Raw genomic sequence first — 57,671 nt, forward strand, 5'->3', positions numbered from 1 at the left:
CGTATGACAGGATCTGCATCGGTGGTCCAGTCCGTTCCCAGCGTTTCTTTCTCTTTCGTTTTAACCCCCACGCTGCCGATGGATGGTTTGTCGATATCCAGGTAATAGGTAAAGCTCCTGGTTGTGCTGTTTCCGTACCGGTCAGTGGCCTTCATGGTAATCGTATGGCTGCCCGACGTCTCGAAGGTTTTCAGCTCCTGGGTGCCGCTGGCATTGAGGCTGCCGCTGCTGTAAGCTCCTCCGTCTACGGAATATTGCACGGTACTCAGATTGGTATCCGATGCGCTCCAGGTGATCTTGGGCGATTTGCTCCCGGACGGCGCCTGGGCAGTGGTGCTGGGTCCGGATAAGGTCAGCGCCGGCGGTGTCTTATCCACCGTCAAGCTTCCGCTGTATCCGGCGCTTCCTGCCGCGTCTCCCTTATTAACGCCCCAAACAAGGACGCGATAGATTCCGTCCGGCAGAGCGGGAAGACCGGTGCTTCCTGTCTGATTGGCCGCTCCCGACGTGTAGTCTGCGTAGGCGGATCCGTTGTATCTTTGTATTTTATATTGAACGCTCTTCACATCGGTCATGTCCATGCCGCTGTGGCTAAAGCTGAGGCCCGTTCCTGTATTGCTTCCTGATGTGGAAAGGGATACGCTGGGGGCATTGGGCACCTTGTAGTGAGTTACCACCAGCTTTGGCCTGTATCCGCTGGTGGCATGCCGGCTTCCGTAAAAGCATGCATAGCTGGGGGATGCGGTATTATTATTGAGAATGATTCCGTAGCTGGGTATGCTGTCATTTGCCAGGCTCTGCCCATAGGACAGCAGATTGAAGGTATGGGCGGTTTTGGCCGTTTTCTTTGTGGTGATAGTGCTGTAGGCCGTGCTGACAAAGGACGGCCGTTTGGTCCATGTTACGCTTCCCGGCGACCAGGACTCCTTGATGCGGTGAGCGCCCACCTTCTGCTTGCTGGCGCCGGTGCCGGTTTCATATACGGTCAGCTTGGCGCTGGTTACGGTGCAGCCTTTTATGGTTTTTTTGATGTCGGTAAACTGAATGCAGGTACGATGGGTTCCGGTGCTGTTTTTTCCCGCAGGCATCACCTTGGTTCCACTTTCGTAGAAGTTGGTATTTTTATAGCTGCCGCTGATAATATAGGCATCCTTTACTTTACTGGAACCTCTCCAGGTGGTGGATGGGTCCACGGTTACCGGATACTGGCGCTGCGGGTCGGAAAGGTATGCCTCATCGATTGTCATGGAAAGCAGATATTGGCCCTCCTTGTCCCCGTCTTTTTTCAGTTGATAGGTGATGGCTTCACTGAACGCATCGCCGCTGGCATCGTTCATCCAGGGCGCGGAAATATCCCCAACAATGTCTCCGCTCTCTTGATCGTACAGCGTGATCCCCTGGTCGGTTACATTCTTGCGGGCGGTCATGCCTTTCAGCTGGAGGCGGTACTGGAATACATTGTTCTCAGGCTTTTTTTCCAGGGTAAGGGTCTCTTTGATACCATGTTCTCCTGAGGTATAGGTGAGGGTCGCCTCTTGATCCCCGTAGACTGCATTGATGGGAAGCTTCTCTTCCTGCTCGTAGGTGGTTGGAATCTTTTCCTTTTTGATTTCTACCGGTTCTTTTCCTGCGCCGGATTGTTTCAGGGTTTTATCTGTGGGCGCAAATCCGATCCGGTAGTCCTTGTACTCCATGAGAATGGGCGTTTTTTCTGAAAGGGTCTGTGGGATATATTGTTTCTTATCTCCCTCTTTGTTCTCATAGGCGTACTCGTCCAGATTCTGATCCTGGTCTGTCTTTTCTCCATCCTGGATTTTGACCAGTGAAGGATCGTAATCGACCAGTTCTCCTTTTTCGTTTTCATAACGGACCTCTCCTCCGTGGAAAACGGTCATTTCCTGACCGCCTCCCAGGTCATAGGTGGTGGTGTCGGTCGTTTTCTTGGATTCAACGACGTTTTCTTCGGTCACCTCGTCCGGGCTGATGGCAGGTGTCTTTGCGCTGCCGGCGCCTGTGCTTGCTGCGAAACCCAATTCTGGGATCAGTGTGATGACCAGGCAGATGGATAGGATCCATGCCAACGCCTTGTAGCTTCGTTTCGTTTCCATGTTCTTTCCTCCTTTTTAAAAAAATCCCCCCTATATATAATATAAGACGCATTTTCATAGTCAAAATGTTACAACTTTTTCGAAATTTGTAACAAAATTTGCTGATTTTGCGTCTTACTTATTAAAGGGGGTTTTTAAGGAGGTAGTTATGAAGCGATTAAACGTATTTCTTCCACTGCTCGTTGTCCTGGGGCTGCTGGCTTCACAGACAGCCTTCGCAGCCGCATCTTCAGAGGATGGTTTTGTAGAAGAGCTTTTGGAAAATAAAGTGTACCTGGATGATGAGCCGGCATCAGAGGGCAGCGGCCAGATCGTGCCTTTTGCCGTCTCTACCACGTTGTCTTTCACAAAGCTGTCTTCCACGAAAGCGCAGGCTGCCGTGATCGCAGCACGAACAGGGGCTTCCAGCATCAAGTCCACCATTCAGCTCCAATATCTGGCTTCTGACGGGACCTACAAAAACACCGGTACGGCGGCCGTTCAGACTGCCAAATCCAGCAGAATCCGCCACGCAGCCAAATTTACCATTTCATCTAAGAAAACATATCGCATCAAGGCGACGGTCAAATACGTGAAGAGTGGAACGTCCAGTTCCGCTACTTATTATAAGGCGTTATCATCCTAGCAGCCGGCTGTTTTCGCCGGGCGGAGGCCCATCGGTTCTGCCCGGCCTTTTTCTGACAAGGGGGCCGCCTGTTATTGTTTCAATCCCTTTGCCACTCGTATGATCTCGTCCTTATCCAGTTTGCCGCTGATGTCCATTAGACAGCTTTCCGTATAGACCGCCGCAGTATAGCACTGCTCCACATCATCATAAGCAACCAGGATTTTTCGGTCGGCAAGCTCGATCATCTCTCCTTTTCCTGAAGTAGCATAGCTGCTGTCGCCGGCGATTGCCATCGGGCAAATTCCCAATACGGAGCCCTCTTCATCGGTAAACTCATATGTACCCACATAATCGCCGCCCGCATATTTGTCGATGGTTAAGTTGTTCAATTGGTAGCCCTGGGGAATATATTCGGGCACATACAGCTCCGGCAGGAAACGCTTCGCTTTATCCATATCCTTCATGCTGGTGATGGTGAGGGATTCCACTTCGTCTTCCGGATTCACCTCTTCGTCAGAGTCGGTTACAATTCCCGCAATTCCCTGATAGAGTCGGTGCAGAATCCCTTTGTCTCCGTAAGACTGCGAATTATTGGAAAGGAGCAGCACCGCATTGGTTCCCAGCAGGACGATCACCACCACTGCCGCGACTTTACCAAAGGAAACCCGGTATTTTTTCTTCGGCTTTTCCCGGGCCTGCTCTTTCATAAAGCTCAGGTCAGGCCCTGTCCTGCCCTGGCAGTTTTGTTCAAAATCTGCTTCAAAGGCCTCCTTCAGCGCGTCTTCAAATTTTTCCTGACTCTTTTCTTCATTCATTACAGGCTGCCTCCTTCCTTATTTTTCTGACGATAATAGCTCTTTTCCACCTGCTTCAATGCCCGCCGGTAATAGACCCGGACGGTGTTGTGGTTCATATTGAGGATTTCCGCCACATCGGAAAATCGAACGTTGAGAAACAGGTGGAGCGAAATGATCTCTTTTTGGGCCGGTTCCAAATCCTTGAATAGTTCCAGCACCGTTTCCTGATCGATCAGCTCGTCCAGCAGATTCCCTGCTTCTTCGTCCACAATCTCATAATCATCGATATTGAGCAGCCCGCCTTCATGGCCGCGCCGCTTTTCCGCCTGCTGGGCCCGGTAATGGGATCGCAGCACATTGTGTGCAATCTGCATAAGCCAGTTTTTGTATGAATCCCGCCGCCTGACCTGATCCAGCTTTTCCCAGGCGCTTCGCATGGTCTCCTGGGTTAAATCCTCTGCCAGTATCCGGTCATTGGTCTGAGCATATAGATATTTCAATATTTCCTGATAGAAAGGCACGATTGTTTGTTCAAATAATTTGTCTCTTTTCATGATCTCTTGTTTTCCCTTACCATTACATGTCCTTTTCTTTATCATACCGTTTTTTTGCTCTGCTGACAAATGATATTTTTCTGTATCCGCCTGGTGCCTGGGGCCAGCAGGCCCGCAGCTGGCCCGCATGCCGCATCCCGGTAAACTTCTGTAAAAATTTGCATTTTTTACGCAAAGCTATGGGGTTGCGGGACCTAATCCCATCAACTTGCGGCCCGCGCGGCCCCATTGCGGATCTGACAGCACCACGGCCGTTGAAACTTGCGTAAATAGTGAAAGTTTTTTTCAGTTTTTTTCCCCAGATCCCCGCAGCCTATCTCCACGCCGCAGCAGCCCCACATCCCGGTAAACTTCTGTAAAGATTTGCATTTTTTACGCAAAGTTATGGGATTGCGAGGCCCTGATCCGCCAACTTGCGGCCCGTGCGGTCCCATCGCGGATCTGAAAGCGCCGCAGCCGTTGAAACTTACGTAAATAGTGAAAATTTTTTTCAGTTTTTTCCCAAAATCCCCGTCACCTTTTCCCGCAGATCCCCATCACCTTTTCCCAAGACCCACATCCTATCTCCACGCCGCAGCAGGCCCGCAGCACCAGCAAAAAAGCCCTCCCCGCCAGTTTGACCAGCGGAGAAAGGCCCTCGTTTCGCCATTCACGTATCGCCATCTATATCACAATACAAATAAAATATTCTTTTCCCTCATCGCAGATCTTCTGCAGGGATTTCTGCACCTTAACCCGGATATTTTCCGGCACCCCGGCCAGCTTGCTCTGCATCTGCTCGGCAACCATATCGTACAGAGTCTTTCCGAAGATGTTGGTTTCCCAGATCTTCTCCGGCTCATTCTCAAATTCCGTGAGCAAATATTTGACCAAATCCTCAGTCTGCTGCTCCGTCCCCACCACAGGCGCCACCTCTGTCGTAATATCGGTACGGATGATATGTAAGCTGGGCGCTTTTGCAGTAAGGCGGATTCCGCACTTGCTTCCCTGTTTGAACACCTCCGGCTCGCCCAAAACCATTTCCGTCAGCTTTGGCTGAACGATTCCATATCCGGTGGCCTCAACCTGCTCCATGGCCCCTTTCAGCTTATCATAAGACTTCTTGGCTTCCGAGAATTCCCGCAGTAGGCGGAAAAATTCGTAATCGTTTTCCACCTTTTCATCCATCAGCTCCTCGATCACCTTATAGAACAGCCCATCGGCCATTTGCACGTCAATGACCACCTGCCCGCTGCCCAAATCCATATCCGCCACGCGGACCGACTGGATAATTTGTCCGTCTGCCAGAGAATCGACGGTTTTCTGAATGTCCTCCGCCGTTTCGAAGGTGCCCGACCAGCCGCGGATGCTTTCAATGACCGAGGATTTGATCCAGTGGTCATTTTCCAGCCCTTCCATGAATCCCGGCAGTTCGAAGGATATCTCGCTGATGGGAAATTGATAGAGTACCTTTTCCACAATCTGATTCAGCTCCCCGCTGCTCATACGCATACAGTTGACCGCCATGGCCGGAACATGATGTTTTTCCTCCAGCGCCTGGGCCAGAGACTGAGCCGCGACCGATTTGGGTTCAGTGGAATTGACCACCACCACAAAGGGCTTCTTCAACTCCTTCAGCTGGCGGATGACCGTTTCCTCCGCCTCCTCGTAGTTCTTCCTCGGAATATCCGAAGTGGTACCGTCCGTCGTTACAACGATGCCGATGGTCGAATGCTCCTCGATTACTTTTCTCGTTCCTTTTTCCGCAGCTTCTTCAAACGGAATTTTTTCCTCATCCCAGGGAGTGTTTACCATTCTGGATTTGCCGTCTTCCGAATGGCCCAGTGCCTCCGGCACTAAATATCCTACGCAGTCCACAAGGCGAACCCGGCAGTTCATATTGCCGGGCATCTTCAGGCTGGCAGCCTCTGCCGGCACGAATTTTGGTTCCGTAGTCGTGATCGTCCTGCCGGAACCGCTTTGGGGCATTTCGTCCAGCAGCCTCTCTTTGGCGTAGATATTTTTCATATTAGGCACTACCAGCAGATCCATGAACCGCTTGATGAAGGTTGATTTTCCTACGCGGACCGGACCTACAACGCCTATATAGATATCACCCTGGGATCTTTTAGCGATGCTTTCATAGATATTTAAATTTTCCAAAACAAAAACCTCCCTGTGCTAGTGACTTTGAATCAATATAGTATATTAGAGAGGTTTATGGATTATTCAAATCTTTTGCGAAAGGGCCAATTTATTTTATAGACCGGAAAGTAGAGGATCAGCGCCAAAAGCACGCCGGCAGCCACATCCGCTGCGGAATGCTGTTTGATGAACATGGTGGACAGACAAATGAAAATAGCCGATGCCAGCCCTACTATGCGAGGTTTGCGATACCCTCCCCAGAGCTTTGACTTCCAGATGGCGATGCAGATAGCCGTGGATTCAAAACAGTGAATGCTGGGAAAAACATTGGCCGGTTCATCCGCCCTGTAGAGCAATTCCACCAAAAAGGAAAACAGGTTTTCTCTGGGCAAAGTCTGGGGCTGAAAGTCAATATAAGTGGGATAAATGAGGAAAAATGCAGAGCAAAACCACATCCCTGCCAGCAGATAGATTCCCAAGTCCAGAAAATCCTGCCGCGATTTTAAAAAAAACCAGATCAGCGGCCCGGAAATGAATCCGTACCACCAAATGTACGGAAGAACAAAGAGTTCACAAAAAGGAATCTGATCGTCCAAAGGCACGTGAATCAGATGCCGCTCCATAGGAATATGAACAGAAATCAAATAAAATATATATGCCAGCAATATACCGGCGAAAATCAGCAGATCTCGTTTTTTCTTAAATTGATCTTCCAATTCCTTCACCTATTTTAACGATGGTTTCCAACTGGTCCGCGGTATTGTCCAGGAGCTCCTGATCCAGCTGCACGCTGCCTTGGCGCAGCAAGAGGACGATGGTCGAACCGCCGAACTGAAACATCCCTTTTTCCTCACCCTTGTGAAAGCTGCCTGACTGGTGGAAGTTGAGAATCTTTCCCACCATCAGAGCGCCCACCTCGATCTGGACGATGCGGCCGAAATGATCCGTATCCATCACCGTGTATTCCCGGCAGTTTTCCTTATAAATATCATGCCGCTTCAGGGCAATGGGCTGCACCGTATGCAGCTTGCCCGGAATAAAAACATTGGGTCCCTTGGCGCCGTCGTCCACATAACAGTACCGATGATAATCATCCACCGTCAAGCGGAAGATCAGACACCATCCCCCCTGGTAAAATTCCGCCAGCTCATGGTTTTGCAAAAGATCGGCTATGCTGTAAGATGAGCCTTTGATAAAAAAGCGGCTGTCCTCCTCAATCCGAAAAACGGAAAGCTTGGCATCGCAGGGGGAAATCAGCACTCCCTGACCTGCCGATACAGAAAGTTCCCGGCGCAGACGTCTGCAAAAAAAGTCATTGTAACACGAAAAAGGGCCTTCCTCGTACCTGTTCATATCAATTCCATTTTTTTCGATGAAGCGGCCGATCATTCTCTTGGAAAAGCGGCTGCTCATAAATGCGCCCCCGGCCCTGGAAAACAAAGGGTTTACCAAGGCCTTCAAAACCAGCCTGCCCGGGGCCGTATCATAGAGAAATTTCAGCGAGCCGCCGTCCTTTTGCGGCTGGAGTACCGGTCTTCTTTTATCCGACATAATGAAACCCGCAGAGCATGCACACAATTTCAGCAATACCGATGAGGATCATAACCACCGCCGTCGCCTTTCCTGGTTTTTTGATTCTAAAATTGAGCAGGAAAGCAAAGGCGATTGCCAGCAGACCGATCCCATAAATCTTGTGGAATTCGATTTCTACAAACCTCCCAAGTATGTAGATCAGCGGAATAATGAGGGCAACGGAAGTAACTGGAAGGCCCACGTATTCTTTGCGCCGCTCCGGCGTCTGGCTCTGCCGCTCCTCTTCCATCACATTGAAATAAGCCAGTCTTGTCAAGGCCGCCATCACGTAGATGAAAAATACAAATACATAAAACTTGTTGGTCATTCCGATTGCATAGCCGATGACCGTAGGCAGCACGCCGAAACAAACCAAATCGCTGAGGGAGTCCAGCTGTATGCCGAACTTTTGCTCCGCCTCGCACCGTTTCTTTGTCCGGGCCACCTTACCGTCGAACATATCGCAGAATCCTGATACCATAAGACAGTAGACTGCCCCGGCCACATGCCCCCGCATAGCCATATAGATTCCAAATACCGATGAAATCAGCGACAGATCGGTCAGTATGACCGTATAGTTATAATATCCGATCAGCTTCATTTTTGTTCCTCCTTTTGCTTTGCCTTTTCAAAATGGACAGATGATAGGCAATCGTATAAATCCCACACAATATAAAGCACAAATAGTAATTGATCCCCCTGGTGAAGATCATTGCCGGAGCCAGCGCCGCTGCAGGAAAGACGCTGGAAAACAGCAGCAGAAAGCTCCCTTCAGAAACTCCGATGGCTCCCGGAATGGGCAGGCTGTTCACTGCCATCGCCAGAAGGGACTGGAGCGCCACCATATCCACATACCCGGCTTGTGAGAGCCCAAAACTTTTATATACAAAATAGCCGATTGAGAAAAAGGCAACCCGCTGGAGAATATTTCCCAGCAGTACAACAGCCATCACACCCGGCTTTCGTTTTACCAAATCCATTCCCGCCTGGTAGCGGTCAATATACCCGTTTATCTTCTCAATCTTTTCTTCCTTGTACTTGATAAACCGCAGCCGATACAAGCATTTTATCAAAAAAACGCCCAAATTTCGAATCAGCTCTTTTGAGAACATGCACAAAAGGCACAGCGCCACCAGCAGAATCTGCAGCACAAAGCCAATGACGAACAGCAGCTTGAAAATTCGCCCCGCTTCCATGAAGAAATTCAGCTTTGCCAAAAGTCCCCACGTACCCATGATGATCAGCGACATGGTGTAAAGGAGAATATTGAGCACCAAAATGGTAGTTCCATCAGAAACTTTAATCCCGTCTTTAGCCATATAGTAAGCCGATGCCGGCTGTCCGCCCGTGGCCGATGGCGTAATGGCGGAAAAATATAAATCCGCAGCCGAATAAACGGTCGCTTGCCGCAGCTTCATTTTATATCCCAGAGACCTTGCGATCACTGCCAGACACTGTCCCTCTATTACAATAAAGGCAAACATGGAAACCACCGCAAGCACGATGTACTTAAATTCCAAGTGAACAAAAACACTCCACAGGTGGCGGAAATTAATTCCGTCCAGTTTACTGTGAAGTGTGTAAAAGGTCAGGAGAACAAGAGCAGCGATGACAGCCAGGCTGATCAGCTGATTTTTTCTGTTTCCTGCCTTGAAAGTAGCCTTTTCTTCCATAAATACACACCTTATGCTGTTTACAAGACTTCGCCCTCCAGGCTGAATGTCTTTCCTTCCGTAACTTTTACATCAACGATCTTCCCCGTCAGGTCCGGCGTTCCCGAAAAGTTGATCAATTTAAAACCTTCCGTTCTCCCCGTATACGTCTGATCGCTAGTCTTACTGATACCTTCCACCAGAACCTTTTCTGTCTTTCCCACATATGCGGAATTCTTTTCCGCGGATATGGAATTGACCGTTTCCACCAGTCGGTTAAACCTTTGATGTTTCACATCTTCAGGAATTTGATCCTCATATTCTTCCGCCGGCGTCCCCTTGCGGATAGAATAGAGAAATGTGAATGCCGAATCGTATCTGACCCTGCGAACTAAGTCCAGCGTCTCTTCAAAATCCGCTTCCGTTTCCCCCGGAAACCCGACAATAATATCCGTACTGATGGTAATGTCAGGAACCGCTTTTTTTAGTTTTGCGATCAGTGCGAGATAATCCTCTTTGGTGTATTTGCGGTTCATGCGCGCCAGCACTGCGCTGCTGCCCGACTGCACCGGCAGATGAATATAATTGCACAGCTTGGGGCAATCCACATATGCCTGGATTAATTTGTCCGACAAGTCTTTGGGATGGGAAGTCATAAACCGAATCCGCTCAAGTCCCTCCACCTCATTGAGCAGGTAGATCAAATCAGCAAAGTCCGTATTCTCATCTCCCCGATAGGAATTGACATTTTGCCCCAAAAGTGTAATCTCCCGCACCCCGTCGGCCGTAAGGCGCTTTACCTCGTCTATGATATCCTGAGGGCGGCGGCTTCGCTCCCTTCCTCTGGTGTAAGGGACGATGCAGTAGGTACAAAAATTGTTGCACCCATACATAATGTTGACAAACGCTTTATGTTTATAAAGACGCTTGGCCGGCAGCCCTTCCACGATCTCGCCGCCGTCCTCCCAGACGTCGACGATCTTTTCCTTTTCACTGATGACGCTCTTTAAAAGCTCCGGAAACTGATGGATATTGTGGGTGCCGAAAATAATATCCACCCAAGGATATTTTGTCTTAATACTGTCGATAATATGCTGCTGCTGCATCATACAGCCGCATACACATACCGTAAATTCCGGGTTGGCTATCTTTTTTTTCTTCAGCTGTCCCAAGGTCCCGAAAAACCGTTTGTCCGCATTTTCACGAACGCTGCAGGTATTGATGATCGCCACGTCAGCATCATCCCGGCCCGGGCTTTCGCAAAAGCCCATTTCAGCAAGCATGCCGGCAATGGTTTCCGAATCGTGTTCGTTCATCTGGCAGCCAAAGGTAGTAATGTGATAGGTCTTAGGCCTGTTCATGTTTTTTGTCTCTCCCCATGAGGATTTCCACCGCGGTTCTAGCATCGGCCCTGCCATTGATGACTTCGTAGAGCTGCTGGGTAATGGGCATTTCGATCCCTTCCCGCTGGGACAGTCCGTAGGCTGCCTCAGTCGTATACATGCCTTCCACAACCATGCCGACTTTCTCGATAGCAGCTTCCGGCGCCATTCCCTCGCCGATCATGATTCCGCAGCGCCGATTCCTGGAATGCATGCTGGTGCAGGTAACGATCAAATCGCCCACCCCGGTCAATCCGGCAAAGGTAGCAGGATCGGCTCCCAGCTTTACCCCCAGCCGTTTGATCTCAGCCAGTCCTCTGGTCATGAGCGCGGCCTTGGCATTGTCTCCGAATCCCATACCGTCGGAAATTCCTGCTCCCAAGGCAATGATATTCTTCAGTGCGCCGCCCAGCTCAACGCCAATAATGTCTTCAGTGGTGTAAACGCGAAAGCGTTCGGTCATAAAGATATCCTGCACCTCTTCTGCCAGCTTCAGATCAGGGGACGCCACTGCCACGGTTGTGGGCAGGTTTTTTCCCACTTCCTCTGCATGGGAAGGTCCAGACAGGGTAACGTATTTGGCCTGGGGCAGGGTTTCAAAAGCGATCTCTGACATGCGCAGCAGGGTTTTCTGCTCGATGCCTTTGGCCACATTGACCAGAATCATATTCGGCTTCAGATAAGGGAGAGCGGTTTTCAGCGCACTGCGGAAATGCTGAGCCGGCGCCGAAAATAAAACCACATCGGCATCCTGCAAGACTTCCTCCGCCGTTTTCCCAATTTTCATATTGTCATTAAATTTAATATCCGGCAGGTAGCGGACATTTTCTCTGTTTTTTTCCAGTTCGGAAAGGTGTTCCGGGTTCACATCCCAGATTGTTACCTGATATCCCTTGCCGCTTAAGGTCAGCGCTAGGGCTGTTCCCCAGCTTCCTGCTCCGATTACGCCTATCTTTTTCATTTTTTTCTCTCCTTGTCAAAAAAACTCAACTTCGGCTCTTGGCCGTGCAGCAGCCGTGCGATATTTGCCCGGTGTTTGATGATGATCACCAGCGCCAGCACGCATGCCAGAAATATGAAATCCGGTTCCAGGAACCAGCAGAAAACGGGAAAGGACAATGCCGCTAACATGGACCCCACCGACATCCTCTTGGATATCAATACGCCCAGTACCAGCACGCCCAGGGCGCAGAGGGCAACCAGGATATTGAGTCCCGCCACGGCGCCAAAACAGGTAGCAACACCTTTTCCGCCTTTGAATTTGTATAAAATCGGCCAGATATGTCCCAGCATGACGGCGATGACGCATAGCATGGCGCAGCCCTGTCCGCAGAGAAGTCCCGCGATGACCACGGAAAGAAGCCCCTTGAGTACGTCCACTACTAGGGTCACAGCCCCGGCTTTTTTCCCCATCACCCGCAGGGCGTTGGTCGTACCCGCATTGCCGCTTCCTTCTTTCTTAATATCGATTCCATGCTTCTTCGCTAAAATCGTGGACGGCGAGATGTTTCCTACAAAATACGCAGCAATCACGATCGCAACCATGATTCCGATATACATCCACAGAGCCGTTTTATCAACGCCTCCGCATAGGTTGAGCATTTCTCCTGCAATCCCGGTATCCCCGGTCACATAGATGGCTGTGGGCCCATCAGCCCCGCCTATGATTCCTATACTATTCATCTTCCCTTTCACCTTTTTCTCTGAATACGAATTTTATGGAAGTACCTTCAAAGCCGAAGCCTTCCCGAATTTTATTCTCCAGGTACCTGGCATAGGAAAAATGCATCAGTTCTCTAGAGTTTATTTTAAACGAAAACAGCGGCGGTTTCACCCCAACTTGCGTAACGTAATAAATTTTTAATCTTTTGCCCTTATCGGAAGGCGGCTGTTTCATCATGGTTGCATCGGTAATCAAGCTGTTGAGCTGGCCTGTGGAGATGCGCATGGCGCGATTTTCAGCCACCGCTTTAGCGGTCTGCAGGACCTTTTGGATCCGCTGTTTTTCCAATACGGAAATGAAAATCGACGGCGCATAGGACATGAAGGTCAGTTCTTTGGCGATCTCCTGGCGGAAATGCTTCATGGTGTTGGAATCCTTTTCCACCAAATCCCACTTGTTGACCACGATTACGATTCCTTTGCCGGCTTCGTGGGCCACACCGGCGATCTTTTTGTCCTGCTCGGTGATGCCTTCCGCCGCATCGATCATCAAAAGACAAACGTCGCACCGCTCCACGGCAGCTACGGCGCGGATCACGCTGAAGCGTTCGATATCTTCATTAACCTTGCTCTTTCTGCGAATTCCCGCCGTATCGATGAGCAGGTATTTTTCCCCGTCCTGTTCAAAGGGCGTATCGATGGAATCTCTGGTTGTTCCGGCAATAGGCGAAACGATCACCCGCTTTTCGCCCAGCAGCTCATTGATCAGGGAAGATTTGCCCACATTGGGCTTGCCGATGACAGCAATTTTAATTTGGTCTTCCTCCTCCGTTCCCGCTCCCGGCGGAAAGCTTTGCACGATTTCATCCAACAGATCTCCCAAATTGAGCATGTTGGCGGCAGAGATGGGGATAGGCTCACCCAATCCCAGTTCATAAAAATCGTAAAAATCGTCGGGCACTGTAGGCTTATCCACTTTGTTGACCACCAGAATTACCTTTTTACCGGTGCGCATCAGCATCATCGCCACTTCCCGGTCAGCTGCGGTCAAGCCATCTTTTCCGTCCACCATGAAGAGAATGACATCGGCGGTACCGATGGCCACCTCCGCCTGTTCCCGCATCTGAGATAGGATGATGTCTTTGCTGTCCGGCTCGATGCCGCCGGTATCGATGAGCGCAAAATGAACGCCGTTCCATTCTGCTTCCGCATAGATCCGGTCCCGGGTCACCCCCGGCGTATCTTCTACAATGGCTACTCTTCTGCCCACGACTTTATTAAAAAATGTGGACTTGCCCACATTGGGCCTTCCTACGACGGCAACAATTGGTTTACTCATCAAAAATTCCTCCTGCAAATTCGGCCGGATCAAAGGCTTTTAAATCCTCCATCCCTTCGCCGACGCCAATATATTTGACTGCCATATCAAACTCATCGGCTATGGTAATGACGATCCCGCCTTTGGCCGTACCATCCAGCTTGGTGAGAACAATTCCGGTGATGTCGGCGCTTTCATTGAATTCTTTGGCCTGGGACACGGCGTTTTTGCCGGTGGTCGCATCCAGGACCAGCAAATTCTCCCTCGCGGCCTCCGGATATTCCCGATCAATGATCCTGTTCATTTTGGTCAGCTCGTCCATGAGATTTTTCTTATTCTGCAGCCGGCCGGCCGTGTCGCAGATGAGGACGTCGATGCCTTTGGCCTTGGCCGATTGGATGGCATCGAAGATGACTGCCGAAGGGTCCGCCCCTTCCTGGTGGCGGATCACGTTGACACCGACCCGCTCGCCCCAGATGACCAGCTGTTCGCTGGCTGCCGCGCGAAAGGTATCCGCTGCCGCCAGCATCACCGATTTGCCTTCCATCTTGCACTTATGGGCGATCTTTCCGATGGAGGTTGTCTTTCCGCCGCCGTTGATTCCGATCATGAGAATGATCAGGGGCGTTTCCTGGCAGAGCTGGTGTCTCTCGCCTTTGTCGATCAGCTCGGCTATGATCTTCTTCAGCTGATCTTTTACCTGCTGTGGTTCTCTCAAATATTCATGCTTTATATCGCTTCTAAGGCGCTCGATGATGGTCATCGTTGTTTCCATTCCAATATCCGATGTGATCAGAATTTCTTCCAATTCGTCCAGAAAATCTTCATCAATGGTCGGCCTTGCCAGGATCACGTCTCCGATTCGTTCCGACAAGCGTCCGAAAAAACCTTTTTTCTTTTTTTCAAAAGCCATAATCTCTATCTCCTTCTATCTATAACTTGGTGGGTATCAAACCGCAAAATCGTCTCCCATGTTGAGGGAGAGCACTTTGGATATTCCCTGTTCGGGCATGGTGACGCCGTAGAGGACATCCGCGTGCTCCATGGTCGCTTTCTGGTGGGTGACCAGGGTAAACTGGATATCTTCAAAGGTCTTTAAATATCTGGCAAAGCGCTCGATGTTGGCATCGTCCAGCGCCGCTTCTACTTCGTCCAGAATGCAGAAGGGCGTGGGCTTGGTCTTGAGCACCGCGAACATGAGGGCAATGGCCGTCATGGTCTTTTCTCCTCCGGAGAGCAGATTGATATTCTGCAGCTTTTTGCCCGGAGGCTGGGCGATGATATCGATGCCCGATTCAAGAGGGTTGTTCTCGTCATCCAGCCGCAGTTCGGCGTGGCCCCCTCCGAAGAGATCGGCAAAGACCTTTTCGAAGTTGACGACCACCTGGTCAAAGCTCTCTTTGAATCTGGCCTTGATGGTCCGGTCCATATCCTCGATGATGCCGCTCAGGCTGTTCATGGCTTCCAGAATATCGGCCCGCTGAGAAGTGAGGAACTCGTAGCGTTCGCTGACCGTTTCGTATTCAGCGATGGCGCCGATATTCACTTCGCCCAGCTCTTTGATTCTGCTTTTGATCTGCCGGTTTTCTTTGACAGCGGCGGACATGACAAAATCCTGCTTTTTGAATTCCATGGCCTGGATGTAGGAAACTTCAAAATCCTCCCACAGCTTTTCTTTGTATGAATCCAGCTGGGTCTGGTTTTTGGCCTCTTTGATTTCCAGCTCGTATTTCTGGTCCTGCAAAGCGTTCACCTGGTGATCCAGCTCTTCCTTTTCCATAGCCAGCTTGTCTGCCTTGGAAGCGGCTTCTCCCCGCTCCTGGTTCAGTTCTTCCAGATAGGTTTCCAGGTTTTCTTTTGCTTCTTCCTTTTCTTTTACGTCTGCCTCAAGGTCGGTATGGCCGCAGCTGAGGCTGTTTTTTTCCGCAGTCAAGGCGGCGATCTGCTGCTCCTTTTGCTGCTTTTCCTGCTCCAGCTCGCCAATCGTCGCATTTACCCGCCGCGCCAGATCGTCTGCGCCTGCTTTTTTGCTTTCGCAGGCTCCGGCCTCAATCCTGGCGGCTGTGATGGCTTCATTGATATTTGAAAGCTGTTCACTCTTTTGGTCGGATAAACGGAGCTGTTCTTCCGCCAGCAATTCCTTTTCAGCCATGGTCTTTTCTTCAGTGCAAATTTTCTCCTCCAGCTGGCGGATCATCTTCTGGGATGATTCCTGTTCGCTGCGGATATTTTCCAGCTCCTTTTCCCATTTGCCGCTGTTGGTCTTAAAGTCATTGAGCGCACTTTCTGTGACAGCCAGTTCGTTTTCTATGCTGAAGATATTCATCTCCAGCTTCCTTGCGATCTGCTCCAGGTCAGCGATTTCGGCTTGAAAACCTTCGATTTCTTCCTTAAGGCGGGACAGATGGTCGATGCCGTTTGTCTTTTCTTGTCCGGCGGTTTCCAGCTGTTTGGCCAGGTCCGCCACCTCCGCCTTTCTTTCCAAAAGATTGGCAGTTTTATTTTTATATCTTCCGCCGGTGATGGCGCCGCCGGCGTTGATGATTTCGCCTTCCAATGTAACGAAGCGAAGCCCCGCCGCTTTTTTCGAAAGCTTTACCGCATGGTCCATGGTATCCACAATGACTACCCGGCCCAAAAGGTACTCCATGACCGTCTGATAGCGCCGGTCGAACTGAATGCAGTCGGTTCCAAAGCCTTGAAATCCCGGTTCCTGCTCCAGCCTGCGGTCATAGTTTCCCCGGTTTGCGCGAATGGATGAGATGGGAAGGAAGGTCAGTCTTCCTGCCTTGTTTTCTTTTAAGCGGGCGATGGCTTTCTGGGCGCTCTGGTCATCCTCGCAGACGATATTCTGCATGGCTGCTCCCAGGGCGGTCTCGATGGCTGTTTCAAACCCTTTGGGCACGGAAATCAGTTCGGCCACCGTTCCAAGAATGCCGGCCAATCCCGACCGCATGATAAACCTTACCGCATAATTATAGCCCTCATAGTTGCTTTCCATTTCTTCAATGGTCTTTTTTCTGGAGGACAGCTGCCCGATGGAGATGCGCAGTTCTTCCAGCGCTCTCTTTTGTTCCTGTTCTTTCCTCAGGCTCAGATTGTACTTATCTGTTTTCTGTGCCAGTTCCTGTTTTGTCTGGCTCTGTTCTTCTTCCAGCTTAACCTTGTCCGCCCGGAGTTTGTTCAGCGCATCCAGGGTATCCCGATTGGTATCCTCGCCGCTGCTTTTTTCTGCCTGAATCTGGGTCCGGCGCCGCTGTAGGGTTTCCCTCAGATTTTCCAGGCTGCTGATTTCCGCCTTGTGCGATCCGATGGCGCTATGGGCGCGGAAGATCTCTTCCTTGTATTGGTCCGCCAGGGAATCGGCCTGGGATATCTGATCGGTCAGGGCTGCGCGGGCTTGAATCTTTTCCTGCAGAGCCCGGTTCACTTGTTCCAGCTCCCGGTCTGCCTGCGCTTTGCTGCGATGCAGTTCTTCGGCGTGCTGCCGTTCTTTTTCCAGCTTTTCTTCCAGGGTCCCAATCTCATCGGTCAGTCTTTCGGTGTTGGTTTTGATCGTGCTAATCCGTTCGCCGGCAATCTGCCCCTGGTTGACCAGGCGGTTAATCTCCTCAATGCTTTGCATCAGCTTTTCTCTGCCCTCTGTGATCAAACCCTCCAGATGCTCGCTCTTCTGCTTGTTTTCCGCCAGCTGACGGGCCATGGCTTCTCTTGTGTCACGGCTTTCATCCAATTTATTTTTCAGCTCTGCAATATCGTCTTTTATGTACTCGTTTTTCAATTCCAGACTTTCGATATTTTTCAGAGTTATGTTAATTTCCAGTTCTTTATTCTTATCTCTAAGCTCAATATATTCCTTAGCCTTGATGCTGTCTTCACGAAGATGGTCGATTCTGCCTTCGATCTCTCCGATAATGTCATTGACCCGCTCCAGGTTGGCGGCCGCACCGCTGAGTTTTCGTTCTGATTCCGCCTTCTTTGTCCGGTACATAACGATTCCGGCGGCTTCCTCAAAGATTTCCCGGCGGCTTTCCGTTTTATTACTGACAATGTCGGAAATCTTACCCTGTCCTATGAGGGAATACCCATCGACGCCAATGCCCGTATCCATAATCAGCTCACGGATATCGCGGAGCCTGCATTGGTTGTTATTGATGGAATATTCGCTTTCTCCCGAGCGGAACATCCTTCTGGTGATGGCCACTTCATTGTAGTCGATGGGAAGGATTCCCGCTTCATTGTCGATGACCAGCGTTACTTCTGCCATCCCCCTGGATTTGCGGTTGGCTGTGCCGGAAAAAATCACTTCTTCCATCTTGCCTCCCCGCAGCATTTTCGGACTCTGTTCTCCCAGTACCCAGCGGATGGCATCGCTGATGTTGCTCTTGCCGCTGCCGTTGGGACCGATCACGCAGGTGATCCCTCTGTGGAATTCAATTGTCACCGGTTCCGCAAAGGACTTGAACCCGTGCATTTCAATCCGCTTAAAGTACATCGATACCCCTTTCCATTGCATCCCTTGCCGCATTCTGCTCCGCCAGCTTTTTGCTCTTTCCCTGGCCGTAGCCGACTGGTTCCCCTAAAACTTCCAGCCTTACGGAAAAGACTTTATTGTGGTCTGGGCCTTCTTCTTTTTCCAGCACATAGTGCATGTCCAAAATGCCCTTAGCCTGAAGCTGTTCCTGCACTTCCGATTTATAGTCCTGGTTGGTCAGCTTGCCTTTGCCTGCGGCCTGCAAGTCTTCTTGAAAGATGTCCACTACAAATCGTCGGACTTGTTCGTATCCGCCGTCCAGATAGATGGCACCGATCACCGCCTCCATTCCGTCGGCCAAAATGGAGTCTCTGTCCCGGCCGCCGCTCTTTTCTTCCCCTCTGCTGAAGAGCATGTGCTCCCCGATGGAAAGCTTTCTTCCTACGGCAGCGAGGGATTTTTCGCAAACGATGGAAGCCCTGGTTTTTGTCAGCTTGCCTTCTTCTGCCTTTGGCAGCCTGCGATAAAGCTCTTCGCCGATGATTGCGTCTAAAAACGCGTCGCCGAGAAACTCCAGCCTTTCGTTGTCGCAAAGGCGGCTCTGTCCTGTTTCCTTGACATAAGAGCTGTGGGTCAGCGCTTTATCAAGGAGGTGTATATCCTCAAATGTATATCCAATCATTTGTTGAAACTGTGCGCTATTGTTCACTGGCAATAATCTCCTCTAAGTCTGTTATTGCATTCTTTATGATGTCTACGACCCCTTCCTGGGCATAAGGAATGCCTTTGAGAATGGTATTCTTGACCGCCTTTGCATTGGAAGATCCGTGCATCTTTACAACCGGCCCTTCTACTCCTAAAATGGGCGCTCCGCCGTATTCGGAGTAGTCGAATTCGTTTTTCAGCTCTCCCAGCTTGTCTTTCAGGAACAGCGCCCCGATCTTGGCTTTGAGTCCGTCCAGGAATTTTTTCTTAAGCAGCTTGAGGATGCTCCACGCCAGCCCTTCCGTCAGTTTTAAGATGACGTTTCCCACAAAGCCGTCGCAGACGATGACGTCGCAGGCTCCGGCCGGCACTTCCCTGGCTTCTACATTTCCGATGAAGTTGATGGGCGCCTGGGACAGCTGCTTGAAGGCTGCCTTAGTAACCGTGGTTCCTTTTCCTTCTTCAACGCCCAGGTTGACCAGTCCCACTTTCGGCTGGGGGCGGCCGAGTACCTTCTCTACATATATACTGCCCATTGTTCCGTATTCTAGTAAATTATGCGGCTTGGCTTCCGAACTTGCCCCAGCGTCCACCAGCAGGCAGGCTTTTTCGCCAAGAACCGGGTAGATGCTGGCCAGCGCCGGACGGTCGATGCCGTTGATCCGGCCAAGTATCATTCTGCTGCCCACCACCAGCGCGCCCGTGTTCCCGGCGGAAACAAAGAGGTCGCCTTCGCCTTCTTTGACCATGGTCAGTCCTTTGACCATGGAGGATTCTTTTTTCCGCTTGATCGCTTTCACCGGACTGTCTTCATTGGTGATCACTTCTTCTGCGTGCACAATTTTGATTTTTTCCGGATCATATTTATAGTTTTCCAGTTCTGCCTTGATTTGATCTTCTTTTCCTACGATGCAGATCTGGTATTCTGTCTCTTTGGATGCTTCTACTGCTCCCTTTACGATTTCAAAAGGCGCGTTATCGCCGCCCATGCCGTCGAGTACGATTTTCACTTGTGATTCCTCCAATCAACATTTTGTCCGTATTCTTATGAAACTCGGTCAGAACATAAAGATACAGAATAGATGATATCACAAAAGGGTGAAATTTGCAAACTGCTTGGAAAGTGATCCGTGCTTTAAGCCCCTCGGCGGGTCTTTAAAGGCTGCCATTTCTATTCAGGCAAGACGAACAGATTTATACGAAAACCTCCACAGATTTTATTGACATTTATTTGCATTTTATATGTAATATACCATATTTTTCTTTTTAAAGATTTATATTCCATCAGCTGTTTCATGAATCATTCGCAAACATTTAACGAATCCAAAAAGAGGGGGCGATTCATAACCATGGCAAAACCAAAACATACATACAAAGACAGCGTATTTCGAAAGCTTTTTGATGACAGAGAAAAACTCCTGGAGCTTTATAGTGCCCTTTCCGGGCGGCACTATGCAAAGGATACGAAAATTGAAATTGTCACTCTGGAAGAAGCTATCTTCGGGGACCGAAAGAACGATTTGGCCTTTATCATCGAAGGCCGCCTCATCATTTTGATCGAACACCAGGCTACGATCAATCCAAACATGCCTCTGCGCATGCTAGTATATATTGCAAAAGAATACGAAAAGCTCTATTTTTCCAAGGCCATTTACAGCAAACATCTGGTCAGGATTCCTGTACCGGAGCTATATGTTTTTTACAATGGCATAGAGGATGCGCCTTTGGAGCAGGAGCTGAAACTTTCTGATGCGTTTTTCACGAAATGTGATAAAATAGCCTTAGAGGCAGTGGTGAAAGTCATCAATGTGAATTACGAACAGGGAGCGGAGGTTTTGTCTCAATGCAAAACCCTTGCTGAGTACAGCCGGTTCATCCACATCGTGCGGGAGAACCAAAAGCACATGGATGACCTGAAGGCAGCCATCGAGGAGGCCGTGAGGGCCTGCGTCAAGGAAGGGGTCCTGCAGGATTTCCTGAAAAGAAATGGTGGTGAGGTTATGAGTTTGTTATATGAAGAACTGACCAGAGAGGAATGTGAGACCATCCGTGAGAAAGATGGCTATCGAACTGGCCACAAAGACGGTCTGGCCGAAGGGCGAGCCGAAGCAAGAAGAGAAATGGCGCTTGAGATGAAAAAACTGGGCAGACCGCTGGAAGAAATTGAGCAGTTGACAAAATTGAGCCTCGAAGAAATCCGAGCACTCTAGCGATGGTGGTGCTGCTGCCAAGGTTGATGTAGTGGATTCAGATCGATCCGGAAAACTTTTGAGAAACTTTTTGTTTTTTACACAAAGCAGTGGGTTTGCGTGGCTTGATCGCAGCCAGAAGCATGAAAAAACTGCTTTCACACCAGTTGCAGAGGGCACAATCGTTGAAAATTGCGTAAAACTTGCATTTTACGTGAGATTTTTTCCCATTTTTGTCCAAAGCTGGTGTGGCCCCATACGGCAGGGAAACAGGGCGGCTAGCCGCACCTCATTCCCCCATTTTCACGATACGGTCGCTGACATGACCTACCATGGGCAGGTCGTGGGCGATCAACAAAATAGTCAGGTTTCGTTCTTCCTGAAGCCGCCGGAAGAGGTGGACAATCTGCGCCTGGGTGGAAATATCCAGCGATGAGATGGGTTCATCGGCGATGATGAATTCCGGGTCAACGCTGATTGCCCGGGCGATGGCGGCGCGCTGTCTTTGCCCCCCGGAAACATCATAAGGCCGCCGGTCCATTAATGCAGGATCAAGCTCCACCTGTTCCATCAGCTCAGCGATGCGCTGCCGGTCGGGCGTTCGTTTTTCCGCTATGCGCAGCGGTTCGCCGATAATCTGGCGGATGGTCATCCGGGAATTGAAAGCGGAATCCGAATCCTGAAAAATCATCTGCTTCCAATTCTTGCTTTTCTTCTCATTAAAGAAGCGGATTTGCCCCGAAGTCGGCGGGTAAATTCCCATCAGGCATCTGGCCAAAGTGGACTTTCCGCATCCGGAGGGTCCGATTAAGCCCAAAATTTCTCCTTTATAAATATCCAGCGAAAAATCCTCCAGCGCATTATGAATCGAATGCCTGTCCAGGGAAAAGCTTTTTTTTAAGTTGCGCACTTCCACCAAAGGCGTATCGAAGCGCTGCTGTTTGTGCTTGTGGTCGTGTCCCCGCCCCTTTCCATAATCCAAATATCCCAACAGTTTTTTTGTATAGGGATGGCCGGGCGCATCGAACACTTGGCGAACCGATCCGGTCTCGACGATTCTGCCGTCTTTCATGATCGCTACCCGGTCGGCGATATCCTCAACCAGGCTCAAGTCGTGGGTGATAAAAATTGTCGCAATATCGATCTTTGCCAGCAGCTTTAAAATCTGCTTCTGGGTATCTTCATCCAGAGCAGTGGTAGGTTCGTCGGCCAGCAGAATTTGGGGATCGCCTGCCAGGGCAATGGCGATGGCAATTCTCTGTCGCATGCCCCCGGAGAAATGATGGGGCATCTGTTCATAGCGCTGCCGGGGATGATCGATTTCCACCAGGCGCATCAGCTCCAGGGCCCGTGCTTTGGGATCGTCGGTCCGCCCGGCGGCTGCTTCGGCGATCTGCCGGCCCACTGGCATGGTGGGATCGAGGGAGCTCATGGGATCCTGGAAAATCATGGCCACATCACGGCCCCTGCAGGGGACCATTTCTTTTTCTTCCAAAGGGACCAGATCCTGCCCCGAGAGCAGGATCTCCCCTTCCTTGATGCGGCCCCTTTCGCAGAGAATCTTCAACATGCTCTTGCAGAGAACGGTTTTGCCGCAGCCGGATTCTCCTACCAGTGCCAGGGTTTCCCCCTTGGCTAAAGAAAGCGATACCCCCTTAACCGCAGTCAGCTCTCCCTGAGGTGTTTCAAAGGCTACGATTAAGTTGTTGATGGTGAGTATGTCCATTATTTCATATCCCAGTCGTAAATATTCCAGAAGATTCCCACGCCGTGGTGGCCGAGAACAGTGTCCGCTGTAATTCCGGTTATATCAACCTTTCCGGCATAAACGGCATCGATGTAAGCGATGAAGGTATAGGCCGGGTCCTTTGCCAGCTCCGTCTGAAATTCCTTGTACAGGGGCAGCCGGTCTTCAACGGCTTCCTTCTCTCTTGCCTGCTGCAGGAGCTTGTCAACCTTGGCGTTGGAATATCCGTTATAGTTGGCGCCCTTATCCGTTCCGAATACTTTGTAGGTGTGATCGTCCGGATCAAAGGGGCTTCCCCAGCCGATGAGGAAGGCCTCCTGGCCTGCCCAGTCTGTTTCCGCCGGCGTTTTCACATCCACCTTGGCGCCGATTTCATTGAGGTTTTGCGCGCAGATGTTGGCCATGTCCACGCGAACTTGGTCCCCCTGGGAGCAATTGATGGTAAATTCCAGCTTCTGTCCTTTTTTCGCATAAATTCCGTCAGCGTCCTTTTTCCATCCCGCTTTCTCCAGCAGCTCTTTGGCTTTATCCGGGTTATAAGCATATTTTTCAACATCTTTGTTGTTGTAAGGCCCCATCTGCAGCGGCGAATAAGCTGCCTGCCCGTGGCCCAAAAGCACGCTCTTGATGATGGCATCCCGGTCAATGGCATAGCTGAGGGCCTTGGGCAGCTCGTGGTTGTTCTTAAACAAAGGATTATTGAAATTATACATGATTCCCCGATAATCGGCTGTTTTCATGGTATAAACTTTGAACTCATTTTTTCCTTCGAATTCTTCCATGGCTTTTGGCGTGATCTGGGCAAAATCCAGCTCTCCCGATTGAAGCTGGAGGGCCTTGGCATCTGAATCCTCGACGATTTTGAAGATTACTTTATCGATCTTGGGCGTTCCCAGGTAAAAGTCGTCGTTCTTTTCCAGCGTGATGGCCTGGCCCTTATCCCAGCCCGTCAGTTTGTAAGGTCCAGCGCCGACCGGCTTTTGGTTGAATTCATCCGTCGCCAGATCTTTTCCTTCCAGCAAGTGTTTGGGCAGGATGCCGATGGTCAGGTAGTCGAGCATGGCCACGTTGGGCGCTTTCATGGTGATCTTTACCGTCAAATCATCCGCGGCTTCCACCTTGGTGACATCCTCAAAGTTGGAAGCGTTTTCCGACCCGTTATCCGGGTTCATGATGGCTTCGATGGTGAATTTGACATCCTCAGCGGTGAGAGGCTCTCCATCGTGGAATTTGAGGCCTTCTCTCAGCTGAAAGGTATAGGTGTTGGTTTTTTCGTCAAAGGACCATTTCTCCGCAGCCCCAGGCGCCACTTCGTCCTTTTCGTTATGAGTGGTCAGTCCCAGAAAAATCAGGGAGTTGATCTCGCCGTGTTCGTACAGGGCCGGGTTAATGGCTGTGTAGTCACTGCTGCCGTACACCAGCGTTTTGCCTTCTTTTTTTGCATCGTCGCTGCCGCCGCATCCCGCCAGAATTCCGACTGACAGGATCAACGCCAAAAGTAAACATACTTTCTTTTTCATTCTTCTTTCTCCTTCGCTTTCAAAAGTAACTTGCCTCTACTCTTTCTATTTCAAGACCTGCTTCCTGCAGGTTAAATCAGCCGGTCTCTTCTGCCCGTTGTCCGCAGGTATTCTCCGATTTCCGTAATGCAGATAAGGGTGATCACTAAAAATACACCCGGAATGATCAGCAGCCACCAGGCACCGGTCAACATGGCCTTTTGAGACAGGGACATCAGGCTTCCCCAGGAAATCACGCTGGTCGGAAGGCCCAGGCCCAGAAAACTGAGGGTTGCTTCGGCAGCAATGGCGCTGCCCAGGTTGGTCACGACCATGAACATGATGGCAGACATGAAGTTGGGCATCAAATGGTGCCAAAGGATATAAAAAAATCCGGCGCCCATGGATCTGGCGGCCAGCACATATTCCGCATCCCGCATCTGGCGTACCTCGCTGCGAACCATCTTGGCCACGGCCATCCACCCGGTGGCGCCCAGCACAATGCCAATGGATAGGACCGTCGGTTCTCCCCAAATGGCCTGCAGAAAGATCACCAGCAGAATCTGGGGAATGCTCATTAGGATTTCCGTAAAGCGCATCAGCAGGTCATCGATTCTGGGGCCTGCCAGCCCGGAAACGCAGCCATAGATGATGGCGGTAACCGTGGACAGCAAGGTTGCCAGCAGACCGATAGCCAGGGACAGTCTGCCTCCATTCCAGATAATGGCGAAAATATCCCGGCCCAGTGTATCGGTTCCGAAAAGGTGAGCGGCCGATGGTGCCTGGCTGATTGCTTCGGTATTCATGTAGTAAGGGTTCTGTCCCGGCATCAAGCCCGTCAGGAGACAGCCTGCAGCAATGACTGCCAGGATCGTGATTGAGATGTAAGGGAGTTTTCTGTTCATGACTGGCCCTCCCTGATTTCTTCGTATTTGATCCGCGGATCCAGCTTTTCGTTGATCACCTGGGCAATCATATTGGCCAGGACTACAGCCGCCCCGGTGATCAGGCTGATCAGCATCAGCATGTTGTAGTCGTGGTACTGGGCGCTTTCCACTCCCAGCTCTCCCAGTCCGGGGTAGGAAAAGACCATCTCCACCACGTAAGCGCCGCCCAGCAGATGGGGCAGAAAAATAGCCATAATGCTGACGACCGCAGGCATAATATTCCGCAGACAATGGCGGTAAATGATCTGATTTTGGGTCAACCCCTTCACCTTACACAACAAAATATATTCTTTCCGAACTTCGTCGGATAATTTATTCCGCATCAAATAGGCGCAATACCAGAGATGGGATATGACAATCGCACTGACCGGCAGCACCAAATGGCGCAGGGTCTCTCCTCCCCCAAGAGCATGGGCACCGCTCTGGGGGAGAATTCCCAGTGTAACTGAAAAAAGCAGGATTAAAATCAGCGCTACAAAGAATTCGGGGATGCTGTTGGCCGCAACTCCGATCTTGCAGATCATCCGGTCCACGGCACGTCCCTCATGGCGCACGCAAAAGATGGCCAGCAGCAGTCCCAATACGAAAATCAGGAGAAAGGAAACTCCCGCAAGCAGCAGTGTATTTTGGTAGACATCTGCCACAACCTGTGCCGCCGGCTGTTTATAAATATAGGAAATCCCAAAGTCTCCGTGCAGCGCATCTGCAGCCCAGCGGATATACTGGACCGGTAAGGAGTCGTTCAGTCCCAGCCTCTCTCTGGCGTGATCCAGCTGCTGGACGGACATTTTTTCCACGCTTTCTCCATAATAAGCCCGCAGCGGATCGCCCGGGGCCAAGCGTGATACTAGAAATACCAAAATGGACAGCACAAGGATGGTCAGCGCCAGCTGACCGATTTTTTTCAAGATGTAGATGGCTGTTTGGTTTTTCATGTGGTTGCCCTTTCCTATGTAATAAAAAATCCACGAAAAGTAGGGCCTGCATTGATCAGGCGCTAACCTTCGTGGTTAAATTTCGCAACACTTCTTGTGTTTAATCCTTTGTTATTGTACCAATCGGCTTTGCTTGTGTCAAGAAAAATCTGGGTTTTATTCCAGGTGTGGGGTGCTGGGCTGGCTGAGGGAGCGGTATGGAGGGGGGGGAGCGGTGCGGCTCCCTCAGTGCGGAATCTGTGAAAAGCGGAAAATTTTTTAATTTAATTTCGTTTTTTACGCATTCCAATGGGGTTGCGGCCCTCGATCTGGCTTCGGACAGGAATTCGGCCTGCCTCCGCTGCTTTCCATAGCCGCAAACCGTTGAAAGCTGCGTAAATTCCAGCAAAATATCAAACTTTTTTCCCAACTATGCTCAGGACAGATATACGTCTACCCGCTCCTTTATATGCTGAAAGGTAAGGGGCGCCGTTTTTGTTTCCCAAGTCGCGATCAGGTTGTCGCCCAATCGATATCCGTGTTCTGAATACACCCGCAGCTTATCCATTGTATTTGCCGCATACGCTGGGTCGTCCATTTTTCCAAAGTGTTCCCAATAGATTTGTTTTCGGTGAACCGGATGGGCCGCGCAAAAATCCGGATAATAACAGTGCCAACCCAGCTGCAGCTTTGGCTCATAGCGAAAAAAGATTCCTTTTTGCTCCAGAATCGTGGCGATCTCTGCTTCTGCCTTTGAACGGGTAAGCTGCCCGCCCTCCGATTGATAGAGCAAATCATCCGGATGAGACAAGTTGCGGTCATAGGGTATAGAGGACCATTGCTCAGGGTAAATGTCTCCTTTTAAAAGAAAGGCTGTATGGTTCAGCCCTTTATAGTATGATGGTAACGAATCTTCTATTTTGGCCGCATCGTAAAGTTCCATCCTCTCGATGACTTGCTGAAGAAGTTTTAAATTTCGTTTTAAAACTGGCAGGGCTTTCTTCGTGTAACGCCGCTCTTTCAACTCGTCAATTAAGCGTTGCGCTTCTGATAAATTTTCCGGAATGAGAATCTGCCTGTTTTTTCCCTTGAATTTCACAGCGCGATAATAGCTGCCCCGTTTATAAATCAGGCTTCCGTCAGGCAGCTGTGCTTTTCGAAATTCCAGATCATGAATTAAAGCCTCATATCTACCCACTTCTTCTTTAATTTGCGCCAAAAGCTGTCTTTGTTTATACATAGTTGCACCTCGAACATGTAATTTTATTCCACTTTATATAAATATTACATATATTGCAAGCCCTTACGGAAAACTTATAAAATAAATTTCGCTTTTTACGCATTCCAATAGAGTTGCGACCCTTGATCCGGCTTCGAGCAGGGATTTTGCCTGTCCCGCCGATTTCCACAGCCGCAAACCGTTGAAACTTGCGTAAATTTCAGCGAAATATTAATCTTTTTTTCAAGTTATGTACCAGCACCTATCCCGGCCATGGGGCCACACCAGGCTCGCCTCGTCTCAGCAGGAAATCTACATTAAGCGGAAAACTTTCAAAATAAATTTCGTTTTTTAGGCATTCCAATGGGGTTGCGGCCCTCGATCCGGCTTCGGACAGAGATTCGACCTGCCTCCGCTGCTTTCCATAGCCGCAAACCGTTGAAACTTGCGTAAATTCCAGCAAAATATCAAACTTTTTTCCCGGCCATATCCGAACTCTTTCCCAATATTTCCCTGGGCTGCATGCCTCAGCCCAGGCCCAAACACCTCCGCAAAAAAAACAGCAGCCTCACGGCTGCTGCACATTTCACATCTTATATTTTTTTCGCCACGACGAAAAAATTTCACGATATTCAACCTTGCGGCAACGCCGCACTCAATGGAGAATATCGTATTCTATTCCTTCCATGCTGCGGCTACTGCCTCTGCAATGGCATCAGCAACCCCTGGATGGAATGCACTTGGAATTATGTATTCTTCGCACAGCTCCTCTTCATTGATAATATCCGCCAATGCACGAGCCGCCGCGATCTTCATATCTTCCGTAATCCGCTTGGCCCTTGCAGCCAGAGCGCCTTTGAAGATTCCCGGAAAAGCCAGCACATTATTGATCTGATTGGGAAAATCAGAACGTCCGGTGCCCACTACCCGTGCGCCCGCTTTTTTCGCCAGGTCGGGCATGATCTCCGGCTCCGGATTGGACATGGGCAGCACAATGGCATCATCCGCCATCGAGGCCACCATCTCCTCCGTCACGATCCGGGGTGCGGAAACTCCGATAAACACATCGGCACCTTCAAGGGCATCGGCCAAAGTCCCGTTGACCAAATTATGGTTGGTAATGCGGGCAATTTCCTCTTTGGCCGGAGTCAAACGATCATCGTTTTTCGCCAAAGGTCCGATGCGGTCGCAAACAATCACATCCCCAGCGCCCACCGAAAGCAGCATCTTGGCAATCGCCGCTCCCGCCGCTCCCGCACCGCTGATGACAACCTTCAAATCCTCCATCTTTTTTCCGACAATCTTCAGCGAATTGAATATGGCAGCAGTTACCACAACCGCCGTACCATGCTGATCATCGTGGAAAACCGGAATATCCACCTGTTCCTGGAGTTTTCTTTCGATTTCAAAACAGCGGGGCGCTGCTATATCTTCCAGGTTAATACCCCCCAGCGTAGGCGCAATATTCTTAGCGATCATGACGATTTCTTCCACATCCTGTGTTTCCAGGCAGATAGGGATCGCATCGATCCCTGCGAATTCTTTAAACAACAGGGATTTTCCGTCCATGACCGGAATGGAAGCCAGGCCGCCGATATTACCCAGTCCCAGAACGGCCGAACCATCACTGATCACCGCTACGGTGTTGCTCTTATTGGTATACTTATATACATCTTCCGGATTTTCGTTAATCTTGCGGCACGGCTCAGCGACCCCCGGCGTATAGGCGGTGGATAAGTCGTCCTTATTTTTTACCGGTACTTTGCTGGCCACCTCCATCTTGCCTCTGTACTCTTCGTGCATTTTCAGGGATTCTTTATAGTAATCCATGTTTACTCCTTTATTTTTTCCAGGAACTTTTTAGTCCCACGATTTTGTTAAATACCTTTTCCGTCTCCGTCGTCAGCCCAGCGTCGGCAATATAGTACCCATGCCTGAAGAATTGAAACCGCTCTCCCGGCTGGGCTTGTCTCAACGCCGGTTCGGCATACCCCCAAGTCTCGGTCAGAGAATCGGGATTGAGCACAGTTTCGCCCTCTTCATTTTCCACCATCAGATAATCGTAATTGCGAATCTTTACCTTGACCGCAGTACGTGCGTCAACCCAATGGATCGTTCCTTTCACCTTGCGGCCTTCAAAACCGCTGCCGCTCTTGGTGGCCGGATCGTAGGTACAGTGCAGTTCCTTAATCGTCCCATCCTCGTTTTTGATCACATCGTTGCAAGTGATAAAATAGGCCCCTTTAAAGCGCACTTCATTGCCAGGGAACAGGCGGAAATATTTTTTCACCGGCTCTTCCATGAAATCGGATCCATCCACATACAGCTCCCTGCTGAATGGCACTTTGCGGCTGCTCATTTCCGGAACTTCCCGGTTGTTTTCAATCTCCATCTCCTCGGTCTGATCCTCAGGATAATTGGTAATCACAATCTTTATAGGATCCTCCACCACATTGCGGCTTTCCACCTTTGCCTTCAAATCCTCACGGACGCAGTGTTCCAGCAGCGCCACATCCACCGTGCTGTTGGCCTTAGAAACTCCAATCCGTTCACAGAAATCGCGGATCGCTTCCGGCGTATAGCCTCTTCTTCTAAGTCCTGCGATCGTCGGCATTCTGGGATCGTCCCAGCCGTCGACTACGCCATTGTCCACCAGCGCCTTTAAGTGACGTTTACTCATGACGGTATTGGTCAGATTTAAGCGAGCAAACTCAATCTGCTGGGGAGGAGTCTGCCATTCCAGCTCCTGGAGCACCCAGTCGTACAGTGGTCTATGGTCCTCAAACTCCAGCGTGCAGATGGAGTGGGTGATTCCCTCGATGGCATCCTCTATGGGATGAGCGTAGTCGTACATGGGATAGATGCAGTATTTGCCCCCTGTATTATGATGCTCTGTATGAGAAATCCGATAAATAACCGGATCCCGCATATTGATGTTGGGCGATGCCATATCGATTTTCGCCCGCAGAACCTTTTCTCCATCCGCGTATTTGCCTTCCTTCATCTCTTCAAAGAGCCTGAGATTTTCTTCTACGCTTCTATTTCTGTATGGACTCTCTTTGCCCGGCTCTTTCAGCGTTCCCCGATATTCTCGAATCTGATCCGCATTCAAATCACAGACAAATGCCTTCCCCTTTTTAATTAAACGGATGGCGAACTCGTACATTTTATCAAAGTAATCAGATGCCCAGAGGCGCTCGTCCCACTGAAAGCCAAGCCATTTAACATCTTCCTCAATGGCGTCCACATACTCCAGGTCTTCCTTAACCGGATTGGTATCATCATACCGCAAATTACATTTACCGTTATATTTCTCCGCGGTGGAAAAATTAAGACAAATGGATTTTGCGTGTCCAATATGAAGATACCCGTTGGGTTCCGGGGGGAAACGGGTATGTACCCGGTCTTCGTATTTCTGGTTTTCCAAATCCTTATCAATGATGTTATGGATAAAATTCGATGCGCTGTCCGGCGCCGCGGCCTGTTTTTTATCGATGTCTGCCATTCCTCGTTCCTCCTAAAAATATATCTTCTTATTATATCCCAATTTTGGTAGTAAATGCAATGAAAAAGGAGCCCCCTAAGCTCCTTTTTCTTTCATCCCATTACATTTTATTTATCTTTTTCCCAGACTGGTGCCGCCAGGAGCAGCGTATCCGCCTCCGGCGCCGCAAGTGCCGGCGTCTGCTGAGCTTCCAGCCGAATGTTCTGATTCGAATAAGCTGGATGCTGATGCAGCGCTTCACTTCCAAGCCCTGTAACACCCACTGCTAAAAGCATGGTGAAGGCTGTCGCCATTGCTACTGCTTTTTGTTTCATAGGTTTTCCCCTTTCCCTTTTGCAGCTTGTTTTCCCTTTTGTGGTTTCCATTATAGGCAACAAATGTGTCGGTTTCTTGACGAAAATCTTAAGAAATTCTGATGATCGTCAAAGGACCTTGCATTCACTTCCCTTCTTATTCTATAGTATGTCGTAGAAAATAGCAAGGAAAGGCGGACATGAATGTTACATAAAAAATTCGCAGCAAAACTTATAATTGTGCTATTCTTGTCGTTGATTGTCTACATAGCTGTATATAACAATTTCCAAGTATATGATACGACCATCGCTAAGGTCACCTCTGCGGTTCAGTCTGAGGAGAAGGATGGGTCAATCCGTCAGGCTATTACTGGAACTATAAAAAATGGAGAACACGAAGGACAAACGGTCACGTTGAAAAATACCTATGATCCGTCTCTTGCATATGATGAGCGATACAGTCGCGGCAGCCTCTTATTCCTTTCATTGAACGATAAAACCGGCTCTAGCCTGACTGGAACAGTAACAGGGGTAAAACGGGATCACTATGCGGTTCTGGTTCTCCTGGTCCTGACCGATCTTCTCCTTTTAGCTGGCGGAAAACAAGGATTTTACACAATCATCGGACTCGGCTTGAACATCGTTCTTTTTTACGGAATGCTCACCTTGTATGAGGCCGGAGTCAATGTCCTCTCCCTCACGATTGTACTGGTGATTCTGTTCTCAGCCATTGTATTAATCCTCATCAATGGTTTTAACAAGCGAACGTTCATATCATTGATTGCAACGCTGGCAGCGGTAGCGATCATCGGCCTGCTTTCTGCTGCGGTTATTCATTTTGGCCCTGAACTCAGTTATGAATTCATGGAATATTTGCCCGAACCCTATACCCGCAGCGAAGCTAATCTGCTATTTTTGTCAGAAATCCTCATTGGAGGGCTGGGTGTTATCATGGACATCGCAGTAACCATTACTTCCTGTTCTGCTGAGTTGATACGCAAAGACCCGCTTATTTCAAAGAAAGCATTGCTGCTTTCCTGCCGGCAGGTGGCTGACGATATAACAGGCACCATGATCAACGTGGTTTTTTTCACCAATATCGCTGCTTGCATCCCCGTTTTTCTCATTTCCATGAAAAATGACATCAGCTTTTTCACGGTAATGAAATACAACGCTTTTTTTGAGATCGCTCGTTTTCTCACGGGAAGTATGGGTATTATCCTCACCATTCCCCTGGCCATTTTTGCCGCATCTTGTTTCTTGAAAGGGGGCAAAAAATCATGCTGCTGATTTTTGCAATCTTGTTTATTCTGCTGGTTCTTTTCATCGGCGGTGATCGTTCCGCAAAGGCCTTGGTCACACTGGCAGGAAACGCCATTTTATTGACGGCGGCTCTGGTGCTCATCTATCTTGGCGTAAATCCTTTTATCTGTGCCTCCATTGCCTGTATCTTGATCACGCTGCTAACGCTCTTTTATCAGAATGAAATCAACGACAAGACCAAGGCAGCCTTTTGGTCTGTCCTCTTGATCATCGGTCTTTTGATTCCATTTCTGTGGTTTCTCGGTACACAAACGAACACGCAGGGATTCCCTGTCGGTCAGTATGAGATTCGCCCGTCCAACGGCTATAATGGCGCCATTGGCATCAATATGATCCTGCTGCAGATTTCGGCCTTGTTGATGGTTCTCATCGGAGCCGTCGTCGATACGGCTCTGGCCGTAACTTCAGCCCTTTATGAGGTACATCTGAATAACCCCCGGCTCTCCCGCAAAGAGCTGTTCATCTCGGGGATTTCCGTGGGCCGCGATATTCTCGGTTCTACAATTAATACGTTGTTCTTCATTTTTATTGCCGAGTATTTCACGCTCTTTCTTCAATTCATGGAATATTATTCTTTTGCCCAAATGGTCAACTCCAAAGAATTCGTGCAGGAAATTATTTCGATTGCAGTCAGCGGCACTGGATGCGTTCTGATTATTCCGGCAGCGGCAGCTTTGGGCGCAGGATTCTTCGGGCGAAAGCCAGGAGCTAAAGACAGGAAAGAGTTCTCCAAGGTGCGTTAGATGTTACTTTCCGAGATTCGCTTTGCTTCGCAATAATGTCTAAAAAAAGAGCGAACCTGGATGAATCTACATTTGTTTCCGGTTGCGGCCATAGAAAAAGTATTCAGCAGAAACAATACCAGGAACTGCAGGGATATCTTGAACGCTTAAAAACATATGCACATCATATAGAGGTCTGTGGGGATGAAAGAAACAGCTATTCCAAAACAGACCACGATACTACTTTTATGCAGTTAAAACGGGATCATATGGGAAATGACCAGCTGCTCCCGGCGTATAATCTCCAGACTGCTGTTTGTGATGTATATTGCCGTAGTTGATGTAAAACCATACGCATCAGACATGGAATGCTTCGTTCCGTTAATGGAAAAATATCATGGGAATCCATATCGGGCAGTCAACTTTAAAGAAGACGAACATCATAGGTTTATTAAGTGCACACTTTTTTACCCTCAAAATCAATAGATCCTTCAGAAAACAGTTGATAAAACAAAGAACCGTCAGTTCCGGCAGATGCCGGAACTGGCGGTCCTTAACTAGGGACTTATTTTACAGCCCCTTTTTTCATACGACTCACGGATGCAATTATCTTTCTACGATCATTGCAGTTCCCTGTCCGCCTCCAATACAAAGTGTTGCCAGACCCTTCTTCGCGTCTCTTCTTGCCATTTCGTGGATCAAGGTGATCAGAATTCTTGTTCCGGATGATCCGATCGGGTGACCCAGTGCGATGGCTCCGCCGTTTACATTGAGGATTTCTTTATTGAAGCCCAGATCTTTTCCTACTGCCACCGACTGTGCTGCGAACGCTTCGTTGGCTTCGATCAGGTCCAGATCTTCGATGGTCATGTCGGCCTTTTCCAGTGCTTTTCTTGTGGAAGGCACCGGGCCGATTCCCATGATCTGCGGATCTACCCCTGCGGATGCATAGGATTTGATCGTCACCATTGGCTTGATTCCCAGTTCATCGGCCTTTTCCTTGGACATTACAATGACTGCAGCTCCAGCATCATTGATTCCGGATGCGTTGGCTGCTGTTACGATTCCGTCTTTCTTGAAAGCCGGTCTCAGTTTGCCGATTCCTTCTGCTGTTACCCCATCTCTTGGGAATTCGTCTGTATCAAAGATCACTGGATCGCCTTTTCTCTGCGGAATTTCTACCGGAACGATTTCATCTTTGAATTTGCCCGCTTTGATCGCTGCTACTGCTTTCTGCTGCGATGCTGCTGCGAACTCATCCAGCTCTTCTCTGGTCAGACCCCACTGATCTGCAATGTTTTCTGCCGTGATTCCCATATGTACGCCGCTGAACGCGTCAGACAGTCCATCCTTGATCATCATATCGATCATCTTGGTGTCATTCATTCTTGCTCCCCATCTTGCAGCAGGTACAGCATAGGAGGACATGGACATATTCTCCGCTCCTCCGGCTACTACGATATCCGCATCTCCTGCTTTGATGATCTGTGCGGCCAGCCCTACGGCTCTCAGTCCGGATCCGCATACCTTATTTATGGTCATGGACGGTACTTCCTTCGGGATTCCCGCATCCATTGAAATCTGTCTTGCAACGTTCTGGCCCAGGCCTCCCTGCAGGACGCATCCCATGATTACTTCATCGATGTCTTCCGGTTTGATTCCTGCCCGATTGATGGCTTCTTTCACTGCGATCGCTCCCAGCTGTCTTGCCGGAATGTTCTTCAGTGATCCGCCAAAACTGCCGATTGGTGTTCTTGCTGCACTTACGATTACAACCTCTTTCATTTTTCATGTCCTCCTTAAAATCCTCGCACTTTTCAGTGCCAAAGTAACTCTCGTTAGATTTTTAACCAGACTAACGCTCGCTTTTTCTACAATATTACCATACTATTTGAGAATTGCAAGCGTTTTTGTTAAAAATCTGTTAATATTTTAACAACTTTATAGCAAGCTGTTAAAGTCATTTGAATTGGGCGATATATTTTTCTACTAGTTTAACCGGCTTATAGGAAAGCTTTGCTTTGCGCAAATTAGGGATCCCCATATCTTCCTCACGGTTTATATATTCGATGTGGGAAGGCACATTTTTACAAAATTCATTGTTAATTGCCTGATAAAGTCCCCGAAAATTAATATTGGCTTTCTCCACATGAACGGTCACAGTGTTTTTGTTCAGGTACCCGCCTACGCTGAGGGCCTCGATCTTATCGTCGATCAGGATGGCGCCTGCCAGATAGCCGACCCTTTCCAGATTGCGGAACACATCCGCCATGGCCTCTTCTTCCATTTTCAGCAGCTGCATCTCGAATTCCGGGATCTCCTTGCGGGCGTTGAATTCCTCGATAAAGCGCATGGCATCCTCCGCCATGGCCGACGTCAGCTGTACATATTCAAATTGGTAATTTTTATGGAAATAGTTAAGATGATTCTTTTTGCCGTGATAATCCCTGCCCTTCAGATCCACCAGGTCCTGGCGTCTGTAAACATAATCGTAGTTGGGCCGGTCAGCTGCAAATTTAAGCTCGCCAGGGCACGCCGCTTCGATGATATCGATCATATGATCTGGAAGCAGGCGAAGGGTCAACTCATAGCCCTTTTCCTCAAAGATCCGCTTTGCTTCATAGATGGCCCGGCGCAGGCCTTCCTCTTCATAAACGCCCGTCTTTGTCAGCGGCGGAAAGAGAAAAGGTTCGATGGTGCCGTCCTCCATCTCCAGATGGCTGATTCCCGACAAAAGCAGGTAGTCTCCTGCCATCTGCCAGCTGAATCCATTGATGTTTCTCCACATATACAGGGAGGAAAAGGACAGGCCAGAGGTCTGATAATCATAGCCGTTTAAATATTTTTCTAAGTGCGATCGGTCTTCGATCGTTATCTGATTTTCAAACATAAACATGGTTTATTTTACAAGGGCAGAGATGGCTTTGAATCCATCCGCCCCGGCTCCTCTCAGAAGTTCATAAAGAACCGATTCGCAGGTGGTGATCACGGCGCCCGCCCCAGCCATTCGCTGCTGGCTGCACAGGTTATCGCTTTCTTTTCTGGAAGCGATACAGTCCTGAATGACGTATACGTCGTATCCCCGTTCTATGAGGTCAAGTGCTGTTTGCTGCACGCAGATATGCGCTTCGATCCCAATCAGGATCACGGTTTTCTTTCCCGCCGCCTCCAGCGCCTGTACAAAATCTGGCTCTCCCAGGGCGCTGAAAGATGTTTTATCAATGGGAACAAAGGGTCCCAAAGCTTCCGCGATGGGCTGGATTGTAGCCCCAAGGCCTTTGGTGTACTGCTGGGTCACGAGCACCGGAATCTCCAGAGCCCGGATACCTTTGGCCATCTTTACTACCGCTTCTTCCAGTTCTTCCTGGTTTGCCATAGCCGGCATCAGCTTTTCCTGAAAGTCGATGGCAAGCAGCAGGGCGTCTTCTCGTTTTATCAAACTCATCCCTCTAGCCTCCATGTTTTTATTTCATCCACTAAGGTATAATTGGTCATATCGTATTGGAGCGGCGTGATGCTGGCGTAGCCGTCCTGCATGGAAATCACGTCAATGTCATCGGGCAGGCCCTCATAAATAACCGGGTTACCCTCATACCAGTATTGAGTCTTTCCGTTCCCGTTTTCCTTAGGCCGAAAGAACTCTTTATATTCTCTGGCTCCCAGCCTGGTATATTTCACGCCTTTGATCTCCTCTTTAGGCAGATCAGGCGTATTGATATTGAGCACGGTTCTGGCATCCATTTTTTGAAATCCGTTTTTGCAGGCATTTACTGCCAGTTCGCAGGCCAGTTCAAAATGGGTGGCCTCGTGGCTGTTCACAGAGACGGCTACCGAGGGAATCCCACAAAGAGACCCTTCGATGGCGGCCGAAACCGTTCCAGAATACAGGGTATCGGTTCCTAAATTTCCGCCTAAATTAATTCCTGAAAATACCATATCTACTTTTATCTTCTGTTGACTGAGAATCTTGGTTCCAATTTTTACACAATCAGCTGGTGTTCCGGTTATAGAAAAAGCTTTGGCAGCGCCATCAAAGGCGGTTTCCTCAACCTCGATGGGTTTTCCCACCGTTATTCCATGTCCGGCAGCACTTCTTTGGGTGTGCGGCGCACAGACATAAACTTCCGCTGTCTGGGATAAAGCCTTTACCAGACTGGAAATACCGGCCGCATCGATTCCATCATCATTGGTTACTAATATATTCATCTCACCATTCCCCCTTCTGCAAAGTTAACGGTATGCTTTGTTATTATACCACATTCTGCCGGATTTAAAAATTCTCTTTTTTTCGGCTCATAAAATACATAAAATTCAGACTTCACGGGTATTTGAATCTTTTCGTACTAAAGTTGTATAGGAGTTCAGCTCCTTTCATACTATTGATCTACAGACAGATCGGCGGCTTTCTGGTAGGCTGTAAACATCAAATAAAGGAGGACTCAAGCATGCTGGAAGTTGAATCAGTAAAAAGGTATATCGGCCCGGAACATGCGGCAGAAACAGATGCCCTGCTGGCCAATTGTGAACAATCAAAATTAAAGAGCCTTAAATTTAAGAATCCCACCATCGCACTTATTCTTTCCATTTTTTTAGGATTTCTTGGAATCGACAGGCTTTATCAAGGCGGGCCAAAGATGTTTTTATGCAAGTTGGCTATGATCGTCCTGACATTTGGAACCTGGTGGTTAGCAGATATCTATTTTAACAAGCACATTGTGCAGGAAGCGAATTATGAAAAGCTTCTTGCCGCCTCAGCATAGCTCTTCGTAAATTGTTCAAATACAGAAAAGTACGGGTAACCGGCAAAACGCCGCTTACCCGTACTTTTCGTATTACACGGTTAATTTGTTTCTCCATCCTTATTCCTCTGATCTCCATCCCGTATGATGCAGGTCACACCCATTCGATTTTTCACGTCCATCTTGCGAAAAATATTATAGACATGGGTTTTTACTGTGCTCTCGGAGATATAAAGCAGCTTGGCAATCTCACTGTTGCTCTTTCCCTCGTAGATCAGACGGCTGAGATCCTTTTCCCTTCCAGTCAAATCATAGGCCGCCGCCACCTCATCCATCCTCTTATCGAGGTCGAATTCAGCCTTAGCACTGTCATCTTTTGCGGTTTCATAAGCATCCTTAAAATCAGCCTTATAAATGAATACCACTGTGGCTATGTTGACTACGAACCAAAAGATAATCGTTAAATCCAGCGGCTCCCTGATGAATCTGCTATTTCCCCAATATACAGATGCTTCTCCCCAAAAATAAGATGCATAGTTCCATATCAGCATGGCTGTGACAATAACCATGTAGTAGATTGTACTCTTGGGCTGATGCAGCAAAATGCATTTACTGATGTATACCACACTGCCGATGAGCATAATCAGCAGTAGAATAATATCGGTCACTAGTAGGATCCATCTCAGTGCATAGAAATAGTTAATGGTGAATACAATGGTCGAACAAAACCATAGGATCGCATAGAAAAAAATGTAAATTTTTGCAGTCCTCTGCAATGCAGAAAATTCATCTGTAGCAGCAATCTTCTGTTCCAGGTGCAGCCAGAGATAAAATAAGATAGCAATAATACAACTGCCGATTCGGAGCGTCAGCATATCACGGATATCCCCGATTACATAATCGGTATAGTACAAAATCATATCGTACAGGCTCATAATCAGCATACCTGCTAGAAATAACTTCATTGCCAGGTTCAACTCACTAGCCCGCTTCTTTCCAGCAAGCAAGACCATGGTAATTCCAGCGATACCCAAAAAAATAGCCAGGAGATAGCAAAACAGCACGCCTTCTCTCTCAAACGTCATGACTACCGTCCTCCCTTTTGTAAATAATAATTTATTATACTATAGTTCCCCCAGCTTTAAAACTTTTTTCTACTTATATATATATGTTTTTGTTGTATTATTTCCTGATTCCGGTTGAGGACGCGAACAGCTAGGGATCACTTGGCACTGCCAGCCTTGTTTCTGGCGGCTGTTCACATTCATATAGCACTCTTCCAGTCCGCACTCAGCCTGCAGCTCACAACAACAATCTTTATTTTTCCATTCGTTTCACATTTCACCCCATTCCGTGAGCAGCTACCCCGCTGCGCTGCAGTTTTTTGATAGTGAGCCCTTCAAAAACAGAGACAAAGAGATACATGCCCCTGTGATTTAGTCGTACTGAGAATCTGGTTAGGGATCCGGTCGGGCGCACAACAAAAGAGCGTATGGCAACGGCTGTCGCACCCGCTCATACGCTCTTATACACTTTTTCCAGTTTTTATTATGTGCTCGCTTCTGCCATGGCTTCCCGCAGCATTCCAAGCGGCGCGTCAGTCTCCCAGCACTGCTCCAATAGAATCGTTGATCACCAGACTGGCTCTGCTGTCATACTGGGTTTCTGATTTATTGATGAGAATCAGGTTCTTGCCGCCGAAATAATTGATCAGGCCCGCGGCAGGGTATACCACCAGGGATGTACCGCCCACGATGAGCGTATCCGCCCTGCGGATGGCTGCAACAGCCCCCGATATAACCTGCTCGTCCAGCGCTTCCTCATATAGAACCACATCTGGCTTTACAACACCGCCGCATTTTTCACATTTTGGTATAAGCCCGTCACAATGCGCTTCATCCATAATATAATCCAGATCATAAAAAGCTCCGCAATCCACACAATAGTTGCGCAGGACCGATCCGTGAAGCTCATAGACCTGTTTGCTGCCCGCCATCTGATGAAGTCCGTCGATATTCTGTGTCACAACGGCGTTCAGCTTCCCTTCTTCTTCCAACCTGGAAAGAGCAATGTGCGCTTTATTGGGCTTGGCATCGCGATAAATCAGATTATTTTTGTAATAATCGAAAAAAGTTTCCATGCTATTCCGAAAAAATGTATGGGAAAGCATGGTTTCAGGCGACTGTCCATATTGAGAAACGGCGCTGTAGAGGCCGCTCTCCGATCGAAAATCAGGGATATTGCTTTCCGTAGATACTCCCGCCCCGCCGAAGAAAACGATATGTTGACTCCTTTCAACGATATCCTTAACTCTCGCATCCATAATTACTCCTCCTCCAACAACTCTTCATCATCATACGCGGCTTCATCGTCCAGTTCCTCAACCTCTTTGTAATCCTTGGGAATTTGAAAGAGATCCTTGGGCGCCTTGGACTCCAATTTCGTTATCCGTTCTATTCTCTGATAGATCGGCTGATTTTCCTTTCCATCCTTACCCTGCATCTCCTGGCGGTAGATCAGCGCCTTCAGTTCACCCTGATCGTCCACAAGAAACCTCTTTATATAGAGATAGGTGTCCATAACTTCCTCATCAAGGTCTGACGGCAATTCATAACTTGACTGGTATTCATCATACTGATAGGTTGTTCCGTCCATCTCCAGTTTATCGGTTTTGACATAGATCATTTTCATGTCCTCTTCCGGCTCGGCTTCCGTTTTGGTGTATTTCTTCTCAGAATCCCGAACCTCGAAAGAATCTTTTCCGGTTTCGATCTGGCGGCTCACAAATTCCGTTTCGCCTTCCAGGAGGACAAACTTATCCTTGCCGTCCCGGGCTTCGGCCATGATGCCCTTGGTCGGTTCTGGAACTTCCTCGTCCGGTGATGCCTCTTCGTCCAGGAATTGATCCTCCATGTTGGCTTCAAAGTAATATTGGGGGTTATCGCCGTCCATCATCTCATAGTACTTGTACGCCACTTGGCCGTCTTTATTCCCTTCGGCTTTGTTCACATCCTCTTTGCTGCCGCAGGCCGTCATCGCCACAATCACGACCAGGGCCAATACCACTGAAACTACTTTTTTCATACCTGCTCCTTTTTCCTCCATCTTGTCCAATCGCCCCGCGGCGATCTTTTATGCAATTATACCACAAGCGTCAGCAAAATCGTACGGATTCCTATTATTTTTGCACAAATTCCACTGGTGGTTTTAAACAGACCATGCGATAATAGAAGAAAAGGGAAAGGAGTTTTTTAGCCATGTGGAATATGATCTACGTGTCGCTGGAGTGCATCGTAAATCTTGCTTTTTCAGCAGCACTGCTGCTGATCCTCTTTACGTTCAAGCGGAAGCGGCGCAATGCTCTGATCGTGTTTGGCCTGTTTTCTGCCCTGACCAATGTGACCTCAGTCATAGCTTCTTTTCATGAAAGCGATCCGGATTTTGTCATGCATCATCCTATGTATATCATATTGGACATTCTCTTTTATTATGGCTTTCCGATTTTCTTTTTTCATCGATATGTCAAGGGATCCGCTGCTCGAAACTGCGGATTGTTTCTTATTTTTTCCGTGGCAGCACTGCCGTTTATGACTCTTTTCCACCTGCTGCGGAAATATTATATGCTGGGACCTTCCATCATGGATGCCCAGTCTCCCAAAGACGCGGCTCCCCTGCTGATTACCGCGGCTGCTTCAGGCATCGCGCTTTTCCTGGCAAGTCTGGCGAGGCGCAGACTATGGACGAAGCTGGAACAGATTCCCTCGGTGATTTATGGCGGTATTTATCTGGCTGACTCGGTAATCGCCCTCGTTTCTGGCCTTTCTAAAGAACTCAATTCATATATGATCGGCGGTGCGGCGGCAAACGTGAACCTGGCGGTTTTTTTCTGTATTGGTCTGTGCATATGGCTTTTGACGGCGATTCTAGTCTTTTTTCTGTATGACCGGATCCATATCCGCAAAAACAGGCGTATGTTGCAAGTGGAAATGGATTTGCAGCATGCGTATTATAAATCGATTGTTACCCTCCAATTCCAGATGCGGGGCCTGCGCCACGACCTGATTAATCATTTGAATGTTCTCGAACACTTAGATCTTATAAAGAGTCCTTATGCTGATCATTACTGCCAATCCTTTCTGTCCCATTGTGATCAAATTGAACGGAAAGCGGAGGAAGCTTTTCGCTGGAAAGAACTTCAAATCCAAGGGCTGAGTGACCGGGAATGCTACATCCTCTATTATTATCTGAAGGCCTTTACTGATCGCTACGGCTGCACATGGGAAGCGTGTGAGATCAGCCTAAGCGAGGATCCCTCCTGTCCGCTCATTTTCAAAGCTCCATGGCACCAGCCCCCGCGGTTCTGGCAATTAAAGCTTCGCCGAGATCCTCTTTATCAGCTGATTCAATCCATGCTTCTGCGAAAAAATGGCAAGGCATGCTGGAAGAAAGGGGAGCATAAATGGCTATTTATACTGACGCTGTCCTCCTAATGATGATCTTGCTGGCTGTGCTGACGATTGTCTTTGTGCTTGTTTACCGTTCTCATAAAAAAATCGTTGAAGAGAATCAGACGATGCTAAAACAATGGACTGCGCAGGACCAGTATATGGAAGGCCTGCGCTCATTTTCTGAAGAAGTCCGCGAAATGTCCAGTGAGGTCCGTAAAGCGGCACAAGTATTCGAAAGCGATGCGGTCCGTGATCTCTCCCAGCAACTCCACATGGAGCAAGCTTGCCTGGACAGCTGCAATGCGCTGCTTTCTATGGTCCAGTCGGGAAATCCGGTAGCAGATGCGCTGTTGTTCAGCAAGACAGCGGTATGCCAAAATCTGAATATCAGGTTTGAGGTTTCCCGCTTTCAGATCCCAGAGAATAAAATGACGGAGATCGAATTAACATCATTGATCGGCAATCTATTGGATAACGCCATCGAGGCCGCTCATGCTGCGTCAGACCCTCATCCCTTTGTAACGCTGCACTGTGATTTTCGAAGCGGAATTTTATTAATACGTGTCAAAAATACAAAAGTATCTACGGCCCGCCCTATTGAAACGAATATGCAAACGACCAAACTGAATAAAGATTACCATGGCTTAGGACTTCATATCCTAAGCAGTATTGTAAAAAAATATGACGGTACTATGAAAATGACAGATCAGGGTGATACGTTCCAAACCTCTGTGTCGCTGGTGCTGGGATAACTGTCGAAAGAGCGGACTGCCTCATCATAAAGATAAAGACCGCCCGCTCGTTTCTATTCCATGACTTCCCATTCTAACTGCCAATTTTCCAATTCATCGGCGCTATTCTTGGAGAAACAGCACATAACATCCTGATCCGCTGTAAAAATACGACAGCTCCACCCGCCGTCCGACATAAGCTCTGGCTCGCTGCCGTCGACTTTTACCCGACAAACACGTTCTTGGGGCTCTTCTGTATCTTTCGTATTTCCCAAATCTACGTAGTAAACCCAACCATCGCAAACATTGAGGGCAATCTCCCAATAAGAACTGCTGGCCGCTGCCTGGACGATGTCCTCCCGCTTGCCGTCAGCAGACAGCTTCTGCCTGCATAACTTCCAGGAACCATCCTCAGCCGCTCTGCCATAATAAAGCCAACCATCCTTCACAACGGGAACAGAACAGGACCGAAACTCGGATATCAGCCTTTCCTCTTCGGTTCCATCGGTTTTCACTCGATAAAGTGTATTCTGTTCCCCTTGATAGGTCGTATAATAAATCCAATCCTTCTCAATACCTAAAAAACGGATCTGATCCTCCAGCACTTGTTTAACGCCGCTCCCATCCATATTCATGGAAAACAGTTTTCCTTCATAGCCTTCGGAATTTTGATCAACTATTTGATAATATAGTTTGTCTCCTGCCGCCGTCAGCATGGTACATGGCTCCTCAGAAAGCATCTCGCTCTCGCTGCCGTTCATTCTCACCCGGTAGATCACATTGTAATGCTCTGTTCCCTTTGCTGCTGTGTAATAAATCCACTCTCCCGCTGCGTTCAGGTTGCCGGGAACCGTGGCCCTGCACAGTTGCGTCCCTTCCTCAGACATATCGGCAGTTTTATAAATGCCTTGCCCGTTGGAATAGTAAATCCAAGATCCGCTCTTAACCAATTCTCCGCCGTTGGCTAAGTTAGCAAAAGAATTTCCCGTCTCGCCTTTTGCCAGGGCGGCCGCCGCCGGTTTGCCATCCTCCGGTTTGGCCGTTTTCCTGTCAATCCAATTGGGTTTTACATATGCAAAAACGACGCAGGCGCAGACAGCCAAAACAAGGAGGCACGCCAGCAGAATTTTCCTCCTTTTTTTTGCCTTTTCCCTGCGAATGCTTTCTCTTCTGGCCTGTTCCGTTTCCCGTTTTTCCGACGGTTCAACGGCCGGAGCGCCGCAGCTCTTGCAGAACTTAGCGCCCTCGCTTATTTTATTTCCGCAATTCTTGCAATACATGGTACCACTCCTGTTATCGTCCTCCCCTATGCGAGCAGGCGCAATACAACAAAGACAATGATGCTAAAGCAGGCAAATGCCAGCGGTACTGCATATATGGAAAGATCGTCTTCCATCTGCATTGCCTGGGCTGCAGCTTTTGTCATAACCGCTATTGTCGCCGCTAAGGTAATCAGCGCCGCACAAAGGGCTGCGACAGGTACCAAAGCGGTCAATATGGTCGTAACGATCAGCAGAACCGCCGCCAAAAGACTGGCAGTCCCGCAGGCCCCGGTCAATTCCCGAATAGTTCCCTTGCCTTTAAACAGCTTACCCGCGCCGAACAAAAGTCCAATCCACAGCGCATCCAAAACAACGCTAAGAAGGAACGCCTTGGCGCCAAATCCAAAGGGGTCTCCCTGGATCAGCCAGGAGCCGAAAACGCCCAGCGATGCAGACAGCTTGCCCATAAAGACTGCCGACAGAACGGCTACTATCACATCTTTGATTAAAAGGAACACAATCCCCGGCAAAAATCCATTTTCCGAGGCAGCTTTTTCAATGGCAGCGGCAGGACGTACAAAGAATCCCTTCGCCAGTTCTATCAGCAGTCCCTGATCCGGCCTTCTCTTATGTAATTCCACCGGCGCAACTTCTCCTGTGGGTGTTCCGCAAATATCGCAAAAAGCTGCGCCCTTGGGCAGTCTTTTGCCGCAGGCCATACAAAACAGCGGCCTGTCCCCTTCCTCGTCTTCAGGAGGCAGGTTGCTTGCCTCTGGTTCATCTCCTGCAAGTTCTTCCGGCTGCGAATCGCCTTCTGGAGCTTCCGCCTCGATCGGCACTGCTTCCGGATCCTCCTCTTTTTTCCAGATAAAGCGTTCTTGCTGGCTTTCTTCAGGCTCCTCAATCGGCAGCGTTTCTTCTGGTTCCGAAGCTTTCGGTTCAGTAGGAGTAAGTTCGAGCTCTTGCTCCTCCTCAGGCTCGGCGCTTGCTCGTATCGCATCTTCCTTTTCTGGCTCCGCTTTCTGTGTTTGGATTGGGGCAGAAAAGAAGGGTTGAGTTCCGGTTTCCTCCGCTGTCTCTTCCATTTCTTCCACAGTTTCCTCCTGGATCTCCTGGGCCGCTTTTTCCTGCTCCATTTCACTGAAAAAGCTTTCCTTTGTAAAGATCTGTGTCGTCTCCATTTCCTCTTTCAGCGGCAATCCCATATCCACCTCCATCAGCTGGTCCAAATCTGTGATTCCCTTTTCTTCCTGCTCGACCGGATCTGTTTCCGGCTCAGAAGCTTTGGGCTCTATAGACGGCTCTGCCTCCGATTTCACCAGCACACCGCAATTCTCACAGAATTTTGAGTCATCATCGATTCTCGCACCACAATTTTCACAATACATAAATCCCCCTCCTTACAAAAAAGGCCGGGAAGATATTTCCCCCCAGCCCTGCATAACTTTCACACCTCTGTCCGCACCTGGAACAGTTCTTGCGATTACATTATCAGTTTTATCCGCCGTTGTCAAGGCTTTGGCCGCATGGTCAAAAATTCCGCTCCAAGTAATCGAGAAAGATATCCCGAACATCCGAGTAATAGCTTTTACTGATTGGAGCCACCTTTTCAGTGTCAAAGTAGAATTTTCGATTTCCCATTTTCTTTACCTTGCTGATATTGACGATATAACTGTTATGACACCGGATAAATCGATCATCCAGCTGCGGTTCTATATCGTCAAATTTTCCGTAAAACGTAATTACGTCCTTTGTTGTATGAACATGGATTTTACGCTTCTCTTTTTCAAAGAATAGAATTTCATTGAAGCTGAGCTTTTGAGCGCCTTTTTTATTGACTACAACAAATCCATCCCCTTTTACGCCTTCCAGCTTGTCCGCAGCCCGCTTCAGCGCCTTGCGCAGCTGTTCGGCTTCCAAAGGCTTCTTCAAAAAGAAAATATGATCCACTTCATATACATCCAAGTAATATTTATCATGTGCAGAGACAAAAATAATCTGCGAGTTAGGCTGAATGTTCAAAATCCGTTTAGCGCTGTCTACTCCATTGTTCTCCCCCAGCTCCACATCAAGAAATACGATATACGCCTCGTTAGGGTGCTCGGCAGCATAGAATTCAATCTGTTCCTTTTCAACAAACGTCCTGATTTCCCTTATCCGATCCCCTGCGGCTTTTATGACGCTCTTTTTGAGTAATTCCAGAAAGACAGCGTCGTCATCACAAATCAGTATTTTCCACATAGTGTCTTCCTCATTTTATAAAATTCCACATACAGTCACATTTGCGTCTTTCCTGTATATTATTTTATCATTTTTTTAGCCTGGTTGTCCATCATGTAATAATCGGAACACAAAACGTACAATTCAGGTCATCAACAAACGGTCGGGCTTTCTATTCTGACGGGTAAAGAAAGCAGGGTGCGAAGTGTGAGTGTCAAAAATGAATCCGGCCTTTTCGTTCTAAATATACTTGCAGTTCTGATTGTACAAGGTATCTTGCAAGCTGCCGCCTGGCAGGGTAAAATAAATGAAAAAGATTCTGCATCTCAGATCGCTGAGAAGGCAGGGAGAAAGGAACCGATTATGAAGCATATCACACTCTACGATTCTCCAGTAGGCATCCTCCGCATTGTCACCGAGGACAGCGCGCTAACCGACCTAGCTTTGGATTGTGACGAACCGCCGGTAACCGGAGAATATTCTAGGGAAGAAACACCGCTTACACGCAGGGTCAGAAGTCAGTTGGACGAATACTTTTCCGGCCAGAGGACGGACTTCGATCTACCCTTGAAGCCCAATGGTACAGAATTTCAAAAAAAAGACTGGGCCGCTTTGCAGGAAATCCCCTATGGCCAGACCCGTACATACAAGGACATCGCTGAAGCCATCGGATGCCCCAAGGGGTTTCGGGCAGTGGGACTTGCCAACAACCGCAATCCGATCATGATTATTATTCCCTGCCATCGAGTCATCGGATCTGATGGCAGCCTGACCGGTTATGCGGGAGGTACTCACATCAAAAAATATCTGCTGGAACTGGAAGGTGTAAAAGTGGACTAGCCTAGTGCAATTGATCATCTGTCAAGTGATTTGGCGTATTTATTCAAACACTAAACGGACAATATACTAGACCACAGGCAAAGGGCCGGACGATGTACTAAAGCTGGAATTCGGTCAAATGTTTCCAATATCGCACCGGCATGAGATTTTTCTGGCAGCGGGGGTTAATCCTTTCCCGGATCGCCATATTCTCAAAATAGGATTTCCAAAGGCGCCGGTATTCTTTCTCCTCTTCCGACAGGGGAGAAAGCTCGTCTTTGGTAAAGCGGCTGATATACCAGCTTCCCTGATAAGCAATCAGGGCTTTGCTCCGTTTCACATCATGGATAATGAAGGGTTCATTTTTGAAGCGGTCGCAGAAATGGTCCGCCAAAAACTCGATCAGATCATGGTCCGGTTCAATGGGGCTGTACAAGACCTTGTTTCCCAGCTCGGAAAAACGAATCAGTCCCTTCAGTCGGTGCACCTCGCCGTTGACCTTCCGTTCCGCCTGCTGGACTTCATAGACGATGGGATCGCCGTGGAGCATGCTGACGCAGGAACCTTTGACAAAGCCCAGCCGCACATAGTTGAGAATTTTCGTCTCCTTGTTTGCCACGCTGGACATGAACACCTTATAGACCCGCTTCAAATCCTCAGAGGAAATCTTTTTTTCAATGGCTTCATAAACGGTAATCGTCTTCTCCTCCTCTGTTTCCACCTCCTGGTATCCGCCAAGCATTGTGGACTGGTATTCTTCTTTTCGGAAGATACCGCTGGCCTTTTCCGTATAATAATGATGATAAATACAAGTCAGAAGTCCCTCAAAGGTTCCGTCGTACAGATAATCAACCATGGATCAACACCGTTCCTCTCTGATCCCCTTGTGTCAGCAAGGATTGAGAATTGTCGCCAAACATTGACATTTGAACCCCATCGTTTATTTGCAATATTTGATTTTTTATGACATGGGGCATAAAAGTTTTCTCACCGTAATATTTCCCCGAACAGGTCAAAAAATGTTTTGCCCGCTTTAAGACAACGCCTATTTTTTTCAGATCATCGTACTTCACAGCAGAAATTCTTCGCTGGCGGAGAATTCTCTGAGCCGATTGCACCCCCACCCCCGGTATGCGTAGCAGTAAATCCATGGGAGCCTTATTAATTTCCACCGGAAATTGATCCAGATGGCGGAGCGCCCAGGTAACTTTCGGGTCCAGGTCAGGATCCAAATTGGGGTGTTCGTCATCGAGAAGCTCACCGGCGCTGTATCCATAGAACCGCAGCAGCCAGTCCGCTTGATACAGCCGATGTTCCCTCCCCAGAGGCGGAGCCGTCAGCACGTCAGGCAGAATAGGAGAAGGAACAGCCGGAATGTAGGCGCTGTAATATACCCGCTTCATCTTAAAGGTATGATAGAGATTCTCGGTGGTAGTCAGGATTTGTTTATCGGTTTCCTGACCTGCTCCGATAATCATTTGCGTGGTTTGTCCGGCGGGAGCAAAGACCTCCTTTTTTCTTCCTAATCGAGCCGGCAGCACCGCCGCCGCGGCCAGAATATTTTGATCTTGCTGGTTCTGGTTTTCCCGGATCTGCTGCGGATCGAGGGAGAGGCTGCTCTGGCCGGGGCTCAAATAGTTTAAATGTGAATTCAGTTCCTGCCCTTTGAACATGGTGCCCGGTCCTTTAAGCGCCTTTCTCTCAATAAGCGTATTAGTTATCTGTCGCATGGGGCTAAAAATTTGTTTTGGTTTTTTTTGAGGAGCAAACAGTTCCAGACTCTTGCTCGTAGGCATCTCAATGTTGACGCTGAGCCGGTCGGCCTCCAGGCCAATGGCATGAATCAGTTCTTGAGATACGCCGGGGATAATCTTGGCATGGATATAGCCGGCAAATCCGAATTCTCTACGTAAGAGCCGCAGGCATTGCAAAATTCTCTCTGCTGTATAGTCCGGGCAGCGCTCCACTGCAGAACTGAGGAAGAGGCCTTCGATATAATTTCGTCGATAGAATTCAATGGTCAGCCGCGCCAGTTCCTCCGGTTCGAAGGAAGCTCTTCCAGTATCGGCGCTGCGGCGGTTGACGCAGTATTCGCAATCGTAAACGCATTTATTGGTAAACAAAACCTTTAACAATGAAATGCATCTGCCGTCCGCTGACCAAGAGTGGCAAATCCCTTCCGCAGCTCCGCTGCCAATCGTTCCGTTGTTCTTGCGGCCCACGCCGCTGCTGGAACAGGACACGTCATACTTGGCGCTGTCCGCCAGTATTTTCAATTTATCAAACATCAGATCCATAACTGCTTCTCCCTTCCTTTTGAACTTGTGTTCTTATTTTACCATATCGCAAACATATGTTCAACTCCTATATCATTATGCTCTTACCTATTTATTCCTTGTATTTTTTTTGCTTCATTGCTAATATTCTATTAAGGACTATTTTTAGGGGATGTTCATTCAGAAAGGGATTTTATGGAAAAAAATGCTTTGGTACTCAGCGGCGGCGGCTCCCGCGGCGGCTACGAAATTGGTGTATGGCAGGCGCTTCGTGAGCTCGGCGTGCCCATCCACATTGTTACGGGGACATCGGTCGGTGCACTGAACGGTGCTATGGTTGCTCAGGATGACTTTGAACTGGCGGTGAATCTTTGGAAGGAGCTGGAGACTCACATGGTCTTTGACCTGGAAAGCGACGGCGGCAAGGAGACTGGCCGATTTGATTTTGAGATTGCCGGTATGACGGCCGGTGAAGCAATCGCCTACGCCAAGGAAATCATTACGAAGGGAGGCGCGGGTACATCTGGTCTGGAAAAGATTGTTGAAAAGTATGTAAGCGAGGAAACCATTCGCCGTTCACAAATAAAGCTGGGCGTTGTGACCGTAGAATTCCCCTCACTCAAGCCTCATTATCTGTTTGCTGAAGACATTCCGCAGGGAAAACTGCAGGACTATATTTTGGCCAGCGCATCTTGCTTTCCGGCAGTGCAGGCCAGAGAAATCGACGGCGTCCGCTATATCGACGGAGGCTATGTGGATGTAATGCCAGTAGAGTTGGCGCTGAAGAAGGGGGCGGACAATATCATCGCTGTTTATTTAGAAGCGGCGGGTTTTGTCCGCCGAGATACCGTTGAACTGGCCGAGGAAACCGCATCAAAGCTGGTGATGATCAAAAGCCACTGGGATTTGGGAAACTTCCTCATCTTCAATACCGATAATGCCCGGCGCATCATTCGCCTGGGTTATCTGGATACCATGAAAGCCTTTGGTGTCTTTGAAGGAAAAAAGTTTACGTTTTCTAAAGGTGAATTAACACCTCACCAACGGTCGGGCGCTGAGGCAGCGGCAAAAATTCTCAAGCTGGATCCCACGCTTATTTACAAAAAAACACAGCTCCACAGCCATATGCTGCAGGCTCTTTCTCAGGCTCCCAAACCGGATATTCGGGATATCCGATCACCGGAGGATGCCCGACGCAAGCTGAGTGAAGTGACGCTCATGCTGTATATCGCCGAGCGTTTGGCGGAAAAAGGTGCAAGCAGCTTCTTTGCCAGCCGCGGCGCGTTTAAGCTGTTTAAGGAAGAAATCATGGCCGCTGACTATCTGCTGGTCAATGAACTGCTTCCTTTAAAGAGCTGATCTTTTTGGGGAATGACGCAATACGGTCATAGGTGACAACGTTGCAGCAACGTTAAATGACACGGGGCGCCCGCATGAAAGAATGCACTTTTCATGCGGACGCCCCATTTTTTATTGAGCAGGCTTACGAAAGCTGCTTATTATCCAAGACATAGGCAAAGTACTTCCGTGCCGGCGTCTTATACAGGGCTGCCGCCAGAACACCTGCAATGACCATACCGACTATGAACTGTCCGATGTTCCAAGGTACGCCCAGAACCGGTGTCACCCAGTTTCCAATGATCACCCCTTCGGCCACGTAGTACCCGATCACCATAAAAATACCCGCCAGAATCATGCCGATCAGTTCCATGACCGGTACCCCTGCAATGGCCAGCGGCTTTTTCTTCAATGTGGCCGCGATGAACAATCCCATGATGATAGCCATAATTCCCTTGATAGCAAATGTCCATGGCGCCCAGACAGCAGCGCCGCCCATAATATCGCCCAGGGCACCGCCAATGGCCGCAGCCGCAGCGCCGTATTTCCAGCCCAATACCAATACGGCAAGGAAAATCATAGCGTCTCCTAGATGGACATAGCCCTGCGTTCCTGGAATCGGGAACTTAATAAACATGATAGAAACAATTATAATACCGATCATCAGCGCAGTCATAACGAGTTTCGTTGTCTGTCCTGCATTTTTCATTTGTACTTCCTCTCTTTACTAATTTTTCGCTATACACTATAATACAGGGTAAGTGTATATAAAGGAATATACAAAAATAAATATTTTTATAGGTACAGAAAGGAACGTTATGAAAGCTATCATTCCCAACATTGACGAACATTCCAAAAGAGCCTATTACCTCCAGCTCTATGATTACATAAAAGAAGCAATCCTCTCAGGCGAAATTCACAGCAGTGAAAAGCTGCCTTCTTTGCGTAGTCTGTCAAAAACCCTGGGACTGAGCATGACCACAGTGGAATTGGCCTACAGTCAACTGATGGTGGAAGGCTACATATACAGCAAACCCCAATCGGGATATTATGCGGGCAACGTGCTGCCCACGGAAGCTGTATCCGTCTTCAAGAAGCGGAGCATCTCACCTCTGGATCGGACCATGGAAACTCAGGAACCGGAGTTCTATTATGACTTGGAATGCTTTGACTTCAATAAATGGAAAAAATGCGCCAATAAAGTCATTACCGAATATTCCCCGCTTCTATTTTTTGAAAGCGATCCTCAGGGAGAAATGGCTCTGCGCTATGAAATCTCCAAATATCTCTACCAGTTCCGTGGCGTGATCTGCGATCCTGCTCAGATTGTCATCGGCGCAGGAACACAGCAGATTACCAATCATCTTGCCAATATCCTGAAAAAAATGGCCATCGACCACGTTGCCGTGGAGGATCCAGGCTACATGCCGGTCAACAACATTTTCCGCGACCGCGGGTTTTCCATCACACCGGTTAAGGTTGGAAAAGAAGGGATTACCATCGACCGGCTCCCTTCCAATATCCGCTCCGCTGTCTATGTGAGCCCTTCCAATCAGGTGCCCACCGGCGCCGTCATGCCCATCGGCAAGCGCTACGAGCTCCTGGAATGGGCCATCAAAAACGACAGCATCATTATGGAAGATGATTACGACAGTGAGCTGCGCTATTTCGGCAAACCCATTCCAGCCCTCCAGGGACTGGATACCAAGGAACGGGTTGTTTATTTGGGCTCGTTCTCCACGACCCTCTTTTCCTCTATTAAAATCAGTTATATGGTTTTGCCCCCTGCTATGGCGGAAATCTTTCACACGATCCGCGGCGATTATACACAGACCTGCTCCAAGATGGAACAGCTGACTTTAGCTCTGTTCATGGAGCGGGGATTCTATCAAACCAATATCAAAAAATTACGCAACCTGTACGCACAAAAGCTGCAGGCAGTCGTACGCTGTTTGAACACCAATTTCACCAAGCCAACTAATACCTCGTCCGGTATCAACATCATCGTTCGCGTAAAGAGTTCGAAAAGCGCTCAGGAGCTTTGCACCGATGCAAAAGCCCTGGGCATTGCCGCTATTCCAACCTCGGCCTACACCGGTGAATCGGAAGAGAACTCCACGTCGCTGATCCTCTATTACAATCAAATTCCACTGGCCGATATCCCGGCTGCAATGGAGAAGCTGATGAAAAAATGGAAGTCTGCCAACTAAATACCCTTTTGAAAACAGAAAAAACGGCCCTCAATCGGACCGTTTTTCCCCTCACTGTTTTTTCTGTTTTATTTATAATGTAAAAGGTGGTGTGCCTTATCACCCACAAGCAGGCTTGCATAAAGTCCGTCGGTTACCGGGTTCTCCGCAGACAGTTTGACATTGGACATTCTGTCTGCCTGGTACATTCCTTCGGAACGCTCCGGCTTAGCTCTGCCGATTACGAAGGGCTGTCCGGCGCCGGCGATACATCCGCCTTCACAGGCCATGACTTCTACAAAGTCATATTCCACTTCACCGGCCTGGATAGCCTGGATCAGGTTTTCCGCATTCTTCAGACCGCTGACTATCGCAATGTTAAGTTCACGATCCTTATAAGGAACCTTTACTTCCTTGAGTCCTTCAAATCCTCTCACACCGGTAAAGGAAATATCCGCCAAATGCTCTCTGGCCGCATCGCCCATGACGTAACGGATAACCGCCTCGGTTACACCGCCGGTCACGCCGAAGATCACGCCCGCTCCGCTGGCAATACCAAAAGGCATGTCAACTGCTTCCGGCAGGATATCTTCAAAGCGCAGGCCCGCTTCCCGAATCATATTGGCCAGTTCCATCGTGGTAATGGAATGGGCAATGGTCGGTTCGCCGTCATATTGGAATTCTTCTCTGTGAATTTCGTATTTTTTAGCCGTACAAGGCATGATTGCTACGACCTTGGTTTTCTTGGGTTTTTTGCCCTTTTCATTGAGCTTGGCTCTCTCTTTGAGAACCGAACCAAACATCTCCATCGGAGATTTGCAGCTGGAAATGTTGTCCATCAGTTCCGGATGATTGATCTCCGCATAGCGGAACCATGCCGGACAGCAGGATGTGAATAGAGGCAGTCTTTCGCCCTTTTCCAGTCTGCCCACCAGCTCGTTGGCCTCTTCAATAACCGTCAGGTCAGCGCCGGTAGCTGTATCATAGACTTCATCAAATCCCATTCTTCTCAGAGCGCTTACAATTTTGCCCATTACGTTGGTTCCTCTTGGGATACCGAATTCGTCGCCCAGAGCCACTCGTACAGCCGGCGCGATCTGCGCTACCACAATGGTATCCTTGTCATGCAGGTCATCCCACAGGGGCTGGAGATCGTTTTTAATGGTGATGGCGCCAGTCGGACAAATAGCCGCGCACTGACCACAGTTTACGCAATTGGTCTCTGAAATCGGCATGTTGAACGCAGTGGTAACTTCCATTTTCGATCCTCTGTAAGCAAAATCAATGGCTCCCACGTTCTGGATTTCCGAACACATGCGCACACAGTCGCCGCAGATGATGCACTTGTTGGGGTTTCTCATAATCGCCGGAGAAGAATCGTCCCGCGTATCGTCGATGCTGTACTGATCGAAGCGGACGTCTTTCAGACCGAAACGCTGAGCCAGTTCCTGCAGCTTGCAGTCAAAGTTCTTTTCGCAAGTGGTACACTCTCTGCAGTGGTCGGACAGCATCAGTTCCAGGATCATTTTTCTGTATTTCTGAAGTCTTGGTGTATTGGTCTTGATCTCCATTCCGGAGCGGGGCGGTGTGGAGCAGGAAGCCATGATATCGCCATTTTTCCCCTCCACAACGCACATTCTGCAAGCTCCGTATGTGGATAAAGCTGAATAGTAACACAGAGTCGGCAGGTCAATTCCTGCTTTTCTGATTACGTCTAAGATATTTTTCTCTCCCTCAATGGCTACCGGAAGACCATCGATTATCATAAACTTCTTATTATTCATCGTATTCATTTTGATTAATCCTCCTTGATCGCCTTAAATTTGCAGGAACTCATGCAGGCACCGCACTTGATGCACTTGCTCTGATCGATTTCAAACGGCTCTTTGAGCTTTCCGGAGATCGCATCCACCGGGCAGACTCTCGCGCAAAGGCTGCATCCCTTACAATGATATTTTTCAATGTAGATTTTTTTCAGCGCCTGGCAGTTCTTGGTTCTGCAGTGCTTATCTACAATATGCTCAACGTATTCATCTCTAAAGTATTTTAATGTGGAAACAACTGGGTTGGCTGCTGTTTTTCCCAGGCCGCACAGGGCTGTGGAAGTGATGGTATCGGCCAGTTCTTCCAGCATATCGATATCGGACAGCTCGCCTTTTCCAGCAACGATCCGCTCCAGGATTTCCAGCATTCTTCTGGTTCCTTCTCTGCAGGGAACGCACTTACCGCAGGATTCGTTCTGGGTAAAGTTCATAAAGAATCTGGCGACTTCCACCATACAGGTATCTTCATCCATAACAACCAGTCCGCCGGATCCGATCATAGCTCCCGCTTTTTTCAGACTGTCGAAGTCAAGGGGCAGATCCAGGTGTTCTTCGGTCAGACATGCGCCGGAAGGTCCTCCGATCTGAACAGCTTTAAATTTCTTGCCGCCTCTTACGCCGCCGCCTACATCAAAGATGATGTGCCTTAACGTCGTTCCCATCGGTACTTCGATAAGACCTGTGTTTACAATATTTCCGGTCAATGCGAAAGCCTTGGTTCCCGGGCTCTTCACAGGGCCGATGGTCTTATACCAATCAGCGCCTTTTTCCAGAATAATGGGAACATTGGCAAAGGTCTCAACATTGTTCAGGAGTGTCGGCTTTCCGTAGAGGCCGTGTTCAACGGTTCTCGGCGGCTTTACTCGCGGCATACCCCGGTCGCCTTCAATGGAAGTCGTCAGTGCGCTTCCTTCTCCACAGACAAAAGCTCCTGCACCCTTTACGATGTGAACGTCAAATTCGAAGTCCGTTCCCAGTATGTTTTTGCCCAGGATTCCGTACCGCTTGCAATCAGCAATGGCCTTTTCCAATCTCTGAACAGCCAGCGGATATTCGGCTCTGACATAGATGTATCCTTCTTTTGCTCCGGAAGCGTAACCTGCGATCATCATGCCTTCCAGCATTTTGTGAGGGTCCCCTTCCATGATGCTTCTATCCATAAAGGCGCCTGGGTCTCCTTCGTCACCGTTGCAGACAACGTATTTGACAGGATCTTTTTGTGCTTTTACCTGGGACCATTTTCTTCCGGCCGGGAAGCCGCCGCCTCCTCTGCCCCGAAGATTGGAATCATAGATGGTCTTGATAATATCGTCCTGGGTAATGTCGAAAAGGCATTTTTCAAGGGAACTATAGCCGCCGTAGGCAATATATTCTTCGATGGATTCCGCGTCGATCTGTCCGCAGTCTTCCAATACGATTCTTTTCTGATTTTTGTAAAAAGGAATTTCTTCCTGCACCGGATATGTAATGCCGTCTCTGCTGTAAATGAGGCGCTCGATTACCTCGTCTCCAACAACGGATTTTTCAACGATTTCTTCGCAATCATCCAGGGAGACCTTTAAATAAAGAAGCTTTGCCGGTTCGATTCGAAGCAGCGGTCCCATTTCACAGAATCCATGGCATCCGCTTTTTTTCAGGCCAATATGGTTTCCTTCCTCTTCCTTCTCCAACTCTACCTGACATTTCAGGCCTTTATCTTGGATGAGTTCTTTCAATCTTTCATAGATTTCCATTGAGCCGCCGGCTACGCAGCCTGTTCCGCCGCAGACGTAGATTTTTTTCGTCTGATGTTCGATCTGCTCAAGGAACGCTTCTCTTGATTTCTGTAGTGTTTCTCTGTTTTCTATAACCATGACTTACGCTCCCTCCTACTTTAATTCCGCAAGAAGGTCGACTGCCTTCTCCGGAGTCATTGCCGGATATACCTTATCGTTTACTGTCAGAACCGGTGCCAGACCGCAGGCTCCAAGACAGGAGACGGTCTCAACGGTGTACATGAGATCGTCCGTGGTGTTTTTTTCGCTTGAAAGGCCTAGTTCTTTCCTGAGAGCGTCGAGGATCGGAATTGATTTCCGAACGTGACAAGCTGTACCGTCACAAATTTTGATTACGTATTTTCCCTTGGGTGAAAGTGAGAAGTTTTCGTAGAATGTGGCTATGCTGTAGATCTTGGCGAGACTGACTCCCAGCTTTTGCGCCAGATAGTCGAAAGCTTCCCGCGGCAGATATCGATATTCTTCCTGGATATCCTGCAAGATCGCAACGATCGGCTTTTCACTTGCGTGGGCATCAATAATTTCATCAATTTTTTGATATAATTCCTTATTGTCCATATTGTCCATAATTTCCTCCCTAAATAGAGTTGTTTGAAATGAGTGTGCTTTTTGTGAGTATTTTCCATTCGTTGTTATTAGTTTAACGTTTTTTCTTTACTCAACTTTATCCATTTTTCTTTATCCTTTTTCTTCTCACGCTTTTCATTTTACCGTCATATTTGCGGTTTGTCTAGGCTA

Annotated in this window: 51 protein-coding genes (1 of these 51 cut by a window edge); 10 read left to right on the top strand and 41 right to left on the bottom strand. The window is 48.7% G+C overall.

Annotated features, from left to right (window positions below):
* A protein-coding gene (locus tag NIA71_RS11535) for a DNRLRE domain-containing protein (protein ID WP_253020461.1) crosses the window boundary here: on the bottom strand, nt 1-2,108 show its start. Its footprint begins 6,967 nt before the window's first position; the window shows 2,108 of its 9,075 coding nt (coding positions 1-2,108); its start codon is at nt 2,106-2,108; its stop codon lies beyond the left edge, outside the window.
* Between the two features lie 148 nt (nt 2,109-2,256).
* Here NIA71_RS11535 and NIA71_RS11540 point away from each other — a divergent pair, with 148 nt between their 5' ends.
* On the top strand, nt 2,257-2,733 hold the full coding sequence (locus tag NIA71_RS11540; protein WP_253020462.1) for a hypothetical protein: 477 nt from the start codon (nt 2,257-2,259) through the stop codon (nt 2,731-2,733).
* A gap of 71 nt (nt 2,734-2,804) precedes the next feature.
* Here NIA71_RS11540 and NIA71_RS11545 read toward each other — a convergent pair whose 3' ends face one another.
* The 16 genes from NIA71_RS11545 to plsX form a co-directional block, all read right to left on the bottom strand.
* Nucleotides 2,805-3,530, bottom strand: a complete 726-nt coding sequence (locus tag NIA71_RS11545; protein ID WP_253020463.1) for a DUF4367 domain-containing protein — start codon at nt 3,528-3,530, stop codon at nt 2,805-2,807.
* Nucleotides 3,530-4,066: an RNA polymerase sigma factor gene (locus tag NIA71_RS11550; RefSeq protein WP_253020464.1), complete on the bottom strand. Its 537-nt coding sequence runs from the start codon at nt 4,064-4,066 to the stop codon at nt 3,530-3,532. The genes NIA71_RS11545 and NIA71_RS11550 overlap by 1 nt, the downstream gene beginning before the upstream one ends.
* Nucleotides 4,067-4,579: 513 nt before the next feature.
* A complete protein-coding gene (locus NIA71_RS11555; protein ID WP_253020465.1) occupies nt 4,580-4,729 on the bottom strand; it encodes a hypothetical protein in 150 nt (49 codons plus the stop codon).
* The gene (gene spoIVA / locus NIA71_RS11560; protein WP_253020466.1) at nt 4,730-6,208 is read right to left on the bottom strand and encodes a stage IV sporulation protein A; all 1,479 of its coding nucleotides are present in this window, start codon (nt 6,206-6,208) and stop codon (nt 4,730-4,732) included.
* 62 nt (nt 6,209-6,270) lie between these two features.
* A complete protein-coding gene (locus NIA71_RS11565) occupies nt 6,271-6,906 on the bottom strand; it encodes a phosphatase PAP2 family protein (protein ID WP_148396037.1) in 636 nt (211 codons plus the stop codon).
* Nucleotides 6,890-7,741: a phosphatidylserine decarboxylase gene (locus NIA71_RS11570; protein ID WP_253020467.1), complete on the bottom strand. Its 852-nt coding sequence runs from the start codon at nt 7,739-7,741 to the stop codon at nt 6,890-6,892. The genes NIA71_RS11565 and NIA71_RS11570 overlap by 17 nt, the downstream gene beginning before the upstream one ends.
* On the bottom strand, nt 7,731-8,363 hold the full coding sequence (locus NIA71_RS11575; RefSeq protein ID WP_253020468.1) for a CDP-alcohol phosphatidyltransferase family protein: 633 nt from the start codon (nt 8,361-8,363) through the stop codon (nt 7,731-7,733). Before NIA71_RS11575 ends, NIA71_RS11570 begins: the two co-directional genes overlap by 11 nt.
* Nucleotides 8,341-9,435, bottom strand: a complete 1,095-nt coding sequence (locus NIA71_RS11580) for a lysylphosphatidylglycerol synthase transmembrane domain-containing protein (RefSeq protein WP_253020469.1) — start codon at nt 9,433-9,435, stop codon at nt 8,341-8,343. Before NIA71_RS11580 ends, NIA71_RS11575 begins: the two co-directional genes overlap by 23 nt.
* Nucleotides 9,436-9,455: 20 nt before the next feature.
* Nucleotides 9,456-10,775, bottom strand: coding sequence for a tRNA (N6-isopentenyl adenosine(37)-C2)-methylthiotransferase MiaB (miaB, locus tag NIA71_RS11585; protein ID WP_253020470.1), 1,320 nt, complete (start codon nt 10,773-10,775; stop codon nt 9,456-9,458).
* A complete protein-coding gene (locus NIA71_RS11590) occupies nt 10,762-11,757 on the bottom strand; it encodes an NAD(P)H-dependent glycerol-3-phosphate dehydrogenase (protein WP_253020471.1) in 996 nt (331 codons plus the stop codon). The genes miaB and NIA71_RS11590 overlap by 14 nt, the downstream gene beginning before the upstream one ends.
* Complete coding sequence (gene plsY, locus NIA71_RS11595) at nt 11,754-12,479, bottom strand: glycerol-3-phosphate 1-O-acyltransferase PlsY (RefSeq protein WP_253020472.1); 726 nt, start codon at nt 12,477-12,479, stop codon at nt 11,754-11,756. The genes NIA71_RS11590 and plsY overlap by 4 nt, the downstream gene beginning before the upstream one ends.
* Nucleotides 12,472-13,797 (bottom strand): ribosome biogenesis GTPase Der, encoded by a 1,326-nt coding sequence (der, locus tag NIA71_RS11600; protein ID WP_148396031.1) that lies wholly within the window; start codon nt 13,795-13,797, stop codon nt 12,472-12,474. The genes plsY and der overlap by 8 nt, the downstream gene beginning before the upstream one ends.
* A complete protein-coding gene (gene ftsY / locus NIA71_RS11605) occupies nt 13,790-14,689 on the bottom strand; it encodes a signal recognition particle-docking protein FtsY (protein ID WP_148396030.1) in 900 nt (299 codons plus the stop codon). The genes der and ftsY overlap by 8 nt, the downstream gene beginning before the upstream one ends.
* Nucleotides 14,690-14,725: 36 nt before the next feature.
* Entirely contained in the window at nt 14,726-18,271 is a 3,546-nt protein-coding gene (gene smc, locus NIA71_RS11610; protein WP_253020473.1) for a chromosome segregation protein SMC, read from the bottom strand.
* On the bottom strand, nt 18,261-18,959 hold the full coding sequence (gene rnc / locus NIA71_RS11615) for a ribonuclease III (RefSeq protein ID WP_253020474.1): 699 nt from the start codon (nt 18,957-18,959) through the stop codon (nt 18,261-18,263). Before rnc ends, smc begins: the two co-directional genes overlap by 11 nt.
* A complete protein-coding gene (gene plsX / locus NIA71_RS11620; protein WP_148396028.1) occupies nt 18,949-19,965 on the bottom strand; it encodes a phosphate acyltransferase PlsX in 1,017 nt (338 codons plus the stop codon). The genes rnc and plsX overlap by 11 nt, the downstream gene beginning before the upstream one ends.
* Nucleotides 19,966-20,304: 339 nt before the next feature.
* Here plsX and NIA71_RS11625 point away from each other — a divergent pair, with 339 nt between their 5' ends.
* Nucleotides 20,305-21,165, top strand: coding sequence for a hypothetical protein (locus tag NIA71_RS11625; RefSeq protein WP_148396027.1), 861 nt, complete (start codon nt 20,305-20,307; stop codon nt 21,163-21,165).
* Nucleotides 21,166-21,433: 268 nt separating this feature from the next.
* On the opposite strand, the gene NIA71_RS11630 is transcribed toward NIA71_RS11625, so the two are convergent.
* The 8 genes from NIA71_RS11630 to NIA71_RS11665 all read right to left on the bottom strand — a co-directional run bounded on the left by NIA71_RS11630 (nt 21,434) and on the right by NIA71_RS11665 (nt 31,289).
* On the bottom strand, nt 21,434-22,870 hold the full coding sequence (locus NIA71_RS11630; RefSeq protein ID WP_253020475.1) for an ATP-binding cassette domain-containing protein: 1,437 nt from the start codon (nt 22,868-22,870) through the stop codon (nt 21,434-21,436).
* Nucleotides 22,870-24,411: an ABC transporter substrate-binding protein gene (locus NIA71_RS11635; protein WP_148396025.1), complete on the bottom strand. Its 1,542-nt coding sequence runs from the start codon at nt 24,409-24,411 to the stop codon at nt 22,870-22,872. The genes NIA71_RS11630 and NIA71_RS11635 overlap by 1 nt, the downstream gene beginning before the upstream one ends.
* A gap of 71 nt (nt 24,412-24,482) precedes the next feature.
* On the bottom strand, nt 24,483-25,295 hold the full coding sequence (locus NIA71_RS11640) for an ABC transporter permease (protein ID WP_148396024.1): 813 nt from the start codon (nt 25,293-25,295) through the stop codon (nt 24,483-24,485).
* Nucleotides 25,292-26,272 carry an ABC transporter permease gene (locus tag NIA71_RS11645; protein ID WP_148396023.1) on the bottom strand — a complete coding sequence of 327 codons (981 nt, stop codon included), beginning with the start codon at nt 26,270-26,272 and terminating at the stop codon, nt 25,292-25,294. The genes NIA71_RS11640 and NIA71_RS11645 overlap by 4 nt, the downstream gene beginning before the upstream one ends.
* Before the next feature lie 415 nt (nt 26,273-26,687).
* On the bottom strand, nt 26,688-27,491 hold the full coding sequence (locus NIA71_RS11650) for a hypothetical protein (RefSeq protein WP_253020476.1): 804 nt from the start codon (nt 27,489-27,491) through the stop codon (nt 26,688-26,690).
* A gap of 654 nt (nt 27,492-28,145) precedes the next feature.
* Nucleotides 28,146-29,300, bottom strand: coding sequence for an NAD(P)-dependent malic enzyme (locus NIA71_RS11655; protein ID WP_148396021.1), 1,155 nt, complete (start codon nt 29,298-29,300; stop codon nt 28,146-28,148).
* Between the two features lie 10 nt (nt 29,301-29,310).
* Entirely contained in the window at nt 29,311-30,975 is a 1,665-nt protein-coding gene (locus tag NIA71_RS11660) for a glutamine--tRNA ligase/YqeY domain fusion protein (protein WP_253020477.1), read from the bottom strand.
* A gap of 107 nt (nt 30,976-31,082) precedes the next feature.
* Nucleotides 31,083-31,289: a hypothetical protein gene (locus NIA71_RS11665; protein ID WP_148396019.1), complete on the bottom strand. Its 207-nt coding sequence runs from the start codon at nt 31,287-31,289 to the stop codon at nt 31,083-31,085.
* Nucleotides 31,290-31,472: 183 nt separating this feature from the next.
* Here NIA71_RS11665 and NIA71_RS11670 point away from each other — a divergent pair, with 183 nt between their 5' ends.
* Nucleotides 31,473-32,558: a YibE/F family protein gene (locus NIA71_RS11670; RefSeq protein WP_148396018.1), complete on the top strand. Its 1,086-nt coding sequence runs from the start codon at nt 31,473-31,475 to the stop codon at nt 32,556-32,558.
* Nucleotides 32,549-33,334, top strand: a complete 786-nt coding sequence (locus NIA71_RS11675) for a YibE/F family protein (RefSeq protein WP_148396017.1) — start codon at nt 32,549-32,551, stop codon at nt 33,332-33,334. The genes NIA71_RS11670 and NIA71_RS11675 overlap by 10 nt, the downstream gene beginning before the upstream one ends.
* A 585-nt stretch (nt 33,335-33,919) precedes the next feature.
* Here the strand turns inward: NIA71_RS11675 and NIA71_RS11680 are convergent.
* From NIA71_RS11680 to surE, 4 genes are all read right to left on the bottom strand, one after another.
* Entirely contained in the window at nt 33,920-35,098 is a 1,179-nt protein-coding gene (locus NIA71_RS11680; RefSeq protein WP_148396015.1) for an acetyl-CoA C-acetyltransferase, read from the bottom strand.
* A 175-nt stretch (nt 35,099-35,273) separates the two neighbouring features.
* The gene (locus tag NIA71_RS11685) at nt 35,274-36,209 is read right to left on the bottom strand and encodes a DUF2156 domain-containing protein (RefSeq protein ID WP_148396014.1); all 936 of its coding nucleotides are present in this window, start codon (nt 36,207-36,209) and stop codon (nt 35,274-35,276) included.
* A 3-nt stretch (nt 36,210-36,212) separates the two neighbouring features.
* The gene (locus NIA71_RS11690) at nt 36,213-36,758 is read right to left on the bottom strand and encodes a hydrolase (protein ID WP_253020478.1); all 546 of its coding nucleotides are present in this window, start codon (nt 36,756-36,758) and stop codon (nt 36,213-36,215) included.
* Complete coding sequence (gene surE / locus NIA71_RS11695; protein WP_148396012.1) at nt 36,755-37,519, bottom strand: 5'/3'-nucleotidase SurE; 765 nt, start codon at nt 37,517-37,519, stop codon at nt 36,755-36,757. Before surE ends, NIA71_RS11690 begins: the two co-directional genes overlap by 4 nt.
* A gap of 239 nt (nt 37,520-37,758) precedes the next feature.
* Here surE and NIA71_RS11700 point away from each other — a divergent pair, with 239 nt between their 5' ends.
* Nucleotides 37,759-38,073 carry a TM2 domain-containing protein gene (locus NIA71_RS11700; RefSeq protein ID WP_148396011.1) on the top strand — a complete coding sequence of 105 codons (315 nt, stop codon included), beginning with the start codon at nt 37,759-37,761 and terminating at the stop codon, nt 38,071-38,073.
* 80 nt (nt 38,074-38,153) lie between these two features.
* Here NIA71_RS11700 and NIA71_RS11705 read toward each other — a convergent pair whose 3' ends face one another.
* From NIA71_RS11705 to NIA71_RS11715, 3 genes are all read right to left on the bottom strand, one after another.
* The gene (locus NIA71_RS11705; RefSeq protein ID WP_253020479.1) at nt 38,154-39,137 is read right to left on the bottom strand and encodes a helix-turn-helix domain-containing protein; all 984 of its coding nucleotides are present in this window, start codon (nt 39,135-39,137) and stop codon (nt 38,154-38,156) included.
* A gap of 512 nt (nt 39,138-39,649) precedes the next feature.
* Nucleotides 39,650-40,375, bottom strand: a complete 726-nt coding sequence (locus NIA71_RS11710; protein ID WP_148396010.1) for an NAD-dependent protein deacylase — start codon at nt 40,373-40,375, stop codon at nt 39,650-39,652.
* A gap of 2 nt (nt 40,376-40,377) precedes the next feature.
* Nucleotides 40,378-41,136 carry a hypothetical protein gene (locus NIA71_RS11715; protein WP_253020480.1) on the bottom strand — a complete coding sequence of 253 codons (759 nt, stop codon included), beginning with the start codon at nt 41,134-41,136 and terminating at the stop codon, nt 40,378-40,380.
* 173 nt (nt 41,137-41,309) lie between these two features.
* Between NIA71_RS11715 and NIA71_RS11720 the strand changes: the two genes are divergently transcribed.
* A complete protein-coding gene (locus NIA71_RS11720; RefSeq protein WP_253020481.1) occupies nt 41,310-42,542 on the top strand; it encodes a hypothetical protein in 1,233 nt (410 codons plus the stop codon).
* The gene (locus NIA71_RS11725) at nt 42,512-43,252 is read left to right on the top strand and encodes an ATP-binding protein (protein WP_148396007.1); all 741 of its coding nucleotides are present in this window, start codon (nt 42,512-42,514) and stop codon (nt 43,250-43,252) included. The genes NIA71_RS11720 and NIA71_RS11725 overlap by 31 nt, the downstream gene beginning before the upstream one ends.
* Before the next feature lie 53 nt (nt 43,253-43,305).
* Here NIA71_RS11725 and NIA71_RS11730 read toward each other — a convergent pair whose 3' ends face one another.
* The 3 genes from NIA71_RS11730 to NIA71_RS11740 form a co-directional block, all read right to left on the bottom strand.
* Complete coding sequence (locus NIA71_RS11730) at nt 43,306-44,511, bottom strand: zinc ribbon domain-containing protein (RefSeq protein WP_253020482.1); 1,206 nt, start codon at nt 44,509-44,511, stop codon at nt 43,306-43,308.
* Nucleotides 44,512-44,537: 26 nt separating this feature from the next.
* On the bottom strand, nt 44,538-45,881 hold the full coding sequence (locus tag NIA71_RS11735) for a zinc-ribbon domain-containing protein (RefSeq protein WP_253020483.1): 1,344 nt from the start codon (nt 45,879-45,881) through the stop codon (nt 44,538-44,540).
* Nucleotides 45,882-46,023: 142 nt separating this feature from the next.
* Entirely contained in the window at nt 46,024-46,734 is a 711-nt protein-coding gene (locus NIA71_RS11740; protein WP_253020484.1) for a LytR/AlgR family response regulator transcription factor, read from the bottom strand.
* Between the two features lie 186 nt (nt 46,735-46,920).
* Between NIA71_RS11740 and NIA71_RS11745 the strand changes: the two genes are divergently transcribed.
* Nucleotides 46,921-47,553, top strand: a complete 633-nt coding sequence (locus NIA71_RS11745; RefSeq protein ID WP_332108547.1) for a methylated-DNA--[protein]-cysteine S-methyltransferase — start codon at nt 46,921-46,923, stop codon at nt 47,551-47,553.
* Nucleotides 47,554-47,650: 97 nt separating this feature from the next.
* On the opposite strand, the gene NIA71_RS11750 is transcribed toward NIA71_RS11745, so the two are convergent.
* Together NIA71_RS11750 and NIA71_RS11755 are read right to left on the bottom strand one after the other, a co-directional pair.
* The gene (locus tag NIA71_RS11750) at nt 47,651-48,388 is read right to left on the bottom strand and encodes a TIGR03915 family putative DNA repair protein (protein ID WP_253020485.1); all 738 of its coding nucleotides are present in this window, start codon (nt 48,386-48,388) and stop codon (nt 47,651-47,653) included.
* A complete protein-coding gene (locus tag NIA71_RS11755) occupies nt 48,381-49,829 on the bottom strand; it encodes a putative DNA modification/repair radical SAM protein (RefSeq protein WP_253020486.1) in 1,449 nt (482 codons plus the stop codon). Before NIA71_RS11755 ends, NIA71_RS11750 begins: the two co-directional genes overlap by 8 nt.
* Before the next feature lie 174 nt (nt 49,830-50,003).
* Here NIA71_RS11755 and NIA71_RS11760 point away from each other — a divergent pair, with 174 nt between their 5' ends.
* Complete coding sequence (locus NIA71_RS11760; protein ID WP_148396001.1) at nt 50,004-51,167, top strand: patatin-like phospholipase family protein; 1,164 nt, start codon at nt 50,004-50,006, stop codon at nt 51,165-51,167.
* Between the two features lie 124 nt (nt 51,168-51,291).
* On the opposite strand, the gene NIA71_RS11765 is transcribed toward NIA71_RS11760, so the two are convergent.
* Complete coding sequence (locus NIA71_RS11765; protein ID WP_148396000.1) at nt 51,292-51,855, bottom strand: ECF transporter S component; 564 nt, start codon at nt 51,853-51,855, stop codon at nt 51,292-51,294.
* A gap of 109 nt (nt 51,856-51,964) precedes the next feature.
* Between NIA71_RS11765 and NIA71_RS11770 the strand changes: the two genes are divergently transcribed.
* Nucleotides 51,965-53,356, top strand: coding sequence for a PLP-dependent aminotransferase family protein (locus tag NIA71_RS11770; protein WP_253020487.1), 1,392 nt, complete (start codon nt 51,965-51,967; stop codon nt 53,354-53,356).
* A gap of 68 nt (nt 53,357-53,424) precedes the next feature.
* On the opposite strand, the gene NIA71_RS11775 is transcribed toward NIA71_RS11770, so the two are convergent.
* From NIA71_RS11775 to NIA71_RS11785, 3 genes are read right to left on the bottom strand one after another with little or no spacing between them, the layout of a single operon-like run.
* Nucleotides 53,425-55,119, bottom strand: coding sequence for a [FeFe] hydrogenase, group A (locus NIA71_RS11775; RefSeq protein ID WP_253021307.1), 1,695 nt, complete (start codon nt 55,117-55,119; stop codon nt 53,425-53,427).
* Between the two features lie 14 nt (nt 55,120-55,133).
* Nucleotides 55,134-57,011, bottom strand: a complete 1,878-nt coding sequence (gene nuoF / locus NIA71_RS11780; protein ID WP_148395998.1) for an NADH-quinone oxidoreductase subunit NuoF — start codon at nt 57,009-57,011, stop codon at nt 55,134-55,136.
* A 15-nt stretch (nt 57,012-57,026) separates the two neighbouring features.
* Nucleotides 57,027-57,491, bottom strand: a complete 465-nt coding sequence (locus tag NIA71_RS11785) for a complex I 24 kDa subunit family protein (protein WP_148396239.1) — start codon at nt 57,489-57,491, stop codon at nt 57,027-57,029.
* Nucleotides 57,492-57,671 lie beyond the last annotated feature (180 nt).

This window comes from Ihubacter massiliensis (assembly GCF_024125305.1).
GTDB classification, from domain to species: Bacteria; Bacillota; Clostridia; order Peptostreptococcales; family Anaerovoracaceae; genus Hominibacterium; species Hominibacterium faecale.

Excerpts from the sequence above, each read along its gene's own strand:
- NIA71_RS11540 (WP_253020462.1), top strand. The coding sequence starts at position 2,257 with ATGAAGCGATTAAACGTATTTCTTCCACTGCTCGTTGTCCTGGGGCTG.
- NIA71_RS11545 (WP_253020463.1), bottom strand. The coding sequence starts at position 3,530 with ATGAATGAAGAAAAGAGTCAGGAAAAATTTGAAGACGCGCTGAAGGAG.
- NIA71_RS11550 (WP_253020464.1), bottom strand. The coding sequence starts at position 4,066 with ATGAAAAGAGACAAATTATTTGAACAAACAATCGTGCCTTTCTATCAG.
- NIA71_RS11555 (WP_253020465.1), bottom strand. The coding sequence starts at position 4,729 with ATGGCGATACGTGAATGGCGAAACGAGGGCCTTTCTCCGCTGGTCAAA.
- NIA71_RS11570 (WP_253020467.1), bottom strand. The coding sequence starts at position 7,741 with ATGTCGGATAAAAGAAGACCGGTACTCCAGCCGCAAAAGGACGGCGGC.
- NIA71_RS11575 (WP_253020468.1), bottom strand. The coding sequence starts at position 8,363 with ATGAAGCTGATCGGATATTATAACTATACGGTCATACTGACCGATCTG.
- NIA71_RS11580 (WP_253020469.1), bottom strand. The coding sequence starts at position 9,435 with ATGGAAGAAAAGGCTACTTTCAAGGCAGGAAACAGAAAAAATCAGCTG.
- miaB (WP_253020470.1), bottom strand. The coding sequence starts at position 10,775 with ATGAACAGGCCTAAGACCTATCACATTACTACCTTTGGCTGCCAGATG.
- NIA71_RS11590 (WP_253020471.1), bottom strand. The coding sequence starts at position 11,757 with ATGAAAAAGATAGGCGTAATCGGAGCAGGAAGCTGGGGAACAGCCCTA.
- plsY (WP_253020472.1), bottom strand. The coding sequence starts at position 12,479 with ATGAATAGTATAGGAATCATAGGCGGGGCTGATGGGCCCACAGCCATC.
- der (WP_148396031.1), bottom strand. The coding sequence starts at position 13,797 with ATGAGTAAACCAATTGTTGCCGTCGTAGGAAGGCCCAATGTGGGCAAG.
- ftsY (WP_148396030.1), bottom strand. The coding sequence starts at position 14,689 with ATGGCTTTTGAAAAAAAGAAAAAAGGTTTTTTCGGACGCTTGTCGGAA.
- smc (WP_253020473.1), bottom strand. The coding sequence starts at position 18,271 with ATGTACTTTAAGCGGATTGAAATGCACGGGTTCAAGTCCTTTGCGGAA.
- NIA71_RS11625 (WP_148396027.1), top strand. The coding sequence starts at position 20,305 with ATGGCAAAACCAAAACATACATACAAAGACAGCGTATTTCGAAAGCTT.
- NIA71_RS11630 (WP_253020475.1), bottom strand. The coding sequence starts at position 22,870 with ATGGACATACTCACCATCAACAACTTAATCGTAGCCTTTGAAACACCT.
- NIA71_RS11635 (WP_148396025.1), bottom strand. The coding sequence starts at position 24,411 with ATGAAAAAGAAAGTATGTTTACTTTTGGCGTTGATCCTGTCAGTCGGA.
- NIA71_RS11640 (WP_148396024.1), bottom strand. The coding sequence starts at position 25,295 with ATGAACAGAAAACTCCCTTACATCTCAATCACGATCCTGGCAGTCATT.
- NIA71_RS11645 (WP_148396023.1), bottom strand. The coding sequence starts at position 26,272 with ATGAAAAACCAAACAGCCATCTACATCTTGAAAAAAATCGGTCAGCTG.
- NIA71_RS11650 (WP_253020476.1), bottom strand. The coding sequence starts at position 27,491 with ATGTATAAACAAAGACAGCTTTTGGCGCAAATTAAAGAAGAAGTGGGT.
- NIA71_RS11655 (WP_148396021.1), bottom strand. The coding sequence starts at position 29,300 with ATGGATTACTATAAAGAATCCCTGAAAATGCACGAAGAGTACAGAGGC.
- NIA71_RS11660 (WP_253020477.1), bottom strand. The coding sequence starts at position 30,975 with ATGGCAGACATCGATAAAAAACAGGCCGCGGCGCCGGACAGCGCATCG.
- NIA71_RS11665 (WP_148396019.1), bottom strand. The coding sequence starts at position 31,289 with ATGAAACAAAAAGCAGTAGCAATGGCGACAGCCTTCACCATGCTTTTA.
- NIA71_RS11670 (WP_148396018.1), top strand. The coding sequence starts at position 31,473 with ATGTTACATAAAAAATTCGCAGCAAAACTTATAATTGTGCTATTCTTG.
- NIA71_RS11675 (WP_148396017.1), top strand. The coding sequence starts at position 32,549 with ATGCTGCTGATTTTTGCAATCTTGTTTATTCTGCTGGTTCTTTTCATC.
- NIA71_RS11680 (WP_148396015.1), bottom strand. The coding sequence starts at position 35,098 with ATGAAAGAGGTTGTAATCGTAAGTGCAGCAAGAACACCAATCGGCAGT.
- NIA71_RS11685 (WP_148396014.1), bottom strand. The coding sequence starts at position 36,209 with ATGTTTATGTTTGAAAATCAGATAACGATCGAAGACCGATCGCACTTA.
- NIA71_RS11690 (WP_253020478.1), bottom strand. The coding sequence starts at position 36,758 with ATGAGTTTGATAAAACGAGAAGACGCCCTGCTGCTTGCCATCGACTTT.
- surE (WP_148396012.1), bottom strand. The coding sequence starts at position 37,519 with ATGAATATATTAGTAACCAATGATGATGGAATCGATGCGGCCGGTATT.
- NIA71_RS11700 (WP_148396011.1), top strand. The coding sequence starts at position 37,759 with ATGCTGGAAGTTGAATCAGTAAAAAGGTATATCGGCCCGGAACATGCG.
- NIA71_RS11705 (WP_253020479.1), bottom strand. The coding sequence starts at position 39,137 with ATGACGTTTGAGAGAGAAGGCGTGCTGTTTTGCTATCTCCTGGCTATT.
- NIA71_RS11710 (WP_148396010.1), bottom strand. The coding sequence starts at position 40,375 with ATGGATGCGAGAGTTAAGGATATCGTTGAAAGGAGTCAACATATCGTT.
- NIA71_RS11715 (WP_253020480.1), bottom strand. The coding sequence starts at position 41,136 with ATGAAAAAAGTAGTTTCAGTGGTATTGGCCCTGGTCGTGATTGTGGCG.
- NIA71_RS11720 (WP_253020481.1), top strand. The coding sequence starts at position 41,310 with ATGTGGAATATGATCTACGTGTCGCTGGAGTGCATCGTAAATCTTGCT.
- NIA71_RS11725 (WP_148396007.1), top strand. The coding sequence starts at position 42,512 with ATGGCTATTTATACTGACGCTGTCCTCCTAATGATGATCTTGCTGGCT.
- NIA71_RS11730 (WP_253020482.1), bottom strand. The coding sequence starts at position 44,511 with ATGTATTGCAAGAATTGCGGAAATAAAATAAGCGAGGGCGCTAAGTTC.
- NIA71_RS11735 (WP_253020483.1), bottom strand. The coding sequence starts at position 45,881 with ATGTATTGTGAAAATTGTGGTGCGAGAATCGATGATGACTCAAAATTC.
- NIA71_RS11740 (WP_253020484.1), bottom strand. The coding sequence starts at position 46,734 with ATGTGGAAAATACTGATTTGTGATGACGACGCTGTCTTTCTGGAATTA.
- NIA71_RS11750 (WP_253020485.1), bottom strand. The coding sequence starts at position 48,388 with ATGGTTGATTATCTGTACGACGGAACCTTTGAGGGACTTCTGACTTGT.
- NIA71_RS11755 (WP_253020486.1), bottom strand. The coding sequence starts at position 49,829 with ATGGATCTGATGTTTGATAAATTGAAAATACTGGCGGACAGCGCCAAG.
- NIA71_RS11760 (WP_148396001.1), top strand. The coding sequence starts at position 50,004 with ATGGAAAAAAATGCTTTGGTACTCAGCGGCGGCGGCTCCCGCGGCGGC.
- NIA71_RS11765 (WP_148396000.1), bottom strand. The coding sequence starts at position 51,855 with ATGAAAAATGCAGGACAGACAACGAAACTCGTTATGACTGCGCTGATG.
- NIA71_RS11770 (WP_253020487.1), top strand. The coding sequence starts at position 51,965 with ATGAAAGCTATCATTCCCAACATTGACGAACATTCCAAAAGAGCCTAT.
- NIA71_RS11775 (WP_253021307.1), bottom strand. The coding sequence starts at position 55,119 with ATGAATAATAAGAAGTTTATGATAATCGATGGTCTTCCGGTAGCCATT.
- nuoF (WP_148395998.1), bottom strand. The coding sequence starts at position 57,011 with ATGGTTATAGAAAACAGAGAAACACTACAGAAATCAAGAGAAGCGTTC.
- NIA71_RS11785 (WP_148396239.1), bottom strand. The coding sequence starts at position 57,491 with ATGGACAATAAGGAATTATATCAAAAAATTGATGAAATTATTGATGCC.